General features: G+C 48.3%; 52 protein-coding genes (2 of these 52 cut by a window edge). 15 read left to right on the forward strand and 37 right to left on the reverse strand.

Going from position 1 to position 57671, the window contains the following annotated elements:
- The 8 genes from K3G39_RS00275 to pseB form a co-directional block, all read right to left on the reverse strand.
- On the reverse strand, window positions 1-113 hold the start of the coding sequence (locus tag K3G39_RS00275) for a hypothetical protein (RefSeq protein WP_255593667.1). 1201 nt of this gene lie to the left of the window's left edge; only the first 113 of its 1314 coding nucleotides appear in the window; it begins with the start codon at window positions 111-113; its stop codon lies beyond the left edge, outside the window.
- A gap of 3 nt (window positions 114-116) precedes the next feature.
- Window positions 117-1160 carry a pseudaminic acid synthase gene (gene pseI / locus K3G39_RS00280; RefSeq protein WP_220624168.1) on the reverse strand — a complete coding sequence of 348 codons (1044 nt, stop codon included), beginning with the start codon at window positions 1158-1160 and terminating at the stop codon, window positions 117-119.
- 16 nt (window positions 1161-1176) lie between these two features.
- Entirely contained in the window at window positions 1177-2661 is a 1485-nt protein-coding gene (pseG, locus tag K3G39_RS00285; RefSeq protein WP_220624169.1) for a UDP-2,4-diacetamido-2,4,6-trideoxy-beta-L-altropyranose hydrolase, read from the reverse strand.
- Between the two features lies 1 nt (window position 2662).
- A complete protein-coding gene (locus K3G39_RS00290) occupies window positions 2663-3472 on the reverse strand; it encodes a cytidylyltransferase domain-containing protein (RefSeq protein WP_220624170.1) in 810 nt (269 codons plus the stop codon).
- Window positions 3466-4233, reverse strand: coding sequence for an SDR family NAD(P)-dependent oxidoreductase (locus K3G39_RS00295; RefSeq protein ID WP_255593670.1), 768 nt, complete (start codon window positions 4231-4233; stop codon window positions 3466-3468). Before K3G39_RS00295 ends, K3G39_RS00290 begins: the two co-directional genes overlap by 7 nt.
- 17 nt (window positions 4234-4250) lie before the next feature.
- Window positions 4251-5150: an aldo/keto reductase gene (locus tag K3G39_RS00300; protein ID WP_220624171.1), complete on the reverse strand. Its 900-nt coding sequence runs from the start codon at window positions 5148-5150 to the stop codon at window positions 4251-4253.
- Window positions 5138-6334 (reverse strand): UDP-4-amino-4,6-dideoxy-N-acetyl-beta-L-altrosamine transaminase, encoded by a 1197-nt coding sequence (gene pseC / locus K3G39_RS00305; protein ID WP_220624172.1) that lies wholly within the window; start codon window positions 6332-6334, stop codon window positions 5138-5140. Before pseC ends, K3G39_RS00300 begins: the two co-directional genes overlap by 13 nt.
- A 194-nt stretch (window positions 6335-6528) precedes the next feature.
- Window positions 6529-7548 (reverse strand): UDP-N-acetylglucosamine 4,6-dehydratase (inverting), encoded by a 1020-nt coding sequence (gene pseB, locus K3G39_RS00310; protein ID WP_220624173.1) that lies wholly within the window; start codon window positions 7546-7548, stop codon window positions 6529-6531.
- 304 nt (window positions 7549-7852) lie between these two features.
- Here pseB and K3G39_RS00315 point away from each other — a divergent pair, with 304 nt between their 5' ends.
- The 5 genes from K3G39_RS00315 to K3G39_RS00335 all read left to right on the forward strand — a co-directional run bounded on the left by K3G39_RS00315 (window position 7853) and on the right by K3G39_RS00335 (window position 12012).
- Window positions 7853-8950, forward strand: a complete 1098-nt coding sequence (locus tag K3G39_RS00315; RefSeq protein ID WP_220624174.1) for a DUF563 domain-containing protein — start codon at window positions 7853-7855, stop codon at window positions 8948-8950.
- Between the two features lie 121 nt (window positions 8951-9071).
- Complete coding sequence (locus tag K3G39_RS00320; RefSeq protein ID WP_220624175.1) at window positions 9072-9740, forward strand: hypothetical protein; 669 nt, start codon at window positions 9072-9074, stop codon at window positions 9738-9740.
- 340 nt (window positions 9741-10080) lie between these two features.
- Entirely contained in the window at window positions 10081-10434 is a 354-nt protein-coding gene (locus K3G39_RS00325) for a hypothetical protein (RefSeq protein ID WP_220624176.1), read from the forward strand.
- A gap of 78 nt (window positions 10435-10512) precedes the next feature.
- The gene (locus tag K3G39_RS00330; RefSeq protein WP_220624177.1) at window positions 10513-11754 is read left to right on the forward strand and encodes a S41 family peptidase; all 1242 of its coding nucleotides are present in this window, start codon (window positions 10513-10515) and stop codon (window positions 11752-11754) included.
- Window positions 11755-11802: 48 nt separating this feature from the next.
- Complete coding sequence (locus tag K3G39_RS00335; RefSeq protein WP_220624178.1) at window positions 11803-12012, forward strand: hypothetical protein; 210 nt, start codon at window positions 11803-11805, stop codon at window positions 12010-12012.
- Between the two features lie 17 nt (window positions 12013-12029).
- Here K3G39_RS00335 and K3G39_RS00340 read toward each other — a convergent pair whose 3' ends face one another.
- Window positions 12030-13655 (reverse strand): AMP-binding protein, encoded by a 1626-nt coding sequence (locus K3G39_RS00340; RefSeq protein WP_220624179.1) that lies wholly within the window; start codon window positions 13653-13655, stop codon window positions 12030-12032.
- A 604-nt stretch (window positions 13656-14259) separates the two neighbouring features.
- Window positions 14260-15594 carry a glycosyltransferase family 4 protein gene (locus K3G39_RS00345; RefSeq protein ID WP_220624180.1) on the reverse strand — a complete coding sequence of 445 codons (1335 nt, stop codon included), beginning with the start codon at window positions 15592-15594 and terminating at the stop codon, window positions 14260-14262.
- A gap of 250 nt (window positions 15595-15844) precedes the next feature.
- On the opposite strand from K3G39_RS00345, the gene ffh reads away from it, so the two are divergent.
- Window positions 15845-17185: a signal recognition particle protein gene (gene ffh / locus K3G39_RS00350; RefSeq protein WP_220624181.1), complete on the forward strand. Its 1341-nt coding sequence runs from the start codon at window positions 15845-15847 to the stop codon at window positions 17183-17185.
- Window positions 17186-17322: 137 nt separating this feature from the next.
- On the opposite strand, the gene K3G39_RS00355 is transcribed toward ffh, so the two are convergent.
- Window positions 17323-17799: a nucleoside deaminase gene (locus tag K3G39_RS00355; protein ID WP_220624592.1), complete on the reverse strand. Its 477-nt coding sequence runs from the start codon at window positions 17797-17799 to the stop codon at window positions 17323-17325.
- 456 nt (window positions 17800-18255) lie between these two features.
- On the opposite strand from K3G39_RS00355, the gene K3G39_RS00360 reads away from it, so the two are divergent.
- Together K3G39_RS00360 and K3G39_RS00365 are read left to right on the forward strand one after the other, a co-directional pair.
- The gene (locus tag K3G39_RS00360; RefSeq protein ID WP_370627160.1) at window positions 18256-18876 is read left to right on the forward strand and encodes a hypothetical protein; all 621 of its coding nucleotides are present in this window, start codon (window positions 18256-18258) and stop codon (window positions 18874-18876) included.
- A gap of 24 nt (window positions 18877-18900) precedes the next feature.
- Window positions 18901-19794, forward strand: a complete 894-nt coding sequence (locus K3G39_RS00365) for a PhzF family phenazine biosynthesis protein (protein WP_220624183.1) — start codon at window positions 18901-18903, stop codon at window positions 19792-19794.
- A 6-nt stretch (window positions 19795-19800) separates the two neighbouring features.
- Here the strand turns inward: K3G39_RS00365 and K3G39_RS00370 are convergent, their stop codons facing one another.
- Window positions 19801-20364 (reverse strand): DinB family protein, encoded by a 564-nt coding sequence (locus K3G39_RS00370; RefSeq protein ID WP_255593675.1) that lies wholly within the window; start codon window positions 20362-20364, stop codon window positions 19801-19803.
- Between the two features lie 207 nt (window positions 20365-20571).
- Here K3G39_RS00370 and K3G39_RS00375 point away from each other — a divergent pair, with 207 nt between their 5' ends.
- The 4 genes from K3G39_RS00375 to K3G39_RS00390 all read left to right on the forward strand — a co-directional run bounded on the left by K3G39_RS00375 (window position 20572) and on the right by K3G39_RS00390 (window position 23325).
- Window positions 20572-21291: a methyltransferase domain-containing protein gene (locus K3G39_RS00375; RefSeq protein WP_220624184.1), complete on the forward strand. Its 720-nt coding sequence runs from the start codon at window positions 20572-20574 to the stop codon at window positions 21289-21291.
- Between the two features lie 78 nt (window positions 21292-21369).
- Window positions 21370-22320: a YihY/virulence factor BrkB family protein gene (locus K3G39_RS00380; RefSeq protein ID WP_220624185.1), complete on the forward strand. Its 951-nt coding sequence runs from the start codon at window positions 21370-21372 to the stop codon at window positions 22318-22320.
- A gap of 188 nt (window positions 22321-22508) precedes the next feature.
- Window positions 22509-22829, forward strand: coding sequence for a hypothetical protein (locus K3G39_RS00385; RefSeq protein ID WP_220624186.1), 321 nt, complete (start codon window positions 22509-22511; stop codon window positions 22827-22829).
- Between the two features lie 4 nt (window positions 22830-22833).
- The gene (locus tag K3G39_RS00390) at window positions 22834-23325 is read left to right on the forward strand and encodes a DUF2231 domain-containing protein (protein ID WP_220624187.1); all 492 of its coding nucleotides are present in this window, start codon (window positions 22834-22836) and stop codon (window positions 23323-23325) included.
- A gap of 63 nt (window positions 23326-23388) precedes the next feature.
- Here the strand turns inward: K3G39_RS00390 and K3G39_RS00395 are convergent, their stop codons facing one another.
- Window positions 23389-24372, reverse strand: coding sequence for a pyruvate dehydrogenase complex E1 component subunit beta (locus K3G39_RS00395; RefSeq protein WP_220624188.1), 984 nt, complete (start codon window positions 24370-24372; stop codon window positions 23389-23391).
- A 73-nt stretch (window positions 24373-24445) separates the two neighbouring features.
- Window positions 24446-26233, reverse strand: coding sequence for a tetratricopeptide repeat protein (locus K3G39_RS00400; protein ID WP_220624189.1), 1788 nt, complete (start codon window positions 26231-26233; stop codon window positions 24446-24448).
- Between the two features lie 130 nt (window positions 26234-26363).
- Here K3G39_RS00400 and K3G39_RS00405 point away from each other — a divergent pair, with 130 nt between their 5' ends.
- Window positions 26364-26582 carry a PspC domain-containing protein gene (locus K3G39_RS00405; RefSeq protein WP_116544555.1) on the forward strand — a complete coding sequence of 73 codons (219 nt, stop codon included), beginning with the start codon at window positions 26364-26366 and terminating at the stop codon, window positions 26580-26582.
- On the opposite strand, the gene K3G39_RS00410 is transcribed toward K3G39_RS00405, so the two are convergent.
- The gene (locus tag K3G39_RS00410; RefSeq protein WP_220624190.1) at window positions 26577-27599 is read right to left on the reverse strand and encodes a glycosyltransferase family 2 protein; all 1023 of its coding nucleotides are present in this window, start codon (window positions 27597-27599) and stop codon (window positions 26577-26579) included. The genes K3G39_RS00405 and K3G39_RS00410 overlap by 6 nt on opposite strands.
- Window positions 27589-27924, reverse strand: coding sequence for a YbaB/EbfC family nucleoid-associated protein (locus K3G39_RS00415; protein WP_220624191.1), 336 nt, complete (start codon window positions 27922-27924; stop codon window positions 27589-27591). The genes K3G39_RS00410 and K3G39_RS00415 overlap by 11 nt, the downstream gene beginning before the upstream one ends.
- A 502-nt stretch (window positions 27925-28426) precedes the next feature.
- Between K3G39_RS00415 and K3G39_RS00420 the strand changes: the two genes are divergently transcribed.
- Complete coding sequence (locus K3G39_RS00420; protein ID WP_220624192.1) at window positions 28427-32113, forward strand: PQQ-binding-like beta-propeller repeat protein; 3687 nt, start codon at window positions 28427-28429, stop codon at window positions 32111-32113.
- Window positions 32114-32171: 58 nt separating this feature from the next.
- On the opposite strand, the gene K3G39_RS00425 is transcribed toward K3G39_RS00420, so the two are convergent.
- The 15 genes from K3G39_RS00425 to K3G39_RS00495 form a co-directional block, all read right to left on the reverse strand.
- Complete coding sequence (locus K3G39_RS00425; protein WP_220624193.1) at window positions 32172-32546, reverse strand: nuclear transport factor 2 family protein; 375 nt, start codon at window positions 32544-32546, stop codon at window positions 32172-32174.
- 14 nt (window positions 32547-32560) lie between these two features.
- Window positions 32561-34618: a gliding motility-associated C-terminal domain-containing protein gene (locus K3G39_RS00430; protein ID WP_220624194.1), complete on the reverse strand. Its 2058-nt coding sequence runs from the start codon at window positions 34616-34618 to the stop codon at window positions 32561-32563.
- 279 nt (window positions 34619-34897) lie between these two features.
- Entirely contained in the window at window positions 34898-36403 is a 1506-nt protein-coding gene (gene hutH, locus K3G39_RS00435; protein ID WP_220624195.1) for a histidine ammonia-lyase, read from the reverse strand.
- An 8-nt stretch (window positions 36404-36411) separates the two neighbouring features.
- The gene (hisS, locus tag K3G39_RS00440) at window positions 36412-37818 is read right to left on the reverse strand and encodes a histidine--tRNA ligase (RefSeq protein WP_220624196.1); all 1407 of its coding nucleotides are present in this window, start codon (window positions 37816-37818) and stop codon (window positions 36412-36414) included.
- A gap of 56 nt (window positions 37819-37874) precedes the next feature.
- Window positions 37875-39257 carry an undecaprenyl-phosphate glucose phosphotransferase gene (locus K3G39_RS00445; RefSeq protein WP_220624197.1) on the reverse strand — a complete coding sequence of 461 codons (1383 nt, stop codon included), beginning with the start codon at window positions 39255-39257 and terminating at the stop codon, window positions 37875-37877.
- 78 nt (window positions 39258-39335) lie between these two features.
- A complete protein-coding gene (locus K3G39_RS00450; RefSeq protein WP_370627161.1) occupies window positions 39336-40457 on the reverse strand; it encodes a glycosyltransferase family 4 protein in 1122 nt (373 codons plus the stop codon).
- Window positions 40458-40499: 42 nt separating this feature from the next.
- Window positions 40500-41774 (reverse strand): O-antigen ligase family protein, encoded by a 1275-nt coding sequence (locus K3G39_RS00455; RefSeq protein ID WP_220624198.1) that lies wholly within the window; start codon window positions 41772-41774, stop codon window positions 40500-40502.
- Between the two features lie 4 nt (window positions 41775-41778).
- A complete protein-coding gene (locus K3G39_RS00460) occupies window positions 41779-42894 on the reverse strand; it encodes a glycosyltransferase family 1 protein (RefSeq protein ID WP_220624199.1) in 1116 nt (371 codons plus the stop codon).
- 6 nt (window positions 42895-42900) lie between these two features.
- Window positions 42901-44166 (reverse strand): O-antigen ligase, encoded by a 1266-nt coding sequence (locus tag K3G39_RS00465; protein WP_220624200.1) that lies wholly within the window; start codon window positions 44164-44166, stop codon window positions 42901-42903.
- Complete coding sequence (locus tag K3G39_RS00470) at window positions 44163-45317, reverse strand: glycosyltransferase family 2 protein (protein ID WP_220624201.1); 1155 nt, start codon at window positions 45315-45317, stop codon at window positions 44163-44165. The genes K3G39_RS00465 and K3G39_RS00470 overlap by 4 nt, the downstream gene beginning before the upstream one ends.
- Window positions 45206-46225, reverse strand: coding sequence for a glycosyltransferase (locus K3G39_RS00475; protein ID WP_220624202.1), 1020 nt, complete (start codon window positions 46223-46225; stop codon window positions 45206-45208). Before K3G39_RS00475 ends, K3G39_RS00470 begins: the two co-directional genes overlap by 112 nt.
- A complete protein-coding gene (locus K3G39_RS00480; RefSeq protein ID WP_220624203.1) occupies window positions 46192-47211 on the reverse strand; it encodes a glycosyltransferase in 1020 nt (339 codons plus the stop codon). The genes K3G39_RS00475 and K3G39_RS00480 overlap by 34 nt, the downstream gene beginning before the upstream one ends.
- Before the next feature lie 6 nt (window positions 47212-47217).
- Window positions 47218-48186 carry a hypothetical protein gene (locus tag K3G39_RS00485; protein ID WP_220624204.1) on the reverse strand — a complete coding sequence of 323 codons (969 nt, stop codon included), beginning with the start codon at window positions 48184-48186 and terminating at the stop codon, window positions 47218-47220.
- Window positions 48187-48209: 23 nt separating this feature from the next.
- The gene (locus K3G39_RS00490; RefSeq protein WP_220624205.1) at window positions 48210-49508 is read right to left on the reverse strand and encodes an oligosaccharide flippase family protein; all 1299 of its coding nucleotides are present in this window, start codon (window positions 49506-49508) and stop codon (window positions 48210-48212) included.
- A 123-nt stretch (window positions 49509-49631) separates the two neighbouring features.
- The gene (locus tag K3G39_RS00495; protein WP_220624206.1) at window positions 49632-50417 is read right to left on the reverse strand and encodes a DUF268 domain-containing protein; all 786 of its coding nucleotides are present in this window, start codon (window positions 50415-50417) and stop codon (window positions 49632-49634) included.
- Window positions 50418-50902: 485 nt separating this feature from the next.
- On the opposite strand from K3G39_RS00495, the gene K3G39_RS00500 reads away from it, so the two are divergent.
- A complete protein-coding gene (locus K3G39_RS00500) occupies window positions 50903-51811 on the forward strand; it encodes a chain length determinant protein (RefSeq protein ID WP_220624207.1) in 909 nt (302 codons plus the stop codon).
- Between the two features lie 74 nt (window positions 51812-51885).
- On the opposite strand, the gene K3G39_RS00505 is transcribed toward K3G39_RS00500, so the two are convergent.
- The 6 genes from K3G39_RS00505 to K3G39_RS00530 all read right to left on the reverse strand — a co-directional run.
- Window positions 51886-53436, reverse strand: coding sequence for a carbon-nitrogen hydrolase family protein (locus tag K3G39_RS00505; protein ID WP_220624208.1), 1551 nt, complete (start codon window positions 53434-53436; stop codon window positions 51886-51888).
- Window positions 53437-53593: 157 nt separating this feature from the next.
- On the reverse strand, window positions 53594-54250 hold the full coding sequence (locus tag K3G39_RS00510) for a CoA transferase subunit B (protein ID WP_220624209.1): 657 nt from the start codon (window positions 54248-54250) through the stop codon (window positions 53594-53596).
- 11 nt (window positions 54251-54261) lie between these two features.
- Window positions 54262-54960, reverse strand: a complete 699-nt coding sequence (locus K3G39_RS00515; RefSeq protein ID WP_220624210.1) for a CoA transferase subunit A — start codon at window positions 54958-54960, stop codon at window positions 54262-54264.
- Window positions 54961-55512: 552 nt separating this feature from the next.
- Window positions 55513-56451 carry a bifunctional riboflavin kinase/FAD synthetase gene (locus tag K3G39_RS00520; protein WP_220624211.1) on the reverse strand — a complete coding sequence of 313 codons (939 nt, stop codon included), beginning with the start codon at window positions 56449-56451 and terminating at the stop codon, window positions 55513-55515.
- Window positions 56435-57130, reverse strand: a complete 696-nt coding sequence (gene truB, locus K3G39_RS00525; RefSeq protein WP_220624212.1) for a tRNA pseudouridine(55) synthase TruB — start codon at window positions 57128-57130, stop codon at window positions 56435-56437. Before truB ends, K3G39_RS00520 begins: the two co-directional genes overlap by 17 nt.
- A gap of 1 nt (window position 57131) precedes the next feature.
- Window positions 57132-57671, reverse strand: the 3' portion of a protein-coding gene (locus K3G39_RS00530; protein ID WP_220624213.1) for an undecaprenyl-diphosphate phosphatase. The gene runs 294 nt beyond the window's last position; 540 of the gene's 834 nt are visible here — the last part of the coding sequence; its start codon lies beyond the right edge, outside the window; the stop codon is at window positions 57132-57134.

Below are 57671 nucleotides of genomic sequence, written 5' to 3' on the forward strand. Positions count from 1 at the left end.
TTCAAAGGATTAGCGGGGGAGGCTGCATTTTTGGCGCTTTCCGGGAGGTTATAGAAACCTTCGGAAAAGTGCAGGTATAGAATGTTGCTGTACAGGGTATACCAGTCTTTCATGTGTTATACCATGTCCCAGCTAAGCGGCGTACCTGCTTTGATATCTTGTGCTGCGTTTTTACCCAACAATTCTTCGTAGTGCTTCGGCGGCAGCCCCAGGCCCGGTCTGATCACGCGGATATTCTCTTTGGTTAATGTTTCACCTGCCTGAATGTTTTTAGAAGCATAAACAGAGCGTTTAAAAAGACGGCTCTTCTCCTCGGCTCGCTGCACGCCGTACTGCACCTGCCCCAGCGCCAGCCAGGCCCTTTCCGACTCCACCACCAGCGACTGCAGTTCGGCTGGCTCCAGCGAGAAGGCCGAGTCCACGCCGCCATCGGCGCGGCTGAGCGTGAAGTGCTTTTCGATGATTGTAGCACCTAAGGCTACAGCAGCTACCGAAGCGCCCACACCCATGGTATGGTCTGAGAGGCCGACCTGCAAGTCATATAATGCACTCAGGTGCGGAATAGTGCGCAGGTTGGTATTTTCCGGCGTGGCCGGGTAGGTGGAGGTGCATTTGAGCAGGATCAACTCGAGGCAGCCTTCTTCCCGCAGCACCTGCACAGCTTCGGCCACTTCCTGCACCGTGGCGGCACCGGTACTCATGATCACGGGCTTGCCCGTAGCTGCCACTTTGCGCAGCAGCGGGTGATCGGTGTTCTCAAACGAGGCGATCTTGTAGGCAGGTGCATCCAGACTCTCCAGAAAATCCACTGCAGACTCGTCGAAAGGAGAGGAGAAAGCGATGATGCCGCGTTCCCGCGCCCGTTCAAAAATAGGCTGGTGCCACTCCCAGGGGGTATAAGCTTCCTTGTAGAGGTCATACAGCTCACGGCCTTTCCACAAGGAACCCTCATCTTCGATGGTGAGGGCACCCGGCAGAGTCATGGTATCGGCGGTATAGGTCTGGAGTTTGATGGCGTCTGCCCCAGCGTCAGCGGCGGCGTCTACAATGGCCAGTGCCCGCTCCAGTGACTGGTTGTGGTTACCCGACATCTCCGCGATGATAAAGGGCTTATGGCTTGGGCCAATCGGACGACCGGCAATACTAATATCGTTGATCATGGTTTCTGTTTCTAAACTATACCCTGGCCTTTGGCTGCCAAACAAATCGGAAAGCTGTTGGATGTGCCGGATCGGCATTTCCGTAAGCAAAACCGGCTTTCTCAAATGACCGCACAGAGGCTTTGTGATCCTGTTGCACCAGTCCTTCTACGAGCTGCACATCAGGCCGGTCCTCCAAGAGCTGCTGTATACCTTTGAGCAACACGGTGTGCCCTAGTCCATTGCCCCGGAAATCTGCCGCAATCAGGTAGCTGATCTTGGCTGTGCTGCTGTTGATGTCAAATCGGATATGGGCGGCTGGTGTACCGTCTGCTTCAGCAAGATAAAGGATGGTGTCGGGGTTGTCAAGTTTGGCCTGAAACCAGCGGATATGATTTTCCAGCGGAATGGGCTCAGAATTGAACGAGTGCCGGCGAACCTCCGGGTCATTGGCCCAGTCAAAAAGCAGGTGCAGGTCTGCAGGTTTAGCCAGCCTAAGTTTCAGGTTAGTGGCCAGATTTAAGCCTCGGAAAAAGGCCAGCAAACGCTCCGGACTTTTGCCGTCAAAGTACTGCCGCTGCGTGGTGAGTTGTGCTGTAAACTCCTCTTCGCTTATACCTTGCTGCAGTGCTTTCGAGAGGTTAATGTAGTGTTTGGCTATACCTGTTGTTGTCAGGAATTGGTACATACCTGCCTGGTTGTCGGCAGTTTGCTTCACAAATAGCAGTCCGCCTACGGCGGCATATTCATAAGAAATGCCACTGGCGGAGGTGATGGCAGCTTGGCATTTGGACATCAGGCGGCACAGACTTTCGGCGGAAAGGTCGCGGTGCAGTTTGGCCTGGGGCTGGTCTTTCAGATGCTGCTTCAGTTCGTACATATGGGTATAGGCGCTGCCTACTACCACTTCTATTTGCTTCACGGCAGGTATAGCCTGCAGCGTTTCCAGTGCCTGCAAGGTATGATTATCCGGATCGGCACCGCCCATGCAAACCAGCACACACAGCTCGCCTTCAGGTATAGTCCGGTTAACTTTGGCGGCTCTCAGGAAAGCGGGGCGGAGCAGCGCATAGTGCGGACCCAGCAGCAGTCGGGTATAGGGTACAGTCTTGTAAAGTTCCGGTGCCACACCACCCGCCTGGTTGATCACCGCATCCGCCACGAAGGTATAGGCATGAATATCGTCAATGCAGACAAGTGCCGCACCACGGGATTTTATATTTTGCTGATAAGCAGTGCCAAAGGTATAGCCATCCAGCACCACGATCTCTTCTTCAGAAACATAGGCGTCGAGTTCATGCACAAAACGATCAGCATCTGGCTCAGCAGGAGGAAGCACAATGATACCGTCGGAGATTTCCAGAATACGCTCTTGCAGCGCCTGGTCAGGCGACTGAATAGCAAACACGCACTCAAAATCCTTGCGCAGCATGTGCACCAGCGCCAGTGAGCGCGTGACGTGCCCCAGTCCGATGCGGCTGTTTCCGTCTGCCCTGACAATGATGCGTGTTTTCCTGTTCATGCTATTGTAGTTTTAGCAGTGCTCGGGTAAATCCTCCGGCCTGCAGCAGTTTTCTGGCAGCTGCCAGTTCCTCTTCTTCAGTCACAAAAACCTGTCGTTGCGAATTGCCCGCGTTTATTTCCTGCAGCCAGGGGTGCTCCTGTAGCAGTCTTTCAATCTGCTCGTGCGATACCTGGTGACCTGGTTTCCAGAGCCGCTCCATAATCATAGAAACCAATACGTAGTCCGTCGGATAGTCTACGGTCAGGCGCAGCTGTTCGATGGGAGAGGTATAAGGCAATGCTTGCCTCATGAAACTGGTATCCCTTCTGATATAGGGCGTCACGTGCTCCCGGTCGGCGGCTTCGGTAGCCAGTGCGTCGGCTGTTTCCAAGGTATGTCGCGTGAAAACTTCCACGTTGGTACCGAGCGGCAGGCCTGATGTGATGATATAGTCTGAACCTGTTGCAATTAGCTGCGCTACCGCCTGGTCGATCGTTACCGGCATCACAAAAGGGTTATCCCCGGTCAGGCGTACGATCACATCCAGCTCAAAAGTCTGGGCGGTCTGCAGGAAACGCTCCAGCACATCATCTGCTGGGCCGCGCAGGCAAGGTATAGCCTTCGCCTCGCAGAAAGCTTCAATGGCATCATCAGCGCTTCGGGTGGTAGTGGCGACGATCGTTTGCTGCAAGGCTGTCGCGTTACGGGCATTCGTTACCACATGCTCCAGTAGACTAGTTCTTCCGCTGAAAGGAAGCGGTAGCAGTGCCTTGCCCGGCAAACGTTCTGAACCCAGGCGTACCTGTATAATGGCGCCGACCTTTACCATGCCGTCCAGCCTCCGTCCAGCACCATGTTCTGACCTGTCATATAAGCCGAGGCGTCAGAAGCCAAGTAAACGAAGGCGCCCTTCAGATCATCCGGCTGCCCGATGCGCCCCAGTGGGTTCTTGCGCTGGAGTTGCTCTATAAATCCTTCGTTCTGCTGCACCTGTTCGCTCGGGAAAGGCCCTGGCGTAACGGCATTGACAGTGATATTATACTTGCCCAGGTAGCAGGCGAAGTAGCGTGTGAGTTGTAGTACACCGGCTTTGGCGGCTCCGTAGTGCGGCGGATTCAGGAAAGCCGGGCTGTCGTCGTAGATGCTGAAATCCGGAGAAACCATACCGTACATGGAAGACACGTTGATGATCCGTCCGCCGTTCTGTTTCAGGTATGGGATCACCTCCCGGATGCAGCGGTACACACTGTTGAGGTTGCCGTCGATGCCGTAAGCCCATTCTTCATCCGTGAGCTGCTCGGGCTGCTGTCCTTTGGAGTAAAAGGCGTTATTCACCAGCACATCAATCCGGCCTTCTGCCTGCTGTACCTGCGCAAAAGCGGCTGCAACAGTGGCTATATCTGAAATATCGCAGTAGGCGAAGGCAATCTTCAACCCGGTATACTGATCAAAAGCCTCTCTGAATTTCTCCTCGCTCCGGCCCAGTACATAAACGGCGGCACCGGCTTCTGCTAGTCCCAGGCTGATGGCGGTGCCCAGATGGCCGTAGCCGCCCGTAACGAGGGCCACTTTGCCCATTAAAGAAAACATATCAGTCAGATTGCTGCTCATCGTGCGGGCCACTTGTAGGGTAAAAGTATAGTTTCGTTTTCTTCTTTCAATTCTAAAAGCGCAGTATAAAGTGCTTCGGGCAGCGTTGTGCTGCTATAGCGGATATTCTCCTGCAGGGTCTGTAGACTCTCCACACCGATCACCACCTGTGAAATATAGGGATTTGACAGCGCAAAAGCCAGACAAACCGCCCCGACCGGGACTTGATAGGCGTTAGCCAATTGTTGTAGCCGCTCCAGTTTGGGTGAAGCCTCCTGCAGGTATGGCGGCAGCTCGGTCGGCTGCATGAAAAACAACCCCTGCAGGTATACAGAGCGCACATGCGTCTCGATCCCCCGCTTTCTCAGCTCAGGCAGCAGCTCTTCGAAGCGCCTGTCGAAGATGCTGTAGGGAAACTGAAGGATATCGATTTTCGCCTCCTGCTTTAGCAGCGCTTCGGCCTCGGCCGGATGATAGAGTGATACTCCCACCTTCTCTGCCAAGCCTGATGCCTTGAGTTGCTGTAAGTCGTCGAGTGCCGATGGTTTGTTGCTATAGCTGGCGTAGCTGTGCAGCAGGTAGCCGTATAACTTCACCATACGCAATTGCTCCAGCGATTCGTGACATGCCTGAGCGATGCTTTTATCCGGTTGGTTGGGCGGGTACTTGGAGATGATGCGGAAGTTATCAGGGGAGGTGCTGAGCACGTTGCCCAGACATTGCTCACTGCTGCCATAGGCTGCTGCCGTGTCCAGGGTGTCTATACCTGCATTGTGCGCTTCGGCCAAAATCCCGGCCACCTCCGTCTCCGGCACCTGTCCGCGCTGGTTGCTGATGCCGTAGGGGAGCCCAAATTGCGCCGTGCCCAGGATCAGCCTGTGTGTATGTGCCTGACCCGTCAAACTTATTTGTGGCAAAACTCCTTCACCTTCTCAATCACGTATTGCTGCTCTTCATCCGTCAGGCTCGGGTACATCGGCAGACTCAGACACGCCTCGTAATAGCCTTCAGCCTTTGGGAAGTCACCTTTCTTGTAGCCCAGACTGCGATAGTAGGGCATGGTGTGGGCCGGGATGTAATGCACCTGCGCAAAGATGTTGTGCTCCCGCAGATAACCGTAGAGTCCTTTGCGATCGGCCACCTGGATCACGTATAGGTGGTAAGCGTGGCCTGTCTTACTTGTTTCTGTCAACGCCGCCGGATTAGTGCCCAGCACCGCTATACCTTCAAAACCTGCAAAAGCCTTGTCGTATACCTTGGCAATATGCCTTCTTCTGGTCATGCCTTCGTCAGCGCGGCTTAGCTGGGAGAGACCCAAGGCGCAGAGCATATCGGGAATTCTATAATTGTAGCCTAGTTCCTGCATTTCCATGTACCACCCGCCGTGATTTTCCTCCAGCAACTCCGGGTCGCGTGTGATGCCGTGGGTGCGGTAGAGTAGGAGTTTTTTGTAGAGTTCTTCGTCGTTGGTGGTCACCATGCCGCCCTCGCTTGTGGCGATGTGCTTCACAGGGTGGAAAGAAAAGATGGCCAGCTCGGCAAAATTACCGTTGCCGCAGAACTGCTTTTTGCCTTTGCTATCAATGAAAAAACCGCCGGGGGAGTGGGCCGCGTCCTCAATGATCCAAAGCCCGTGCTCGTCGGCGAGCTTGCGCAGCTCCTCCAGGTTCACAGGATTGCCGGCGAAGTCGACAGGGATGATGCCGCTGTAATAGCCTTTTGGCTTGTTCTCCACCATTTGACGTACCTTGGCAATGTCGATCAGGGCAGTGTTCGGGTCGATGTCAGCAAACTTGATGGTGCCGCCGCAGTAGCGCACGCAGTTGGCCGAGGCCACAAAGGTGATGGGCGTGGTAATGACACGGGAAGACTCGTTCACGCCAAGTGCCATGGCACAGAGGTGTAGCGCAGCCGTACCGTTGCTTACCGCCACAGCATATTTGGCGCCCACATAGCGGGCAAAAGCCTGTTCAAACTCTGCCACCTTCGGCCCCTGCGTCAGGAAATCCGATTGCAGCGTCTCCACCACCGCCTGAATGTCGGCCTCGGTAATGTGTTGTCGACCGTAAGGTATAGGGCGTATATGCTTTTCGTTTTGCATAGAAGAAGTTAAGTGCTGAAGCGTTAAATTGCTTTCGGTGATATATGAGTGGTCCAACGCCGTCTGCTTCATGATTCCCTTGTCATTTCGATCCTTGGAAGAAACTGAGATAGCGTAGTGACTCTGCAATAATCCAGATTCCTCAATTCTTTCGGAATGACAGCCGGAATCTAACAATTCACTCATTCACTACTTTACACACTAAAATTCGGGTCTACGTGCTGACGGATCTGGTCGCGAAGCTGCTCTACGCTGAGCCATTCGCTGTTGGTGCCGGAGTTATACTTGAAACCCAGTTCGACCATCTTGCCATTGTGCGCTTTCATAAAATCCTCGACCGTCCAGAGCGGAGTAGAAGGCACAATCACGTAGTACTTATCCAGCTCCACAGTGTTCAGGGAGTCGGTTTCGGTAATCATTTCTTCGTGCAGTTTCTCACCCGGACGTATACCTACCACTTCCTGCTTGCAGTTCGGGCCAATAGCCTCGGCCAGGTCGGTGATCACATAAGAAGGAATTTTCGGTACGAAGATCTCACCGCCCCAGTGGTGTTCCAGCGCATGGAAAACCAGTTCTACGCCTTCTTCCAGTGAAATATTGAAACGGGTCATCTCCGGGTGGGTGATCGGCAGAACACCTTCTTCACGTTTCTTCAAAAAGAAAGGCACCACCGAACCACGGGAGCCAATCACGTTGCCGTAACGCACCACCGAAAACTTGATGTCGCGCTTGCCTTTCATGTTGTTGGCGGCTACAAACAGCTTATCAGAGCAAAGTTTGGTAGCACCATACAGGTTGATCGGAGCAGCTGCTTTGTCGGTAGAGAGGGCCACGACATGCTTCACGCCGGTGTCAAGGGCGGCGTTAATGATATTTTCGGCACCCAGCACGTTCGTTTTGATGCACTCCATTGGATTATATTCGGCGGCCGGCACCTGTTTCATGGCAGCGGCGTGTACTATAATATCAATGCCTTCGCAAGCCCGTTTGAAACGATCGCCGTCACGCACGTCGCCAATAAAGTAGCGAACAGAATTATATTTGCTGTGGGGAAATACCTGCGACATTTCGAACTGCTTCAGCTCGTCGCGGGAATAAATCACCACCCGTTTCACGTCCGGAAAACGGGCGTATACCATCTCCACGAACTTCTTGCCAAACGAGCCCGTGCCGCCTGTTACGAGTATAGCTTTATTATTTAAGTCTAATGCCATGCTTACTTTTTACTTTATACCAGGCCAAAGGATGTGTAACCCATGCCAAGGTGCAAGTTAAATATTTAATTGTTGATCTGTAATTGTTAAATGGGTGGATGTTTAATTTATAGTTGCAGGTTGGTTGTTGCCTGGGGATATTGTTATTTGCTGTTTATATATTGGGAGATTAATTGTTGATTGCTGGTTGTTAATTGTTGTTTGTGCAGGATTGCCAATAATAGATTGCCGGTGCATGATTCTGAGAGGTTGTGACCTGTTCCTACGATTATTAACTCCTAAAATTCCCATACTTCACTGTTTCATGTTGAAAAAAGCTTTTTTCGGGTTACTTCATACGCTGGGTTATTACTCCCGCTATACCTCGGTGTTGCATCATCCGGGCAAACAGGTACTTATTCCCAGCTATGTGCTCGATTTTGATGAAGAGGAGAAAGCTTTTCTGGAGGACTCAGCCCGCAGCTTCAACTACGCCATCGACTATAGCCTGGGTTACCGGCAGAAAGAACAGTATTTGATACAACTGCAAGATGTGGAGGTGCTGGGCAACTCCGGTGCTGTGGTGCTGGATGGGAAAATTGTGGTGGAATCAGTGGGGGAGGTGAGCCGGTTGGCCAAATCGGATGCATTTAAGGAAGTATCGCTGCTGCTGCCAAATCAAAAGAAAGGTCGCTATACCTCCGTGCTTTTTCTGCCCTGGGCTGAAAATAACAACTACCACTGGTTTTTTGACTGTCTGCCACGGCTATACCTGGTGCTGGAGCATTCGCAGGAACCGATCAGGGTGATCATGCGCCGCGATATGGCCGCTTACCAGCTCGACACTCTGCAATTTATACTGAAAGACTACCCACAAGCTGAAGTGGTCTACATAGGCAAACACGAAATATGGCGGGTAGAAGATTTCGTGCTCTCTTCGTTTGTGGCCAATGCGCAAAGTGGCTATCTGCCCCGCGAGATAGCTGACTGGCTGCGGCACAAGGTATGGCAGGGATATGGAGTACAGCAAAGCAACCGCAAAAGACGCGTGTACATCAGTCGCGCAAAAGCTAAAACCCGCCGTGTGCTGAATGAGCAGGAACTGTTGCCATTGCTCGACAGGTTTGGCTTTGAAGTAGTGCGGGCAGAGGAATTGACCTATCAGCAGCAGGTACAGCTCTTCTATGAAGCCGAGGCAGTCATTGCCCCCCACGGCGCCGGCCTGACCAACCTGCTTTTCTCGGAGCAATGCCAGGTACTAGAATTTCATCCCGCCAACCTGATCAAGACCCACTATTTTTTACTCTGCAAAGCACTTGGGTTCAGGTATAGGGCAGTAGTTGGTACAACAGGGGATAAGCTGGAGAACTATATCGTACCGGTGCAGGAGGTAGAGGCATGGTTGGAAGGTATAAGAGCTTAGGTATATTTAGTTAAATTGGAGTTAAATAACGGATGTTCAGGTATAAAGTGCATTCGCAAATAGGCCGATATGCTAAGGAATAGACTTCCGTTAAGCTGGGAGTTAGTAAAAAATTTAAGCAATGAAAGATAAAGCCCTGCCATTTGTCTTACTCTTTTTACTCTCGGTTAGCAGCAGTGCATTTAGCCAGGGCGCAGAAGAAAAAATACGCTTTCATATTGCTCCCTTTAATTTTTTTGACCCGATAACAGGTGTTTTGCAAATTGGTGTCCATAAGAATTTGCATAAGCGATTGGCATTGTCTTTAGACCATGGGTTTAAAATGCAGACCTTTCGGACTCTCGTAACGGACGGTGAAAGCGAAAGGAAGAATTACAGATACTCTAAAACGAAAGCGGAGTTAAAATACTTTATTGGGAAAAACGCATCGGTTTCTTCATCTTACTTATCCGTGGAAGGTATGTATTTCCCGCAGAAATATGTAAAAGAGAATGATTATCTGAAGAGAAATAATACTTCTTACCGGTATGATTATTCGGATATAAACAGGACCGTCTGGGTTACAAGTTTAAAGTATGGGATAGAGATTAAAATCAACAATTTTGTACTCGACCATTTCTTTGGTGTAGGGCTAAGACGACTTTCTATAAAGCACCAACCTTTTGGGCTAACAGCGGACGAATATTTTGCAGAATCTGATGTCTGGTTTCCGCCTATTGACCGAAAAGAAGGAGTCTTTTACCGACCGCATGTATCAATGGGAGTTAAGGTAGGCTACATCGTAAGGTAATATTTTTATCAACCACACTTCTAAGACAGCTACTCCACCTTATAGCCAAACATGCTGTGCAGCCGGCCTGGGACAATTCGGACATATAATGACAAATTATATCTTACTCAATAAAGCCAAGTTAATTAGGACATTCGTTTGGACAGCAATAATTCTGACGATCGCGTTTTGCATTTTGGTCTATTACAACTGTGAAAGTGGAAGGTGCTATTACAGTTCAGACTTTATTTTTGGACTTATCACGACTTTATTCATCCTGCCCACAATCTTAATAATATTAGAGACAATACAGGGCTGCATTGAATATCGAAGGACTGAAAAATTCTTCAATAGCATTCCTATGAGCGAGCTATTTGAAAATGGATTCAAAGCAAGCTTGACCGAAAAGGAAAGCCAATGGTTCATGTCCAGACTAAGCCTTGTGGGACAATTTGATAATTACAACATGATTTGTGAAGTTGAAAATGGGAGACTTCGGGTAACAGCAAAGACAAACTATGCCCATTTGGATAAGTGGGACGACAAAGACATAGACTCCATTCAGCAATCATTCAGGCATGTAAGGTTTGAGTATGACGGAGATGGAATTGCAACTTCTTTGAAAGTAAGTGAAGTAAAGCAAATGACTTACAACGGTCTGGAGAGTCATTTAAAAGAATTCATAAAGATGTTGAGGAAACTAAGAATCGAGTAAAACAGGCACTATAAAACAAAACCCAAAAGTAAACTACCCCACCCCAAAGCAGAGTCCGTTCCCAACTACCACCAACCCATGAAACAGCTATACCTCGTCCTGATCATCATCCTGAGCATTCTTTCCGGCTGCTCCACTTCATCCCCCAACTTCCAGAATATTTATATCAACGATCTGGAGCATAACCCAGCCGGGTACCTCGCTAATTTCAAAGAGATCCATGCTATTGTCGAGAGTCAGCATCATTATCTAACAAGCAAAGGAATTCACACCGACTCGCTGTTTGACAACTACGCTGCCTTGCTATCAAAAGCGGAGGATAACACGACTTATGGCAAGTTGATACTTCAGTATTTCAGTGAATTGCAGAACGGACATTCGAGCGTGTATTTCAGGCGAAACTTTGTAAACTGCGATGCGGCTTTAGTAGAAAACCGGGTGTTCTTCACGCGTGTCCGGGATGAGCGTTTTAGAAAAGCAGGTATACAAGAGAGAGATGAGATCCTTGAAATTGATGGGATGCCGGTGCTGGATTGGCTGGAGCGGGAGAAGGCTTATGTATACGCTTCAACAGGGCAAGGCAGAACAGCTTTGACTGTCAATAACAACATTTTTAGAAGTTACTTTAAAGATTCGCGTCGCTTTTTAATCTGGACAGCAGACAGTTTGAAAGAAGTTTCTGTGCTCTTTGATGAAAGCACTTACATACCTGTGCCGGATTATACCTTAACAGCAGGTAAGAGTCTGACAGACCAGATTGGGTATATCGCGATCAATGGCATGAAAGGCGATGTGGTAGAGCAGTTTCTGGAGCATTACTTAAGCCTGAAAGACAAACCTTATCTGATCATCGACCTCAGGTATAACAGAGGCGGAAATTCAGCTTTGTGCGAAAAAATGGCGACTTATCTGGTTAAGAAAAAACACAGGGCCAGTGTGTCAACCAGGTCAATCAGCCCGGACCCGGAAAGCTATAAAGGAAAACTGTTCGTGCTGACGAGCGGCTATACCTTCTCGTCAGCCGAAAGCTTTGCCATTGACTTGTGGGAAGGCGCTGATGCTACGCTTATCGGAACGCCAACCCACGGCGATACCGGCAATGGCGCTTCGAACTTTGTAACCAGTCAAGGTATAGCCTTTCGTATACCTACCCGAGAGCCAAGAGTTTCTGCGGGTGGATTCCCGATGGAAGGGAAATCCATACCTCCTGCCTATCTGGTAGAACTCACTGTGGAGGACTTCCAGAAAGGAGAAGATACGGTTTTGAACTATACCTTGCATTTGATCAAGCAAAGTATAGAACTTAAAGCCGAAAAATAGTATATTGAATTTCTCAGGCCCTGTAGACAAACCTAAACGTATCAAAACATGAAATTTCTGAAGATCCTATACCTGGTATTTGCTGCTTCCATGTTAGTCGATTTGATTAGCTCCTTCAATACCACACAAGAAGTGTTCAGGGTATTATTCTGGGAGACGAATATTTGGTGGTACAGGATCTACAAACTCTCTTTCCTGTTGCTATTTGCTTCAGCTTTCTGGGAGCAACAGAAACGAGAGAAGTTAAAAAGTCAATAAGCTGAAGGCTTCACTTTTCAAGCTTCTTCCACCAACCTCAGTTCCCGGGTTGAGATTTCCCGCATCTCCATTTTACGGATCTTACCTGTTACAGTCATCGGGAAATCCTCTACAAACTTCCAGTACTTTGGTATTTTGAAAGTGGCAATCTGCCCTTTGCAGTAAGCCGTAATGTCTTCGGAGGTGGTATAGAAACCCTGTCGGAGTTTCACCCAAGCCATTACTTCTTCGCCGTATTTGTGGTCCGGCACGCCAATTATGTGCACATCCGAGATCGCCTGGTGGGTAAGCAGGAACTCTTCTATCTCGCGCGGGGCAATGTTTTCGCCTCCCCGTATGATCAGGTCTTTGATGCGGCCCACCATCTGCACATAGCCTTCCTCGTCCATCACGGCCAAGTCGCCGGTGTGCATCCAGCCATTTTGCAGTACCCGCGCCGTCGCCTCCGGCATATCCCAGTAGCCCAGCATCACTGAATAACCACGGGTGCAGAGCTCGCCTTTCTGGCCGCGTGGCAAGATCAGACCAGTCTCTGGGTCTACAATCTTTACTTCCAGATGCGGGTGTACCTTGCCAACAGTCGACACACGTTTTTCCAGCGGGTCGTCCAGCTGGCTCTGCGTCGAGACTGGTGAAGTTTCAGTCATGCCGTAGCAAACAGTTACTTCCCGCATGTTCATCCGCGACTGCACTTGCTTCATGGTTTCGATGGGGCAGTTGGAGCCCGCCATCACGCCGGTGCGCAGCGTCGAGAAGTCGTATTGAGAAAAGTTCGGATGCTCCAGCTCGGCAATGAACATGGTCGGCACGCCATAAAGTGAAGTGCATTTTTCAGCCTGCACAGTCTGCATCACCTGTTCCGGATCAAAGGTCTCGGCCGGGATAATCATACAGGAACCGTGCGTGATGCAGGCCATATTCCCTATCACCATCCCGAAGCAGTGGTAAAATGGCACAGGTATGCACACCCGGTCCTGCTCGCTATACTTCAGCGTTTCTCCGATAAAAAAGCCATTGTTGAGGATGTTGTGATGGGAGAGGGTGGCGCCTTTGGGCAAGCCGGTTGTGCCCGAGGTATACTGAATGTTGATGGGGTCGTCGAACTGCAGGGTTGCTTCCCGCTCTGCTAATTCCTGATCCGTCACAGCTTGACCGGCTGCAATAAAGTGTTCCCAGTCACGCTCCATGATCACGGTGCGGGTCGGATATTCACAATCAGGACGAATGTGGTTAAGCATTTCCACATAGTCAGTTTTTCGGAAGTAATGCGATGCAATGAGCAAACTGATCTGGCTTTGCTTCAGGGCATACTTCAAATCGTTGGTTTTGTAGGCTGGATTGATGTTAACGAGCACCGCACCCATCCGGGCGGTAGCAAATTGTACCAGCACCCATTCCACCCGGTTAGGTGCCCAGATACCCACCCGGTCGCCCTTTTGTATACCATACGCCATCAGACTTTTGGTTACCTGCGCTACCTGCTCCCATAGCTCCCTGTAAGTAGCGCGGTAATTTTGGGTGACCATGACGAGGGCTTCGCGGTCGCCAAACTTTTCTACTGTGTTGCGCAGGCTCTGTCCGATGGTTTCACCGCGCAGCGGCATGGAGCTCACGCCATGGCTATAGGAGGGGGTGCTGTTCATGAAATTTTTCTTAAATTCTGAAGAGGATTATACCTGATGTGAGATAGAATCCGTGTTTAGACATTTAAGTTACAGATCGACTTCCATAAAAGCACGTGAAATGTTGCTAATTTGCTATAGCTGGAGTTTGGCACAGAGGCACATCTTATACCAGCTTCTCTGGGAAACGTTAGCAGGTATAGAGGTTAAATAGAAGGTATAAAGGATTATTATTTTAATCTTAGTGATGGTAGGTATAGCAGGTTAAGGGGGGAGAAACAACATAAACCCTCTACTGGGTATAAAACCAAACAAACTGATCCGTAGAAATCATATCGCTTTTAGATTGTCCAGAATTGATGGAACCAGCTTTAATATATTTTAGGAAATGCCGGGGGAAGTGGGCCTGAGTAAGGCTCAACGAAAATTCTATCCTATATGCTGATCAGAAAAGTTTAGATTACCGATGTTTTATGTGGTGTGCCTCTATGTGAATGAAAAGCACCGTGGCCACTGTTGGGCAGCAAAACTGCTGCAGCTAGGTCTTACATAAACCTAACTTCTGAATTTACAGAGATTTTACCTGAGCAGAGATCTGGAGAATTTTGACTAATCCAATGACTCGCTATACCTTAGCCTTCATAACCAATCGTTTCACTACCTTGGCCAGCTTCTCTGTTAGTTCGCGCCTTGAAAACTGAGCGTGATTGAGGTAGGGCAGGTCAAGGTTCGGGTTGATGGACCAGGCTTTGCTCATCAGCATCAAGTGGTCGAGCATGAGCTCGTGGGCCGTGTAATGGAAGAGGCGTCCGGCGCCGCACTCATCAATAATCCGGTCGGTGTCGGAGTGCACGGGACCGAGGCAAATAATTGGTTTGTTCGAAGCCAGGTACTCAAACAACTTGCCCGGCACATTAGAATACACAGCGGGAACATCGGCTATGGCCATGAGCAGCATCGTGCTTTCCATCAGGTACTTGATGGCCTCGGTGTGCGGTACATGCGCCACAAATTCTGTTATACCTTCCAGTCCGGCTTTCTTGATGCGCTGTTTCACTCCCTCCGATACTTTGCCCACAAAGCGCAGTTTATACCTGATTTCGCTGTTCACCGATCGCAGTTGTGAGATCACTTTCAGAAACACATCGATGTTATAATTCTCGGTGATCGTGCCGGTATACGTGATCAGAAACTCGTCCTGAGGTGGAGTCGAAGGGTAGATGAAATCATCCTCGTCATACCCGTTCGGGATCACATGAATTTTATCCGGATTGATCTTGGCTGGTTTGTTGAGGAAAAGGCGCTTGGTATCTTCGCTTGTCACAATAACAGCATCGGCCCGCTCCAGCACCTGCAGTTCATAATTCCGGTCGATGCGTTTGGCAATCGGGGTGTGATAGAGCTGATCGTAATAATGTATGTTCGTCCAGGGGTCGCGGAGGTCTGCGATCCAGGGCAGCTTATACCTTTCTTTTAGTTTCAGGCCGATCAGTTGCGTAGAGTGAGGCGGACTGGTCGTCAGGATCACCTGAAGCTGACCATGCTTCAGCAGTTCGCCAGCCTTTTTGAGGGCATGTTTGTTCCAGCCCACGCGGGCATCAGGTATAAACAGGTTGCCGCGCACAAACTTGAACACTTTGTCCAGGAAGCCGGTTTTGGCCTCTTCGTTGGCAAAACCACTGTAGGGTATTTCTTTTTTGCCGGAGAGTTTTTTGTAATACTCAAAGGGCTCGGAGGTGGCGGTGCGGTATACGGCGGTTCCTTCGGGCACTTCGCTCGCAAAGGTATGGTCGAGCACCGGGTAAGAAGCCTGTTTCTCGTCAACGGTGAGCACACTGGGCCGCACACCTGACTGGGGCAGGTATTTGCAGAACTTCAATCCACGCTGCACGCCCGGCCCGCCGGATGGAGGCCAGTAGTAGGAGATGTATAGTAAATTGATCTGGTCTGTTTTTTCCAAAGCGATCAGCAAAATAACTTCTTCCCCAAAGATAGAAAACAGTTATCAGTTAACAGTAATCAATAAGCGGCTAACGCCTTATTTTTAGCAGCTGCATAGCAACGGCAAATGATACCTTTTACTGAAAATCGGAAAATTGTTTACAATACCCTGCATAAATGTTCACGGATAACTCTTTACTGATCATTGTAAATTGTAGCAACTATTCCTGATATTCCTTAGTTTTGTAGGTAAATCCAGAATTAGAGAGATGTTTGATAATTTAAGTAACAAACTAGACCGCGCCTTTAAAACCCTAAAAGGCCAGGGAAGCATCACCGAGATCAACGTAGCTGCCACCATCAAAGAGGTACGCCGTGCCCTGGTGGACGCCGACGTAAACTATAAAGTAGCCAAAACGGTAACTGACAAGATCAAGGACGAGGCCATGGGCCGTGACGTACTGATCGCCGTTTCGCCGGGTCAGTTGATGGTAAAGATCGTGTACGAGGAGTTGACCGAGCTGATGGGTGGCGAGAAGCAGGATATCAACCTCAAAGGCGAGCCTGCCATCATCCTGATTGCGGGTCTGCAGGGTTCTGGTAAAACCACTTTTACGGGCAAACTGGCCAACTACCTCAAAAAACAAGGCCGTGGTGTAATGGTGGCTGCCTGCGACGTGTACCGTCCGGCTGCGATCAACCAGCTGCAGGTGTTGGCCGAGCAGGTAGGAGTAGAGGCTTATACCGAACTGGAAAACAAGAATCCGGTGCAGATTGCCCTCAATGCCGTTGCGCATGCTAAAAAGACAAACAAGAAAGTAGTCATCATCGATACCGCTGGTCGTTTGGCCGTGGACGAGGCGATGATGAAAGAAATAGCCGAGATCAAGGCGGCCGTGAAACCAACTGAAACCCTGTTTGTGGTAGACTCCATGACTGGTCAGGATGCGGTGAACACAGCCAAAACCTTCAACGAGCGCATCAACTTCGATGGCGTTGTGCTAACCAAGCTCGACGGTGACTCCCGAGGTGGTGCCGCTCTTTCGATTCGTTCCGTAGTAGAGAAGCCGATCAAATTCATCTCCACAGGTGAGAAAATGGAAGCGCTTGACCTGTTCTATCCGGATCGTATGGCCCAGCGTATCCTCGGCATGGGTGACGTGATCTCCCTGGTAGAGCGTGCGCAGCAGGCTTTTGATGAGGACGAGGCGAAGCGTATCAACAAGAAAATCCGCAAAAACCAGTTCAACTTCGATGACTTCCTGACACAGCTCGAGCAGATCAAGAAAATGGGTGACATCAAAGACCTGGTAGGTATGATCCCGGGTGTTGGCAAAGCCTTGAAAGATGTGGAGATTGACGAAGGGGCCTTCAAGCCGATCGAAGCGATCATCAAATCGATGACGCCTCAGGAGCGCGAGAACCCGGATATGATCAGTGGCAGCCGCCGTGCCCGTATTGCAAAAGGCTCCGGCACGGACATCACGCAGGTGAACAACCTGATGAAGCAGTTCAACGACATGCGTAAAATGATGCGCTCCATGAACAAGATGGCGGGTACCAAAGGCGGTATGGCCAACCTTGCCAAAATGATGGGCGGACGTCGCTAAGCGATCTCAAAGTATAAGCAAAAAGGCTGAGCAGGTATACGCTCAGCCTTTTTCATTTCAGATAACTCTATACGTTGTTGACAATTCTGCTTTCCTGATGCTATACCTGACAGAGGGGAGAACCAGCAGGTATAACACTAGTACACTTGCTTATCTTCTTTCCGGGCCCATTTCGCAAAAGCTTCCTGCGCCTCGTCCCGTAGTATTTGTTCCATCGGTATGGAGCGTTCAGGTGCATCTTTTTCGATTTCATTGTAAATAAACTGGTCGTCGAAACCAGCATCAGCAGCATCGTCTTTGGAGTTGGCATAGTATACTTTGCGCGGTCGGGCCCAATAGATAGCTCCCAGGCACATGGGGCATGGTTCGCAGCTGGTATAGAGTTCGCAGTCGGTCAGTTGGAAAGTGCCCAGTGCCTGACAGGCTTTGCGGATGGCGTCTACCTCGGCATGGGCAGTGGGGTCGTTGGTGGCCAGCACGTTGTTATACCCGCGGGCAATGATCTCTCCATCACGCACAACAACCGCTCCGAAGGGGCCACCAAATCCAGCCTCCATTTTTTCTACGGAAAGTTTGATCGCTTCCCGCATATAGTTTTTCTGGTCTTCTGTCATAGAATTAGCTTCACTTTGCTGCATACGGTCTACTGGCAGCACCCGGTTTAGGATGGAAGAAAATAACCAGCAGGTAGGCGGTGGGAAGTAAGTAGAATTGTTATCTGAAAGCTTATCCGAAATTCTATCAGATAAGTATATATACTATATAAAGCAATAGCTTACACTACACTTGTGCCTTTTAACGCATACTCGTAGTGCAAGCTATTCAAGCTGTTGCCGTACTCTAAAAACAGAGCAGGCGATGATTTACAATTATTAAGTATCTGACTATAGAAGTATATTTTTTATTATTTGACTTTTAACAACCTTTCAGAATTAAATACGAACCATTCATCGTATTGTTTTTGATAACACTAAATACGTAGGTATATTTTGTGTATTGAAACGCTGATAAACGGAATAACTTGATATCAAATGATGAACAGTTATATGATTTCAGATTGTCGAATGCGCTTGTCACGATTTGTTCAAGTCGCATGGCCTTGCCTGAGGTGGGGCACTTTTATACTCTTTGTTTCTCTGTTGCTGAGTGCCTGCACAGCCACACGCGAACAGGAAATCGAAGGGGATGTGAACGAGTTCCGCTCTTGGGTAAATGCCCAGACCAACAAACTCGAGGAACGAACGGAAGAGGACTGGCAAAGAACAAAAGAAGATTTTAAGCAGCGCACCGAAGAACTCGATCGCAAACAGGAGCGCTTCTCTGACAAACTGCGGGCTGACTATCAGCAGATCAAAGCAGATTTCGAGGCGCGTGAAAAGGAGCGGGACAACCTGGCTAGCAACGAGGCTGAGTTAACTAAATGGGAACGCAATTTGCTGGGACAATACGCAAACGGCACCGCATTAAGTGCCGCTAATGTTGAGCAGGCCTATCAGAACTTTATGAGCAATGTGCGGGCAAGACATAAAAACTGGGACCAGCAGGGCTGGGAAATGGCATCTGCCGTGCTGGAAGAACTGAACCAGCGAAAAGAGGCCTTTGATGAACTGCCCGACGAGACCGAAGTCCGTATAAAGACCCTACAGATGGAGTTTGCCGCGCTAAAAGAAAGCGAGGAACCTAACCCGTAATTTCCTATTAACAGCATACACCCTATGGCCAACCTTGAAACCTTAACCCCTGAGCTATACCTTGTCAAAGCCTTTACAGAGCAAGCAAACGGTGGAAACACTGCCGGCGTCGTACTTTTTGCTGACAGGCTCTCACACGAGCGACGCCAGAAAATAGCCGCCATGCTGGGCCTTTCTGAGACGGCTTTTGTGTCAAATTCTGAAGTCGGCGATGTGAAAGTCGAATTTTATACTCCTTTGAAGCAGATTCCACATTGCGGTCATGCGACGGTAGCAGCTTTTAGTCTGCTGTGGCAGAAAGGATTGCTCCTGAACGGAAGTGCAGTGAAAGAATCAATAGATGGTCCGCGCCAGATCAGTTTTGAAGAAGGCAAGGTATACCAGGCGCAACTGCCACCGCAGTACACGCCTATTGAGGCGGCAGGCATTAATCCGTACCAGATCATCGCAGCACTGGGACTTCCCGAAGGGTTCACCTTTCCGTCAGAGCCGCTCATTGCCAGCACAGGGGTACCTTTTTTATTAGTCCCTATACCTGACGAGAGCATGCTGCATCATCTGCAGCCTGATCAGGAACTGGTGCGCGCCATTTCAGAAAAAGCAGGCCTGGTGGGTTTCTACGCTTTTACGACAGCTACGGCGCTGGCCGATGCAAGTGCCCGTATGTTTGCCCCAAGCTACGGTATACCTGAGGAGTCAGCCACAGGTATGGCCGCGGGGCCGCTTGCCTGCTACCTGCACGACCACCTGCAACAACACAAATTAGATTTTCTGATACACCAGGGCTATCTCATGCACCATCCGTCCCCAAGTCAGATTGAAGTGCTGCTGCAACCGGACGGAGAAGGGCACATCATGGGCCTGCGTGCCGGAGGCCGCGGACTGGTAATCAGGAAGATGGAGTTAGGTGATTTTTAGGTTTGGCTACTGGAGCCACTGCTGGCGCAGGCGGCTGATCTGCCGGGCATGGTGACTGAAGTGGTCCTGTAAAAAATCAAGCGTCTGGCCGATCGTAAGCATACCTGCGTATGGATGCCGGAAAACGCACTTATCTAACTGTTGCTGGGGGAGTTCGGTCAGAGTGTCTTCCAGTTGATAGCGGGCTGCGTCCCACTGTATCCGCAGTGAGTTTAAGCTGGCATATGCCGGCACTTTGGCAACTGCATCCGGAGCTTTGAACTTCATGCCCGAATGCAGCGCAACACGAAGCAGCAGCGACCGGAAAGTATGTGCCAACGAGGCCGACTCCAGTTTATCTTCCTGCAACTTGCGCTGTATGTAACTATTAGTCAGCTGCTCTACCTGAATCAGGTGGGCCACAATCTGGTTGATGGACCACTTGCCAGTAGGTGTGGCCCTGTTAAGAAGTTCTTCGTCCAGGCCCTCCAATTCTCCGACCAGTCGGTTCCGCGACTCTTCCAGTTTCAGGTATCGGCTTTCAAGTAAGGGGTTCATCAATTGAAGGTGGCTAAATACGGTTGTGCTCATAGGTAAACGTAGGTATAGGTCGATTATTGATTGCCAATCTACATAAATTTCTGATTAATGCAACGGTAGGTGTAGTTTTTTTATACCTAAACAGCTGATAATAAGCTAGGTGGTTCAATATGGAGTAAAATATATAATTGGATAAGTTCAAATTTTGTGCAAGCAATACAGATAATCCTTTTCTTTGCAGTAAAATAAACAGACAGCATGAAGTATACCGATGACCCCGTAGGGGCTGCTATACAGGATTTTATGGCCGGCAACCATAAGGCACGTATTGTGGTGGAAAGCAACCTGACAGAAGACGACGAAATAGTAGTGGCTTACCTGTTCCGGACGCCAGAAGAAATGCCGGAACTGGAGCTGCTGGCGCTGGAGCAGTGTCGGGGACGTGTGCTGGATGTTGGTGCCGGTGCCGGTTGCCATAGCCTTGCCTTGCAGGCACTCGGAGTGGATGTCACAGCCCTTGATATTTCACTGGGAGCGGTGCAGGCCATGAGGCAGCAAGGTATAAGGCAGGTGCTGCAGCATAATATTTTTGACCTGAGCGGCCAGCGTTTCGATACGCTGCTGTTGCTCATGAACGGCATAGGTATAGCCGGAACCCTGGAGGGGCTGGATCACTTTCTGGAGCATGCCAAAACACTGCTCAACCCGGGCGGCCAAATCCTACTCGAATCCTCGGATATTCTGTATATGTTTCAGGAAGAGGACGGCTCCGTCCTGCTCGACCTGAATGCCGGCTATTACGGTGAGGTGGTATACAACATGCGCTACAAAGAACACCAGACAGGAGAATTTAAATGGATTTTTATCGACCCGGCCATACTCGAGGATTACGCTACATCACATGGCTATACCCTTGAGCAGCTTTACGAAGGGGAGTATGGCAACTACCTGGCCCGACTGATTTTGCCTCAGCACTAAGCTCAATTTGCGGAGGTGGCTATACCTTTAGCAGCCGCTTTGCCGTATGCCTGTAGGTATGGCAAAAAGGCAAACCTCATGCAAAAAAGGCTTACTACAACCTGGCAACTCACTAAACAGACCCTCCAGAAGTTCATCGATGACAACCCGCTCGACTATGCGGCCATCATAGGGTTCTACACTATTTTCTCCTTGCCTGCCGTGCTCATCATTACCATCCGGATTGCGGGTGCTGCTTTCGGGCAGGAGGCCGTGCGGGGCGAGGTAGTAAAACAGGTAGGTGGTATTGTAGGGCGCAACAGTGCCGCGCAGGTCCAAAGCATCATCGAAAATGCGAGTCAATCAGAGTCCAGCACTATCGGCACGGTGGTAGGGGTGCTGGTGATGGCATTCAGTGCTACGACCGTATTTGTGGCGCTGCAGGATTCGCTTAATGCCATGTGGAAGGTAAAAGCCAAGGCGGAGAAAGGTTTCATGAAACTGGTAATCGGCCGCCTGCTATCGCTTGCTCTGGTGGTGAGTTTCGGCTTCCTGTTGCTGGTTTCGCTGTCAGTAGATGTGGTGCTCGGGCTCGTATATGATTACCTGCGGCAGGAACTCTCGGGAGTAGCCGTATACCTGGTCACGATTGGCAACATGCTCGTTTCTATTGCTATTGCCTCTGTTATCTTCGCTGCTATTTTTAAAGTGCTGCCCGATGCCCGCATCCGGTGGGCCAACGTATGGGTAGGCGCCGTAGTCACCGCTTTTTTATTTACCCTCGGCAAGTTCGTTCTCAATATTTATTTTCAGCACGACCCGCTGGCCGATACCTACGGCGCCGCCGGTTCGCTGGTGCTCATTCTGGTATGGGTGTATTATACCTCCATCATTTTTCTGCTGGGAGCGGAGTTCACGCAGGTATACTCCGATGTACATGATCATGGCATAGAGCCCACTGATACAGCCGTGAAGGTAGAGAAACAGGAAGTAGAGCAAGACCAAGACACAGGCAAAGTTGAAGTAAAGCGCAAACCAGGCTTGAACTGATTCGCTATACCTGTCCATCAACTATACTAAGGTATACATTGCATTTTTATAACAATTCTATTTTTAGAATTAATGAAATTCAGCAGGGCGGTTATGCAGTTTAGGAAAATAGCGTATAAAATGTGTAGCGCTGCCATACGTAAGCATTCTGATCAGAACAGCAATCAACAAACTAAATCCTATACCTTATGAAAAATTTGAAATCCTGGCTGGCCATGTTGGCCATGCTTACCTTGTTTTTGTATGGTTGCGACAGTGGCAGTACCGATGTGGTAGAGTCCGGCACGTACCAGGGAAATGTAAAAAAAGCGGTTCCTGAGAAAACCGAGATTTATGTGGAAACTGATGACAACAAGACACTGGAGCTCTATTTTACAGAGTCTACAACGCTAACCCGAAATGGTGAAACTGTTGCTTTTGACCAACTGCAGGAAGGAAGCAGAGTAGAAGTGCAGCTAGAGAAAGTGGGCCAGCGCCTGGACCCTGTAGCCGTGCGCATACTGGATTAAACCCATGGAAGAACTGCTGAGCTGGCGCACCGAGGCCTGGCATCCGCTTACGGTGCATTTTCCGGTAGCGCTGCTGCTCTTCGGTACGCTAGCCAAACTGCTTGCCTTGCTGCTACGGCCCGAACAGGCTGCCTTCTGGCACCGCATGGGCGCCTACCTGCTCTACGCGGGTACTGCAGGCGCCTGGCTTAGCATCTACACGGGCGACCTGGCCGATGGCATTGTGTCGCGGAAATTGTGCGACCCAACTGTGCTAAAGGCCCATGAATTGGCCAGTTACAACGTGGCTTATCTGTTTACGGGCGCCATGGTGCTTGACCTGAGTAGCATTCTGAGTTGGGCAAAGCGCTATGGCAGGTTGCTGACTGTTGTAGTGGTATTGCTCATGCTGGCTGGAAGCGGATTTCTGGCCTATACCGGTCACCTCGGCGCCAAGCTGGTATACGAGCAGGCAGGCGGTGTGCAGGTGCCACCTGCTGACTGTGCCGGATTTTAAATCAAAACGGCCCCTGATTCTCGGAGAACCAGGGGCCGTCTTTTTATAGGTATACTGTAGCGCTTACGCTTTCTGATACATCACTTGCTTTACTGCTTTGATTGTGCGCTCCACGTTAGGAAGAGAAGCTTCAATCAGGGTAGGGGCATAAGGAAGCGGCACGTCGCGGCACGTGACACGTTTTACTGGTGCATCCATGTAGTCAAATGCGTTGCTCTGGATGTGGTAAGCCAGCTCAGAAGAGATAGAGGCAAGTGGCCATGCTTCTTCCACTACCACCATGCGGTTGGTTTTCTTTACAGATTCAATCAGGGTTTTGTAGTCGATTGGGCGCACGGTGCGCAGGTCGATCACTTCCGCGTTGATGCCGTCTTTGGTCAGTTCTTCAGCAGCAGCCAGGGCTACTTTCATCATCTTGCCAAACGATACGATGGTTACATCTGTTCCTTCGCGTTTGATGTCAGCCACACCGATCGGGATCAGGTATTCTTCTTCAGGCACCTCGCCTTTGTCGCCGTACATCTGCTCCGACTCCATGAAAATAACCGGATCGTTGTCGCGGATAGCGGACTTCATCAGACCTTTGGCATCGTATGGGTTAGAAGGTACAACAACTTTGAGGCCTGGCGTGTTGGCATACCAGTTTTCGAAGTTCTGCGAGTGCTGAGACGACAGCATGCCTGCGCTACCAGTTGGTCCGCGGAACACCATCGGGCAAGAGTACTGTCCGCCTGACATCGACATCATTTTGGCGGCAGCGTTGATCACCTGGTCAATGGCCACCAGTGAGAAGTTGAAGGTCATGAACTCAATGATTGGGCGCAGGCCGTTCATGGAGGCACCCACCCCGATACCGGCAAAGCCAAGTTCGGCAATAGGAGTATCAATCACGCGCTCCGGACCAAATTCGTCCAGCATGCCCTGGCTCACTTTGTAGGCGCCATTGTATTCGGCTACTTCCTCGCCCATCAGGAACACGCTCTTGTCGCGGCGCATTTCTTCCGACATGGCTTCACGAAGGGCTTCTCTAAACTGTATACTTCGCATAGTAATGTTAAAATCTCGGTTCAGCTGGTAAAATTAAGATAAGTCTTTCAATTTGCAATGTATAAGCAGGAACTTATCGTATCATCGCTTCCCGAAAGGCCTGTTTTCCGTGATAAGCTTCAAATTCCGGGTCGTCGAAAGCACGCTCCATGTAGCTCCGGTCGCGCTGTATAGCACGGCGCAGGTGGATACGTATCATGCCCTCGTTTTGCATGCGCGCTCCTAAAACAGCCAGCAAGTAGTGGGCCAGTGGATCTTCCTCCTTCAGTTCCAGCGCCTTCTCGTAGTACTGACGGGCACCTTCGTAGTTTTCCTTGAGCAGGTAGCTCAGACCCAGGTTCATGTTCGTCTGGTAATCGTCACCTGAGTAAGTGAGGCTGCGGATGGCATCGTCGTACAAGCCCATTTCCATTTCCAAAGCAGCTTTGTCCGCGAAAATGCGATGCAGGAGTTCCTGTTCTCCCCCCAGTTTGATGGCATAGTCATAGATCTGTAGTGCTTTATCACGATTGCCACGCAGGTGGTAGGCACTGGCCAGGGCATAATTAACCTCGGCAGTCGGGTTACGGAAACCAGCAAAATTCAGGTTGTGGATTGCTTTATCGAGTAGCGCTTCTTTTGCTTTGGTGCGGTACTCTTTGCGGGCCATTTCGGTATACACCACGCCCAGGTTGTAGTAAGCGGGCCATTTATCGGTGGTCTTTACAGCGGCCTCATACAATTTGCGGCGCTCGGCCAGCAGGGGAGTGAGGGTAGCGGCGTACTGTAGTTCCTCGGCTGTAAGCACTTGGGCACTGATGCTGTCGTCGGCAATGCGGCGTGCCAGCAGGTATAGCTCGTAGTCCGATTTGCGGGCACGGTTGTAGTCTACCTCCACACGGGCAAAGCGCATGGTTGGGTATACATAGCGGCTAATGTAGTCGAAGGCGGCGCTTTGCTGCAGGGCATCTGCCTTCTGTTTATCAGCACCCGTACCTTGTAAAATCGCGAGAACCTCTTGCTTCTGCGCTTTAGGCAAGGCTGATTTATTCACGCGCTCCACCAGCGATGACCAATCAGTTGACTCCACCTCGGTGCTGATATCCACCATTTTTCCTGCGTAGTCCAGGGCTTTTACTTTTGTGCGGTAGTAATTGGCCAGGGCACTGGCGCGTTTCTGAGCCAAGTCGGTACCTTTCTCGTTGGGCGCCTGACTGCCGATTACTTTGATGGTTTGCTGCTTCACGGTATCCATAGCATACTGGTCCAACAAGGGCAGGTTTTCGCCTAGGTAGCTTTTGGTCGTAAAGGTGTTTTCGTCGAAGTAAAACAAAATCGTGCCCGGTCCATCGGCATATTCTTTATAATTATCCGGTACGTAGGTGTAGTCGTTGTTGCGCACCATCAGCAGGGCGGTGGTGTTCAGTCCGGTAGCTACCTGTTCTTCGGAGGTATAGGCCACCCGGTCGCGCTTGCGCTTCTCGATTACGGTGCCTTGTACGAGCAACTTTCCTTTGTTTTTGTGCGGGGCGTAAGGGAAGGAGAACTCCTGGGTGATGGTCGGGCGACGGTTATCGTACAGGTAATTGCCAATGTCAAAGTTGAGTGCGCCTAAATGTTCGCGTTGCTGACCGTCGGCTTCGTATACCACGTCTATTTTGTAGCGATAGTCCTCATTGTTTTTGAGCATCTTCTCCGGCAGTGTGGCCTTTATCTCAAATACTACCTCTTCGCCATTGGCTACCAAGGGGTTAGGGATCACTTCAATTTGCTGTTTTTCAGCCTGCTTTGCCATGCGTTGCAGGGTGCAGCCTGTGTTGGCCGAGAGCATCACCACAGCAAGTGGTAGGAACAAAGCGGCTTTTTTTTTGTTGTGTTTCATATCAGATTTGGGTAACCAACGTAAGATATAGCTGGTACATGCGTTGTTTAGCTGCCGTACCATGATTTTTGTCGATAATTTTTGACGAAAATCTATTAATTTCCTACTTTTAAATTTAAAATAAACGAAAGTGAAAAGGCTACAATACTTTATCGAATCTCAGGCTTTTGGTGTCTGCACCATGTTAGGAGAGAAGCTTGGAATAGCCTCTAGTAGCATTCGCCTGTCCTTTATTTACATTTCGTTCTTCACACTGGGCTCGCCGGTCATCCTGTACTTTATTATGGCCTTTTGGATGAACGTAAGCAAGCACCTGCGCCGCGAACGTAGCACTGTCTGGGATCTATAAATCCCGCACCGTGCGTCGCTGGCGCACAAAATACTGCCATACAATACTTCCTTTGTAAACGCCTGACATACCTGGAAAAGTACCTTTGAGCTGCTGTTCTTTTCTGCGCTGCCGCCAATACCTGCTGTTGCGCAACAAATCAGTGTGTGCATTCAGAACCGCTTTGGCATCGGCTGCCTGACCCGCAGTCAGCATACGCAGGGCTGCCAGCCAGTCCAGTAAAATGCGGATAGCAAGGGTTGAAAAAAGCTCGCCGGCCGGCAGGTTTTTGTACAGCAAGGCCATGCCATTGCGGAAGTTTAGATAAGTTTTGCGCGGATTTGACTTGTGCAATGTGCCGCCTCCCACGTGGTATACCTGGCTGTGGCCATTATACATCACCTTATAGCCCAGGTTCTTGGCGCGCCAGCAGAAATCGATCTCCTCCATGTGCGCAAAAAATGCCGGCTCCAATCCACCGAGTCCGTGAAAGACATTGGCCCGCACAAACATACAGGCGCCCGTTGCCCAGAACACTTCAGCTACCTCGTTATACTGCCCTTTGTCTTCTTCCAGCGTTTCGAACAATCGACCACGACAAAAAGGATATCCGAGCACATCCAGCATCCCACCACCTGCACCAGCATACTCAAAGAAATCGGGGTGTTGTTGCGATACAATTTTCGGCTGGCAAACCGCGATATTTTCGTCCGATTCCATCAACTGGATGATTGGTTCCGTCCAGCCCGGTGGCACACCTACATCAGAGTTGAGCAGCACGTAGTACTTGGCATCCACCTGGCGCAGGGCAATGTTGTAGCCTTCGCAAAAGCCGTAGTTATCGTCGTTTTGGATGATGCGCACCTGCGGAAAGTGCTCCTGAAGGAAAGGAATGGAGCCATCGGTAGAAGCATTGTCGGCAACAATAACTTCGCAGCCGGGGCTGTTGGCCACTACCGATGGCAGAAACTCCTGCAGATAGCGGATTCCGTTCCAGTTAAGTATGACAATAGCCGTGAGGCTGGGATTAGAGACCAAAGTTTCCTAAATCTAAACCGGGGATGTTAGGTAAAAGGCCCTCTGTGCTCTTCTTCATTTCTTCCTGTGCACGCTCACCCGCCGTCAGCATGGCGTTGTTCACGGCGGCCACCACCAGGTCGTTCACCATGTCGCGGTCGTTGGTGTTCATGATAGAATCGTCAATCTCAATTTTGAGGAGTTTGCGCTGCCCGTTCACAGTCGCCTTCACAAGGCCTGCGCCCGATTCTGCAGTAACGGTAATGTGCTGCAGGTTGTCCTGCGCTTCTTTCATCTTGGCCTGGACTTCTTTCATCTTGCCCATCATGCCCATCATATCAAACATAGTCTATCTTCTTTTTGGTGTGTTTACGAGAATAACGGTTAGTCTGCCTCTCAGCTTGTACAAATATACAAGCATAATGTCAGAAAGGCGACATTACTTACGTTGCTATTTGCACACAGAAAACTTTGACTTAAATCCACCGCTACAGATATAATGTAGAGCCTGATTGGGTAGGTTAGGATATTTTGGGCAGAAAAAGGATAGCATTCACCCGTGAAAATAACCCATCCACCCATTTTTGGGTGAAACCTATTTGAATCCGTTATAGTACTATTTATAAAGATTTTAATACCCAGCCTGGTGGTTTGAATTTCGGCAGCTATAAGATTGTGCTGATGGGCATAATTGCTTCCGTTTCGTTTACCACAGGCTATGCCGCCCCTGTCTCTACCATACTGGTCTGTAGCACTGACTACACGATCCTTACGTTCACCCTTCTTTTATAATAAATATACTACAATTACGCCTTTTGCCTTTGAAAACAATTTAACTCTACTAAACTATGATCAAACATTTATTTGCTATTAGGGAGGTGCTTAGCTGGCGTCTCTATCTTACTGTATTTTCTCTTTTCCTTTTAATATCCCCATCTCTGGCGCAAGACCTGAAAGAAGAATGGGTGAGAAGTTTTGAGACGCCGCCAATTGGCTCGGGCGTGATGGTAAACTCAGCCGTTGACACGGAGGGCAACATCTACATGACCGGCTACAGTGAAGTCGGGGAGTTGGCGAGCAAACGAATTATAGCTGTGAAGTATAGCCCTGTGGGACAGCTGCTATGGGCTTTCAGGACTAAAGAGGACATTCACAGAAACCTTTATCATGAAGAGGCTCAGGATATTGTCATCGATGATGCCGGCAATGTGTATATAACAGGTTTGTTAACCTGGCGGGTATGGGGTACCTCGGAGGATCACCGGATGGCGACCGTGATCAAGTTGAATGCAACTGACGGGAGTCAGGTATGGTCTATAGCGTATGGCCAGGATGAAAGCCTGACTGATGTAGCCGGCATTGCAGTAGACAAGTCCGGAGGAGTATACCTGGCAGCAACAGTTAATGCAGACTATAGGCTTGCCAAGTTCAACGCAGCGACCGGAGCCTTGCAATGGCAGCAGCAGTATGGTGGAAGCGCCGGCCTGACAGACGGTATAGCCGATGTGAAAGTGGATGACAGGGGCGGCGTATACCTGACCGGCAGCACCCTGGAAAAATACAAACCCTATCCGGATTCAGATGTAATTGTTACTGCTAACGCCATTACAACCATCAAATACAATAGCCAGGATGGCTCCCAGGCCTGGGTAGCCGGACACCGCATTGGGGGTGAGCCGAGGCAAGTAGGACACCTCCTGGAATTGGACGCAACCGGTGTTTATGTTGTTGGGAAACACAATGACAATGACATGATCATCCTGAAGTATGACCCGAATACCGGTCAGCAAAGTTGGATGACCAAGTTTCGGGGAAGTACAAGGGGAAGCACAGGGCATGATATAGCCCTGGACGGTGCCGCAGGCGTTTATGTGACAGGCGTCAGCGAATCCGGCACGGCTTATTTTTCAACGCTGAAGCTGGACGCATCGAGTGGAGAGATCATCTGGTCTAACACGGCTAATAGCAGCGGTGCTAATTTCAGTCAGGCAACTTCTGTAGCAGTGGACAAGGACGGAGGTGTCTTCATAACAGGTACTAGCTACTTCGAGGGAGATACGAAAAGCTATGTTGTTATTCGATACGAAGGTGCTTCAGGTGAACGTGTATGGGAAAAGCGACTTATAAGTACTCAGCCGTATCTGAAGTCAATGGTGCTGACCAGTAAAGACGGAGGCTTATACCTGACAGGTAATGTTTACAATGACGTCGGAGACCAAAGCCAAAGCATGATGGTCACCAGGTTGAATGCTGCGAACGGGGACGATGACTGGAGTCAGCGATACGGCTGGAGTGAAGCATTTTCTTACCTCGGTAGAGATGTGGTGGTAGACGAGGCAGGAAATACGTATGTGGCTGGAGTGATCACTGTTGAAAAGGGAGAGAAGTATGTGTATGTCGTGAAATATACTGCTTCCGGGGAAATGCTTTGGAACAAACATTACCGAGACAATCGAACAACTAGCAGCAGAAATTTCATCGCCCTGGATAAGGACGGTGGCGTGTATGTGGTTGCTTCTAAAGGGCTGCTACTGAAGCTACAGGCTGCAGATGGAGAGCTGGTCTGGCGGTCTCAGGTCCGCGTAAATTACGAGGTGCCAGTTCAAATAAATGCCATGGTGCTCGATGATGCCGGAAATGTGTATGTGGCAGGCGCTGAGGAGAAACCAAGGGTGAGCCTTGAGATAATCAGCTCTTTCCTTACCGCAAAATTTGATGCGGCTTCAGGAAGTATAATCTGGGAGAAAAAGTATGGCGGTGATTTTGGGAGTGATCACGTAAAAGATCTTGTCCTCGACGAAAATGGCAACCTGTATGCCACCGGCTTGGTGTTCGGCAGTAACAAGACGGTTCAAATGGCTACAATCAGGTATAACAGTGCTAACGGCGAAGAACGCTGGATCGCCCTACACGATAATGGGTATCCGACAGCAATAGCTGCTGATGGAGCTGGTGGCATCTATGTAACGGGAAACAAATCGTCAATCAACAATTTTACAACAATCAGATACAATGCGGAGGATGGAAAAGAGGTATGGGTGTCAGACTATGGAACTGATGGAAGGCGCGATGTGCCGGAGGCGATAGCTGTTGACAAAGCGGGAGGTGTGTACGTGGCTGGTATCAACCAAAGTGATGCCAACGGCATGCAACTTTCCATTCTTAAGTACAGCGCGGCCGATGGATCAGAAGTTTGGTCGCACCGGCATGAACAATGGATTCAGGGTGAAAGCAGCACAAGACTCATGCTGGACAACGAGGGGAATGTTTACGTGGCCGGCAATATGCAGAGAACCTTTGTACTAGCCCGGCATAACAGCGAAAATGGGGAGGTGTTTTGGACAAAGGAGTCAGATAATGTATTGGGTCTGGGGTCGGATATCATGATGGATTTCACCTTGGACAAGCAGAAAAACCTATATCTGACAGGCTATAACTCCTTTTCGACAAATACTAAAGCCTTTACCATTAAATACAGCCAGGATGCGCCATGTGCACCGGTGGTTCAGAAGGCAATAGCTGGTCCGGATAAGATCCGCGCAGGTTCAGAAATCGTCACCTATACCCTAGAGGGCACAAAGGCCACTTCCTATACCTGGACCATAGACGGGCAGGAGCCTGTTAGATTTGACGGTCAGGGCACGGAACAAATTGCTGCAGACTGGCCGGTGGCGCCTGGCTTTTATGAAGTGAAGGCCCGTTACGGCAACGACTGCCAGACCCAAGACGCCACGCATAAAGTAGCTGTCTACAACCCGGATGACCGCATCGTGGCAGCTGCCGGCTGGCTCCATTCACCCCAGAACACGCAGCTGGACTATATGCAACAGGAGGGACGGGGCTATTTTGGCGTGGCCGTGCAGTACCGCAACCGCACCGAAGAGGTGGAGGGACAGGTCGCCTTTCATCTCAAGGAAAATGACCTCAGTTTCAAGAGTACTTCCTTTGAAGCAGCACGTCTGATCGTGTTCGGGCAGGATGCTAACTTCAAAGGGGAAGGGACGATCAACGGCAAGAGTGGGTATGGTTTCCTGGTGGCCATCGTGAACCATGCCCTGAATGTAAAGAACCCGAACGACCGGTTGCGACTGATGATCTGGGAAGAAGAAAGCGGTCGGATCGTGTACGACAACCAGGATGGTGATGCGGAGGAGGCCACGGCCATCAACCGCATCGGTATGGGCGCGATGATACTTTATGATCCTAAAAACCCGGATTTGCTGGCAAAGGCGGAGTTGGAGGCGCTTGGTATACAATTGCCAGGTGTAGAAGTAGCTGCTAAGCTGGTGGCTTATCCGAACGCTTTTTCCGACAGAACCACCATCTCCTTTGCGCTGGAAAAAGACGGAGCCTATACCCTAGAGGTATACGATATGGGCGGCCGGCTTGTCCGGAAAATAGGAGAGGGCACCGTCAAGGCAAAACAACTGTACGAGTATGAACTGGATGGGAAAGCCATGTCAGATGGCATGTACATCGCCCGCTTGGTAACCGACTCAGGTACGCAGAGTATCAAGCTGTTGCTAAGAAGATAATTTTAGTTTCGTGTTGAGAAAAGGGAGCTGACAAACCGGCTCCTTTTTTTATGTGCCGTCAGCTGTGGTCTTCTATGGAAATGATCTTTTCCTGTTGAAAGCCGAAGATCGTCTTACCTTTCAATTCCAGGGTATCACCTGCTTTCAGTTCTTCGGAAAAGTTAGTTGCCAATACTGCCCTGTAAGCAATCGTGACTTCTGCTGTGTTCTGTTGTTCCTGATAATGAAGCATTACTTGTTCCCGCTCTTTGAATAGCTTTGCAGCTCGCTCAGCCTGTTCCCGAAGGGCAACTATACCTTGCAGGAATAGGTTGACTTCGCCATTGGAAATGTTTCTAAATTCCACCTCCTTGTGCAGGCACAGTAGCATACCCTCCACGTCGAAGTGGTTGTAGGCACTGATGTATTTTTCGATGATTTCTTTCCTGCTCATAGGATGATCACAGTTTAGCGCAAAAGCGTGACGGTGCCGGTACGAAGCTTTGTTTCGCCACTCTGGCTCACAATGTTGACTTCATAGGCATAAGCGCCGGCCGGCTGCGGTTTTCCCTGGTAGGCGCCATCCCAGTTGGTGTTGCGGTCGTCAGAGGAGAACACGACCTGCCCCATATTGTTGTATACCTTGATATTGAAAGATTTTATAAAGCGGCCTTTTACTTCGAGCACATCATTGAGTCCGTCATCGTTTGGCGTGAAAGCATTCGGAATATGTACCTGCAAAGGCTGCTGAATTACCACAGTGTTGGAGTAAGAAGTAGCGCTGCCACTCCCGGAAGTCACCCGAATGCGGTAGCGTAGTTCCTGCATCTCATCGCTCGGATTGTGCTCCAGGTAAGTGTTGCCTGTTACAGGTATACTGCTGACAATGCGGTTATCGGCATTCAGCAGCTCCAGGGTATAGGTGCTCACCCCATCGGGAAAGCCCACATAGCCTGTCCAGCCTAAGGTGATGTTCGGATTATTTTCTTGGGGCAGCGCAATCAGGTATACCGGGCAGCTAGTGTTGCTATAGGCTGCGCTCTGCTCACAAGGATTAGTATAGCTGGCACGGTAACAAACCGGACTCAGCGGCTGCAATGGGTCCGAATACGCAGTCTGCTCGCTGGTTACAAGATCAGTAAACGGCACCCCGTCGATGCTGCGCTGGTAACGAACCTGTTGGGCTGTCTGGCCATCCGGGATGGTCAGGATAAGTTGTATCTGGTTGTTTTCGTCATAGGTGCTGTAGAGGTGCCCGGCAGGTGGGGTGGCGGTGGAAGTGGCCTGCAGGCAGCGTGAAGCAGAGATCGAGTGGCTCTGTCCGTTATTCGAAAAACTGCTTACCTGGTAGCAGTAGTTTTGTCCGCAGTTCAGGTCAGGGTCAGTATAACTGGTTGTGTTGCTGTTCAACTCCGCAATCTGATTGCCGTCGCGGTGCACTGTGTAATGCTGTACAGCACCCCCTATACCTGACCAACTGAGGTTTGCCAGTTCATTGCCTGCCTGCACACCCAAAATCAGGCTACTAACCGGCGCTGAAAAAATCGGCAATTGATTGCCGCAGTTGTCGGCTGGGCGAATCCGGAACTGTATGGGTTGCCGGGTGTCTACGTTACCGATTCTGAAGTCAGTCAATCTGATTTGCGTGAGCGGTGAGGTTGTGTAGATGGCTTCGAAATTGCTGTTTACTGTGGTGCGTCTCTCCAGCACATAGCGGTATCCTGGCTGCAGATTTTCGAACGCAAACAGAATTTCACCATCTGCCGCTTCCCGCAGAACTTCCAGCTGCGCGATGACTGGTGTGGGAGGAGTTGGCAAGAGTGTAACCGTGTTCGAGCTGCTCGTTTCGCAGGAGCTGCCGGTGTACTTGCCCCGCAACGTGATGGTATAGGAAACCGCTGTACCAAGGTAGGTATAGGGCGGCTGATCCCCGGCTTTTACGTCTTTTGCCAGCGTATTGTCACCATAATCAATGTCGTACAAGTCGTAGCCGATGTCGGCGATGGTCACCTGAACTGATCTGCTGGCGCAAGGCTGTATCGTAAAACTGGGAGCGGGAGTTGCTACCACTTCAAACTCTATGGGCTCTATAGTGGTACTGTTCCCGCCTCCCCGGTTAATGATCTGCGTGATGATGTATTTGCCCGGCTCTGTGTAGGTAAACTGAAATCGGCCATCAGCACCCCGATCGACTAGTTCACTCTGTTCAAAATTTTGAGGGTCAAATGCGCCGGGGCCGGGATCATAGAAAGTAGTATACTGCGCGTTCTCGTTTGCGTTGCAGTCCTCAAAAAAAACAGGTATACCTACGCAAATTACCTTCACTTCCTGCCCGTTCTGTATTGCCCGAAAGCAGCCTTCCTGTCCCAAAACAGGTATAGCAGCCAGCAGAAGTGATATGAACAGCAGCAGTCTCAAATAATAGGCGTAGGGTGTGCTACGAATATAGGCAAGCAAGGGATAGGAGAAAAGCTTCTGCCTAAATTTCAGGTATAGGAGCGGGGGATTCGTCGTGCTTTTTTTCAACCTGAAAGGATTTAGGAGAAATAGGGCTTTCTCTGCAAGTAATATAGATTTAACCTCCGATAGGAGTCTAGTTTAGCTAAGTTTCTTTAAAAAGTGACAGAAAAGTATGCCCAGGTATAGGCAGGGCTAATAGGCTCCATCTACAAGTCCAACTCTCAGGGATAGGTAGCTTAACGAGCTATCATATTGGATAACGAGAATCAATACGGATAGGTATAAAAGAGAAATCCGCAACAGCCCTGAAGACTATTGCGGATTTCTGATGGCCTAACTTGTTGTTTAAGCCTGAGCCACAGGCAAACGGCAGGTTCTGATAAAATCCACACTTCGCTCCATGTCCGGATGCATCACGCGGTCGGTACTTACAAAAGGAATCTGCTCCCGGAAATCAGCCACTAGTTGCTCCAGCTGCGGCGCGGTGCGTAGCGGACGTCTGAATTCCATCGCCTGCGCAGCGTTCATCAACTCAATGGCCAGCACGCGCTCTACATTCTGCACCACCTTATACAGCTTCGTAGCGGCGTTTGAGCCCATGCTCACGTGGTCTTCCTGTCCGTTAGACGATGGGATGGTGTCGATAGAAGCCGGGGTGCAGAGCTGTTTGGTTTGGCTCACGATAGAAGCAGCGGTATACTGCGTGATCATAAAACCGGAGTTCAGGCCAGGTTCTGCCACCAGGAAGTCCGGCAAACCACGGCTGCCGGAAATCAGTTGGTATGTCCGACGTTCGGAAATGCTGCCCAACTCCGCCAAAGCAATTGCCATAAAATCCAGCGCCAACGCCAACGGCTGCCCGTGGAAGTTGCCGCCTGAAATGATCTCGTCCTCGTCCGGGAAGATGTTCGGGTTGTCAGTCACGGAATTGATTTCGGTCAGGATCACTCCTGCAACATAGCGGATAGCGTCTTTGGAAGCGCCATGAACCTGCGGAATACAGCGGAAAGAGTAAGGGTCTTGCACGTGTTGCTTAAACTGGCTGATCAGTTCGCTACCCTGCAGCAGGTTGCGGAACGTGGCGGCTGTCTCCAGTTGCCCCTGGTGCGGACGCGCTTGGTGAATCAGGTGGTTAAACGGCTCAATGCGTCCGTCAAAAGCATCCAGCGACAAGGCGCCCACCACATCGGCCGTGCGGGACAAACGGCGACCCTGCAAAAGACAATGCACTCCATAGGCACTCATGAACTGTGTGCCGTTCAACAAAGCGAGGCCCTCTTTGGCCTGCAAAGCGACGGGTTCCCAGCTAAACATCTCCAGCACATGGCGGCTCTCCAGGCGGTAACCCTGATAATATACCTCTCCCAAGCCGATTAGCGGCAGGCAAAGGTGTGCCAACGGAGCCAGGTCGCCACTTGCTCCAAGCGAACCCTGCTGGTACACGATCGGGTAAATGTCGCGGTTATAAAAGTCGATCAGGCGCTTCACTGTCTGCAGTTGCACCCCACTGTTGCCATAAGCCAGCGACTGTATTTTGAGCAGGAGCATCAGTTTCACCACTTCGGCCGGCACTTCGTCGCCCATCCCGCAGGCATGCGACATCACCAGATTGCGCTGCAGCTGTTCGAGGTTATCGTGCGAGATCTGCTTTTTATACAGCGATCCGAAACCGGTATTGATGCCGTAGATGCTCTCATCGGTGCTGGCAATTTTGCGGTGCAGGTAGTTGTAGCAGTGCAGTATGCGCTCCTCCGCCTCCTGCGACAGGGCCAGGCTATACCTGTGGCTGATGATTTCCTCGATGCGCTCCAGGCTCAGGTGCTGGCTGGAGATATAGTGAATGTCGCTCATGTTTTTGTTTAGTTTGCTTCAGTTTTCAGCTGGGCGATGATGTCGTCTATGTAAAGCTCGTCCTGTTCGCCTGTCTGCATGTCGCGTAGTTTCAGTTTGCCGGATGCCATTTCTTCGGAACCGATCAGCAGCACAAACGGGATTTTCTTCTGATCAGCATAGCTCATCTGCTTTTTTAGCTTGGCATTTTCAGGGTATAACTCTGAGGCTATACCTGCGTTGCGCAGCTTCTGGAGCAGGGGCAGGGCGTAGCGCTCCGATTCTTTATCGAATTGCACGATCAGCACCTTCGTACCAACCTCGCTGCTGGCCGGGAAAAGCTGCAGTTCTTCGAGTACATCGTAAATGCGGTCTACGCCAAAGGAGAAGCCTACACCTGATACGTTTGGCATACCGAACATGCCCGTCAGGTTATCGTAACGACCACCGCCGCTGATGCTGCCCATGTTGGCGTTATTGACTTTTACCTCAAAAATGCAGCCGGTATAGTAGGTGAGGCCGCGTGCCAGGGTTACATCCAGCTGCAGGCGCGACTGACCAGATGGGTTCTGCGTTGTGAGGGCATCGCTGCCCAGATTCTCCAGGTACTCCCATACCTCTAGTAGGTCTTTCAATCCGCGCTGTCCCTCTTCAGTATTACCTAGTAGCGTTTGTAGCTGGTCTAGTATTTCCTGGTTAGAACCTTTCAAATCATAAAGCGGCTCCAATTTATCAACGGCAGCCTCGGCTATACCTCGTCCCAGTAACTCTTTGCGTACACCGTCTGCCCCGATCTTATCGAGCTTGTCGATGGCCATGCAAATGTCGCTTTCACGTCCTTTCTCCCCAATGGCCTCGGCTATACCTGCCAGTATACCTCTGTGGTTGATCTTGATCGTGAAATCTGTCAAGCCTAAGCTGCCCAACACCTCGTCGATCATCTGCACAATCTCCGCCTCGCATAGCAGGGAGTTGGTGCCTACCACATCAGCATCACACTGGTAAAACTCGCGATAACGGCCACGCTGCGGGCGATCGGCACGCCATACCGGCTGTATCTGGTAACGCTTGAACGGGAAGCTGATCTCATTGCGGTTCATCACTACAAAACGGGCGAAAGGCACCGTCAGGTCGTAACGTAATGCTTTTTCAGAGATTTTGCGGGTGATATGCTTAGAGCCCTGTTCTATGTCAGCGGCAGTCGTCTTGGACAGGAAATCACCGGAGTTCAGGACCTTGAAGATCAGTTGGTCGCCTTCGTCACCGTACTTGCCCGTAAGCACGGAGAGCTGCTCCATAGCAGGTGTTTCGAGCGGCAGGTAGCCGAATTTCTCGAAGGTGCGCTTGATGACGCCAAATATATAATTGCGCTTGACCACCACGGTGGGGCCAAAGTCGCGGGTTCCTTTCGGTATAGATGGTTTTTCCTTGCTCATGTTTTCAACTTTGCAGGCGAAGTTACTAAAACAGGAGCAAATGAGGAGGCTGATTTTTAAAATGCGTTGTCCTCGCCCCGCATCATGTTGTATACGGTATAGAAGACAATCTTCAGATCAAGAAAAAAAGACCAGTTCTCAAGGTAGAAGATGTCGAGTTTCACGCGGCCACGGATCTGGTAGTTTGAACTGGTATCACCACGGTAGCCGCGCACTTGGGAAAGCCCTGTTATACCTGGTTTGATGAAATGGCGCACCATATACTTTTCAGCCACCATAGCATACTCTTCGTTTACCTTTAGCATGTGCGGGCGAGGCCCCACAATTGACATCTGCCCCATAAATACATTAAAGAACTGAGGTAATTCGTCTAAACTGGTCTTGCGCAGGAAAGCACCAATACGGGTAATTCGTGAATCGCCACGTCGTGCCAATAAAGAGTTTGCTTCATTGTTTATGTACATCGACCGAAGCTTCCAGCAACGAAAGGTCTTATAATTTATACCTGAACGTTCCTGACCAAAAAAAACAGGCCCCTTAGAGTCCAGTTTAATGAGTAAAGCCAGCAGTGGGATAAGCCATGAAAGAATCAGGATAATCACCAGAGACGAGAACAAAATATCGAATGCTCGTTTGATAACCTTGTTGAATGTATCGTCGAGCGGGATGGAACGGAAAACCAGCACAGGAAGCATGTCGTGAAAATCCAGCTTCATGCGGGCATGGTGGAAGCTGCCTGGCTCTGGCAAGAACTTCATCCGGATCAGGCGGTCATCCGCATCATTCATCAGGCGGATAATCTGATTGCGGGGCAGCTCGAAGGGGGAACAGTAGATCTCATCCACATGGTGCTCCTCCAGGTAATTCTCTATATCCGCTATCGACCCGAGCAGGTCTGCCTCCCCTGATGCTTTATCGTCAAAATAACCCATAAAGTGGTAACCATACTCCGGGTGTACTTTAAAAAAGCGACGCAGCTCTTTACCGGCTTCTCCCATACCTACAATCACCACAAAACGTTTATTATAGCCCTTTCTTCGGAAATGGCGCAGTAAGATGAGCACCACAAAACGGTAAAAAGCCACAAAACAGGCCAGTGATCCATAATGGAGAAACAGGAACTGACGTGACACAGTCTGCAAGTCAAACAGTTGCATGATGACCTCAAACAGCAGCACATACAGCAATACAGCCTGTAAAGCGTTTACCAGGAGCCTGTTGATAGGCACCGCACGATAAATTTTATAAGTCCCAAGCAGGAGTGAGCAGGTATACCAGGCAAGCAGTGCGTATAGCAATAACTGCGTATAGCCTGAGAAAACCAAAGGATCGGTTTGGTCTGCTGCTACCTGGTGGGCCAGTGCAAAAGAAAGTGCGATAGAAACCGCGTCGCCAACCGCATGCAGCGGTCTGATGTATTTATTATATAATCCGGGCATAGTATTTCGACACAAAAATATTGAAATAATAGTTTGTGGCGATATTGTTCGATTTCTATTATGTAATTTTAGCTGACTTTACTCTTTTAATGCAAGAGGGGCATTTAAATATTCATTAACAAGTTCCTCTATCTGTGAGCGGAAAGTTTCTATATTGAATCGCTCTGCATGTTGTCGGATAGTATCAGGTTGTAATGTATGGGCAATCAACTCGAAGCGATTGACAGCATCTTTTAACGAAGTAATACTCTGCTGTGGGTAGAGTACCCCGGTTCCACCGTCCAGCACAGTTTCAAAGGTTCCACCTCTTCCAAAAGCTATAACAGGGGTTCCACAGGCCTGAGCTTCAACGGGCAAAATTCCAAAGTCTTCTTCAGCGGCAAATACAAAAGCTCGTGCTCGCTCCAAATGGTCCTTCAGTATTTTAAAAGGCTGATATCCTAAAAGAGTAACATTAGCTCCTGCTTTAGCTTTGATTTTGTTAAAGTCTGGACCGTTGCCAATCACAACCAGCTTTTTGTCAGGCATTTGAGCAAATGCTTCCACAATCATATCCATTTTTTTGTATGGAACCATGCGCGAGGCTGTCAGGTAGAAGTCTTCCTTTATGTGAGTTAATGTAAAGCTTTCCACATCGACAGGAGGATAGATAACAGTGGAGGTGCGGTTATATACTTTTTGAATGCGTCGGCCTATATAAGCAGAATTAGCTATAAAATAATCGACACGGTTTGCGGTTGTATAATCCCACATACGGATATAATGCAGCATCATTTTCGCTACAAATCCTTTCACCCCTTTGTGAAGACCCGACTCCCGCAGGTACTGGTGATACAGGTCCCAGGCGTACCGGATAGGAGAGTGGCAATAGCAAATATGCACCTGATTGGCATGTGTGAGTACACCCTTAGCCATAGCGTGGCTGCTGCTGATAACCAGGTCATATCCTGATACATCAAGCTGCTCAATTGCCAGTGGCATCAACACAAGATAGTTGCGATAGTGTTTCTTTGCAAAAGGCAGCTTTTGAATAAAGGTAGTCTTTGCCTTTTTATAGGCAATATGCTTCCGCAGATGCTCTGGCATAAAATCAATGACCGAGAACAAGTCCGCTTCAGGGTATAAATGCAGCAGTTGCTCCACCACACGCTCCGAGCCAGAGTAGTCTACAAACCAGTCGTGAATGATGGCTACTTTCACTTATTATAGAATTTAATGGTTAAGAATCAACAACAAATAAAGTTATACTTTAAGCCTGTCTTTTTCTGGAAACTTTAAATCAATTTCTTTAGGTTTAAGGTCATGAAATGCGAAAACTGAAGCAAACAGGGCGAAGTACATGATACCAGCTTGTCTGGATAGAAAATTTTCAGTTAAAATTGCTACTGCAAAAAGTATAAGAAAACTAAGGTAGGTATAATTTGTCTGCTTCAAGCTATTAATAGCAGGTATAAGCAGAACCAGAAGCAAAATGCTAAGTCCAACTATCCCATTTCGGAGCATTTCGTCCAGATACTCATTATGGGAATTCATTTTGAGCTCATATATCCAAGGATTCAGGTCTTTGTAACATGCATTAAGTGGCTGTTGCGTATGACCTATACCTAGTCCGGTAAGCCAATTATTATCTTTTTTAAGTAATTCTATACTACAGCCCCAGTTTATGTAACGGATATTAATACTGGAGACCAGATGTATATCGTATTCCTGGTAAGAGAAATCCTCGAATTTAATAATCTTTTGGGCTACTGTGCTGGCTTTCTCATTATTTGAGACAAAAAAGGCAGCTGCTATTATACCTACCATTCCGCCACCAATTACCACACCCTTGCCCAATTTACGGGTAGCCCAAACCATGGCCAGCACGAATGCAAGCACAAGTAAAGCAACTACAGTCATTTTGGCATATAGAATGTAAATATAAAAGATGAAATAAAGTATGCCAGCCGCAAGTAACACCCTGGCAGAAATGGATGTGTATTGTCTGAAAAGGCTCATGAGCGCTACTAGCCCAAATGCGCTGAAGAGTCCACTATAAGGGCGATGGAGCAACGTCAGTCTGACCATGGTGGTTAAGTCTTCGCGATCGAGCAGCACGGCAATGCCTTCTCTGAAAGTAAAAAGGGACATTAGAAACAACCCTAATATAAACGCGATCAATATTTGGCTACGTTGTTTTCCGGACAAGTCAAATGATGTACCTATAACTAGTGGAAAAAGCAGCAACGGAAGCTTACGGCTTAAGATTTCATACCCATCTGCTGAGTAATCTCTAAGCAGTAGTCCTGGCAAATTGATGAGGAACAGCGCCATGAATAGCCAAAGGAACTTGTTATGCTTCAGCTTGGTCAGTTTTTGTTTGTAATGCCCTGATGCTATCCACCATACTGCCAGCAGTATAATGCTCATACTAGCTAAGCGAATCGGCAGGGAATCCGTGTTAGGTATAAGTACAGCTACAACAAGCAATAGGGCATGGTAGAGCTCTTTATTATATAGGCGTTGTAACAGTGGCATGTGGCTATTTATCCTTTAAAATAATATCACAAAGCTCGGCTGATGATTTTTGCCAGGTATGCTGCGCGCTAAGCTGCAAACCTTTTAAGATTAAATCATCTCTTAAGTGCTCATTTTGAAGTGCCCCAACCAAAGCGTCAGCCAGTGCCTGTGGATTGGTACCATCAAAATAATAAGTGGCATCCCGGCAAACTTCGGGCATACTGGCAGCATCAGATACTATAGTAGGACAGCCGCAGGCCATTGCCTCAAGCGGTGGCAAGCCACAACCTTCATAAAGCGAAGGGAATACAAAAAGCCTCGCCAACTGATAAATAATAGGCAGGTGCTCTGTTTCTACATAGCCAGTAAAAATTACTCTGTCCTTTAGATTTAGCTGCTCTATCAGATTGATCAGGCTTTGGTCGCCTGTTATAAAGCCCTCTTTTTTACCAACGACTACCAATTTTATACCTTGGTATTGTGATCCTTCTAACTTCGACAAGGCCAACACCAATGTTTTTAGATTCTTGTGAGGTTTAACATTGCCCACGAACAGAATAAATTCTTCCGGCAGACAATATTTATTACCCACAGACTGCATTAATTCAGCATCTCGCTCTTTTCTAAAAAGGTTGTGGTCCACTCCGAGATCTATCTTATGGAGCATCTTGTCACCCACTTTCAGATACTTTTGAATCTCGCTTCTGGAAAACTCTGAAATAGTAACGACTTTGTTAGAAGCATCAATGGCTCGTTGCAACAAAAATCGGGCATAGAGCTTATGAACTTTGTTGACGGCATTGCTTGCCAGATGATAGACATCGTGAATAAGTACGACTCTTTGCTTTGCCCTTATCGGCAATACCGGAATATTAAAGTGCGGCGAGAAAAAATAGTCACAGGCAGGTATGAGCAGCGGCAGTAAAAGCTGCTCCGCTATGGAGTAAATAGGTTTTGTGAACCTTATTATCTGCATGTTATCAGCCCATGCATACTGCTTTAGTTGTACAGGGTCTCCCAAAAGTGTGATATCGAAATGCTCCTTCATAAGAGGCAGCAAATTCTGCAAATCTGTTCCTATACCGGAAGCTTGTATCATTCTGGCATCAACTGCCAGGGTCTTGGGAAGTGAATTCATCAGAAGCTAGTACTCATCGGCAGGCGCAGCCAGTGCCAACCCGATAAAAAACCAAATATATAAAAAATGGAGCTGCACGCCTAATAGGCATATCAGTATGAAAACCTTTAAGGCGCGTGATGCTATAATTGAGTCAGGGGCGTAATTCTTATAAATAGCATATAGCAGAGCCAAAAAGGCCATGAATCCGATCAGGCCGTTTTCTACCAGTATAGTTACAAAAACTCCAAGGCCAGGAGCATCCCACTCCGGGACAGGGGGTAGAATACCTAAATAAGCAGGATCGTTCCTGACTAAAGCGTAGTTCCCAAGACCTATCCCAAACAATGGATTTTCCATTACCATGTTCGGCGTAATAAAAAGTGCCGCTATCCTGCCCATAACGAAATTATAGTCGCCTTTTCGCTCTTCTACCAAGGCCTCAAAGTTCTCAATAGACACCAGGTAGTTAGATATGAGTAGGGTAAAAACGAAATAAAAGACTGGAATAAGCATTGCCAGTATTACATAGCGGAACCAACTGGCGTGCCTGAACTGTCGGTAGAAAAGATAGAAATGCCAGGCCAGTATACCTGCCATACCTGCTTTAGATTGCGCAGCAATTATTACTAGTAGGAAGACTAGTCTGTACACCCATTTGCGCCCACTCACAAAGAAAGTGAGCATATACAATGAGCTGTAAAACAAGCCAAGCGGACCGCCTTCTACATAATACCCTCTCAGACGTGGAGTAGGGTCATTGGAAGCGTAAGGTGTGGTATCGTAGATAATGGTAGATTCCGGCAATGGTAAAACTCCAGATTGGACGAGCAGGAAAATAAGGAGAAAGACAAGGGATACATATAAATTGATCGTTAGTACTTTCCGTAGTATGTAATTGATACTGAGCCCCTGATTTTGGTAATAACGGACCGCCTTGTAAACGATGAGGGCAAAAGCAAGGCAGGCCATCAGCTCTACAAAACGAGCTATACTGATCAGGTATGGCCCTTTAAGCAATGTTAGTCCATTAATATCAGTATAAAATTGTGTGCCGGTGTTACTCGCAAAGGTAACTAACAGGAATCCTACAAACAGTGCTAAGAAATAGAGCAGGTACTTGTTGACATGCCGGATGGTGTACAGTAAAAAAGGAATAGTCAGTAAAGCGACAAATTCATTCAGCTTTATCCCGGCCAATTTCAGGTCAGTGAAATGGAAACTGATGATACAGTAAAGCAGGAACAGCCACAGGCCTACATGGGGCAATATAAGTCTGTCTGAGCGTATCAACTTGTTCTTCTGTAGTAAGATTTAAAAGCCTTAATAATTAAAGGAATCCTGTTTAATTGCTTGCGTCGAATGCGGTTCGCCACTACAAATATCAGACTTAAATAAACAGGAAGCAGGTACTTCCTATAGTATTTACTTGTTATGATGAGCCTGTTCCGGATACTGTAAAAATCAGACAACTCACTTTTATTGCTGTTATCTTTTAGTCCGCCCCCTATAGAGGCCCCTTCTTTATGATATACTTTGGCCTGCAGACAGGTGTTTATTTCATAATGCTTCAGTTGTCCACGCTTTGCCCAGTCTATTTCCTCGAAATAAAGAAAGTAGTCTTCTGTCATATTGCCCACTTCTTTTACAAAAGCTGATGATACGAATATCGATGCTCCTACTACATAATCGTTTTCCTGTATGGTGAGGCCTTCGAAAGTGTGCGTAGCCGGCTGGCCAAACCCGATGTGCTCTGTGCTAGCTAGCATAGGCTTATACCTTCCTAAAATCGCCTGTACGAGAGTAGGATCATGGAAATACAGTAATTTGGCACCAAGCATACCTAGTTGTCGGCCTTTGTGGAGTTCTCCTACAAAGCATAAATGCAGCTGCGTGAGTGTGTCTGCTGCTACAACAGTATCATTATTCAGAAGCCAGACATAATCAGCCCCGTGAGAGAGGGCCAGTTCAATCCCCACATTATTGCCTCCAGCGAAACCGAGGTTTTTGTCGGATTTAACAAGGAATAATTGTCTATCATCAGGTATAGCACCTTCTATATGGCGGGCAGAAAGAGACATGTAGGGAAGAGGCTTGCTGACTGGAGCAGCTGCTACAGCAGCAATGTCATAAAAGCCACGTTCAAAGGCAACTGCATACTCTCCATCGGCCCAGTTTTCCAGTTTTTCGATAGAACCATTCTCAGATGCATTGTCAACGACTACTACCCTGAAATTACTGTACCGAAGCTTAAATACGCTTTCCAGGCACTCAGCCGTATCCTGCCAGTTTTTGTAGTTTACAAGTATGATGTATACAAGAGGTGCGGTGTTCATGATGCGGGATACTTTTGAGAAACAAATGTCTTGATTTTTCCCAGGATGATATTGATTCCATTGCGACGAAGTGCTGTGAGACCATTCTTTTTCAGGAAAAGATTCCATTGCTCGCCGGCTTTCCCAACCTGACCGCGCAGCAGCGTTGAAAATGTTATAAAAAGAAGAGAGAGGCGGAGTTTGTCAATTTCGAATGTAAGCGCATCAGCACGTATAAAAGGCTGTTCACGGATGGATTCTTTCAATTCAAGCTCATAATAGCGCATGTTCCACTTGTCGCGGCTTGCACTTGTGCTATGCATGCGCACGAGCGCCTCGGTATTATCAGCGGCCTGGTAGTAAAAACTAACACCCTGTACAGCCCATCTCAAGAACAACTCCCAATCTTCATTATGGCGCAAGGTTTCATTGAAAGCACCAAATTTTCTAAAAACCTCCGCACGTATCAAAGGACAGTTGATAGCCATAATATTGCCAACAATAAGTTTACTGAGGATGGCCTCCCCCTTGCCCGATACCCGGGGCATCCAATCTTGTTGGGTACCTGTTACTGTTTTAAAAAAAATGTTCGGTTGATTTGAATAAAAATACTTTACATCGCCATATACCAGATCGGCCTCCGGATACTGCTCTAAATACTGGACTTGTTGCTCAAATTTCTTGGCAGAAAGCAGATCGTCGGCATCTAGCAGTTGTATATATTGACCGCGAGCCATTGCTATTCCTCTATTGCGGGCTGCAGACATACCAGTGTTTTGCTGAGGAATATATTTTATCCGGTTATCAGCCTCAACATACCCGGTCATAACTTCGCGCGTGTTGTCTGAAGAGCCATCGTCAATCACAATACACTCCCAATGCCGAAACGTTTGACCCTGCAGGCTCTCCAATGTCTCACCTATCAGATGACCATAGTTATAAGTAGAGATAATCACCGAAACGACAGGGAACTGCATCGCTTGATCTGGCATTGCTTTTTGGTTTAAATTCGTTGTGCTTTTGGCACGAAACGACATTTCAGTTTTGATTTTACTATATACAGAGCCTGCTTGGGATTTAAAAGCGAAGGGCGGAGTAAATAACTGTATTCTTTGCTCCCCTGGCCGGATTGACGGCAGGTTTCGTACCATTTCAATGCCACTATCTTGTCAAAGCACGCCTTCGGGAAGTACCCGGTCCTATTGTTTGTCTGCTTCAGTTTTAATAACCAAGCGGCGGCACTTTCAATAGCCACAGAGGTATGGGGTACCTCCAGCAAACCGATTTTAACGTGTAACTCAAGCTCTTCTGTTGTGGGTTCAATACCAAATTTCTCCAACTGATAGTGCGCAATTTGCTTAACACAATTGTAAAGTATGGCAGCTTTGGTTTTGCTTATACCGCCTGGGTGCTCGCGATAGTCTACCAGTCGCTCAGCCAGATTTGCCACTTTATGCGTTGAGGCGATCCTTACCCAGAAGTCATAGTCCTCGGAGGGAGGAAAGTCGTTCCTATAGCCTTCGGCAGGTATAGCCGAACGCCGAAGCATTACACTAGACTGCGCAAAATTGTTCTGGAACAGCAGTAGGCTTGGAATACATTCAGGCTCTGTTGGATAACACTGTGTGCGTATAAACTGCCCTTCGGGTGTAATCAAATCAATATAAGAACCTACCATCGCGAAATCCGGGTTCGCATTCAGAAAAGCGACCTGCTTTGCCAAACGTTGGGGATGTGCCACATCATCGCTGTCGAGCATAGCTATGTAAGCTCCCCGGCTGCTCGCCAACCCCCTGTTTCGGGTATAGGTTAATCCCTGGTTTCCATCGTTATGGAGTACCCGTACTCTTTCATCCTCGGATAGCTGGTCCAGGATTGCAAGAGTGCCATCTGTAGAGCCGTCGTTAATAATGAGCAGTTCGAAGTCAGGAAAAGTCTGATGTAGAATACTATCTACAGCTTCACGCAAGTAAGCCTCTCCATTGTATACAGGCATAACGACCGATACCTTTGGTGTTTTCATAGTGAGTTAAATCCTGTTGTTTCGTTTACAAAACTCAAATTCCACTTCCTGGTGAGCACTTATATTCCGGAAATGACGGAGCTTTCTGTAATCTATCTGATAGCCTTCCTGCCATTTGCGCAGCAGATCATCAGCAGTCAGCGTGCCTGCGTGGTTATCGTTTTCATTTTGCACTTTATTGTTCGGGATATTCATAATCACACTGCTTTGCAGGGCAACCCCATACCTGGTCTGGAAAATAGGATTGTAAAGCTGCATTCCTTCTTCAAGTGAATTAGGGGCTTTGAATTGAATGCTACCAATTATAAATCGAATCTCAGCAGTATCGAATATGTGTCCATCGACCGAAAGAGGGTACTTCCAATCAAGCTGACCATCCTGCCATTTCCACACCAACATAGTAGATGTGGGTGCGATAGTTGTTTGAAATTGTGGAAGTTCTTGATGCTGTCTGGTCGTATAGGAATACGAAAGATGGTTGCCCATACGCAAAGTGGGCACAAAGCTATTGGTGTTATGCGCTAACAACTCAATCAGATCAACCGGCTCTTTAAAGAGGATGTCATCGACCAGGAACATTATCCTTGAAGAATCAATAGCCGCCAAAGTTTGAATCAGATCTGCTCGAAAGTCCTTTTCCTTCTCAAAGCATACCTCCGGTCGTGACGTACATAGGCTGATAAGTTCTTCGTACGCGGCATCGTGCTCTTTGGAAGAGGCTGTATAAAGTACTTTTATCAGGACTTGTCCTTGCGCTAAGTCAAAAAAACTGGCAAGCAGGGCATGCAGTTGTATGGCCCGGTCTTTCGAGAATATGACAATTGTAAGTGAAAGAGTATCCGTAGCGCGACAGGCCTGTTGATTACTGTACTGAATAATCTGCTCGAGGGCATGGATGTGTGCATCCTTTACTTGTTCGATCTCCGGAAATAACCTCCTAGCCAGATTGGCGGCTTTTAGCCTGATAAAATGCATATTAAAATTGCCTAACACGTTTATTAACTGGGCTGCCCGGATTCTCTTACTTTCTTCAGTACCAGGCTATTCTGTATGGCAGCAAGTGCAAACCAGGCAAAGTTACTCAGAAGATAGGCAACCCCTGCACCCATTAGCCCAAAATGCTTTAGAAAAATGATGTTGAACACCACATTAAAAACAGCGGCCAAAGCAACATTAATCACGAGAAGGCGCGATTTTTTGTAAAACAAAATAGGCGCACCTAAAAGCTGCGACAGAAAGAAAAAGGCAAAACCTCCTACCAGATAAGGGATTAGACTTAGCGAGTCATGATAGCGCACATTGATGAATGCCTGCGCTAGGAACTGGCTAGCAAAGGCCAAAACTGCAAAAGCAATTAAAATTAAGAAAATCATTAATGCTTTATGCTGCTTAGAATCTCCTTTAGACAGTTTCTCAAATATGTAAGGCGTATACACGCTTAAGACTGGTGCAATAAGCAGTGGCTCGAAAACAGATGAAAACTTATAAGCTACGGAGAAAATCCCTACGCTGGATTCCCCCAAGTAGTACAGGATGAGCCACCTGTCTACACCCGAAAGGCCCCAAAAAAACAAGGAAGAAAGTATAAAGGGAAAGCCTAGTTTTAAATGTTGAGAAGTTTCTGCCCATTTTACATTCAATTTGACGGGCTTGATAAACCTAAAATATAAAAGAGCCGGATAGGTAAGTGACAGTAAGAGTACACCAAGGTTAGTGATCAAAATTCCATTCACACCTAGACGCAGGTAATACACCAGGTAAAGGTTAAGAACTAGAGTGACAATGCCTATCAGGATTTTGTTTACAGTTAAATTCAGGGCCTTTTTAGCTAACTGAAGTAGAGCGAAAAAAGTGTTTTGATAGAAACTGAAGAAGCTTTGTAAAAGAACCAAAACAATCATGAAAATCCCGACACTCTGCTCAAATAATACATTCCCAAAATAGACAAGACCTATACCTGCTGCAATATAGAGCGGTATAGCCAGCAGGGTGTAGATGTTAGTGATCTGGCTGATAGTATCGCGCTTGCCCGCCCTATCCAGGTGAAAGTATTCAACATAAATGACCTGCGAGAGGCCAAATGAAAAAAGTATGGCTAGAATTGTCGAGGTTGTAGTCAGCAGTTCAAGTATACCGTAGTCGCTGGGGGCCAATACAGAAGTATAGAGTGGGATCAGGAAAAAGGCAATCCCCTTCAAAAACAAAGCACCCGAAGAGTAGATGAACAGGTTTTTTAGAAAATCGGACCTGAATACGCGTTGGATAACCTGCTTATATAATTCTGCTATTGCCTGCACTATACCTGTTAAAATTTCTTCCTGAGCCTCACATAGCTAGTAAGGAGGCGACAAAGATAGTCTGAATATGGAGAATTTCCTTAATAAGCTTAATGAGTCAAAAGCATTGGCAGAAATTAAATCTTACCGTTTAGTGAGCTCAAAAATGCCGCACCCATAAGTACAGCCACAATTTTCTGCAATCAATTGGTCTGTCAATTCAATGTCTTCGTGAAGATCACCTATGTCGTCTACAAAAGAGTAACGATCGAGCTTATAGTCTTTTAAAAGCAGCTGCAGCAAGTACTTTAAACTGAACACTCTGTGCGCATTAAACTCAATTCTTTGCGGGCCAATAGGAGTTGAAAAATAAAATTTACCACCTTTCTTCAAGACATGGTATATAGTTGAAAGGCCTTTCAGGTGTCCGTCTGCGTCAATCGGGTCGTTATAACGTCCAAGTCCGAAATGCTCTATGGCGTGGAGCGATGAGATAGAATCTGTGTAATCTGTTAACGCTGAGTTCGGCTGCATAAAGTCTGCCTGGACAAACTTTATATTCCCGATCTTATTCTCCAATGGGCGAATATCGAAGACCTCGATCTCTCTGAAAGAAGCAACATGAGCTACAAAACCATCGGTACGAGAACCAATATCAACATGGCGCAAAGGATTATCTCTAAAGACAGCTTTGGCTACATGAAGATCCTGATGAAAATAGTGCCCTGACATGATACCACTATCAGAGCGTTTATCCTGAAGCATAGGCCGCATCACCTGAACAGGAAACTCGTTTTGATTCTCTAACTGAGACTTCAGTTTACGCAGGTCCCGGTAGAACCAACTTAAACCTTTTATATTGTGATATGCAGTATTTGGGTCAAACCCAACAAAAGAGAGCTTCTGTAGTACTTTGTCAATCGTTTTCATTTGCTCTATACCTCAAAGAGTTGTGACTATAATCTCATCAACTCTTACTTTCAAACATAAGATCATCCTTAAATTGAATTTAGCAAGTTAATTAGCTCAAGTTAATATCTTGTACTTTATTGGGACGCTTTAATGAATTTCTGCTTTATAAATAGAGGCGCAGGTCCCAGTTTATTTATTGCTTGTAGTCTATTAATAATCTTAAATAAAGTCAGTTAGTGGCTTTATATTTGGCAATTAGCGGAAGTGCATTATTGCGTAGTGTCCTGATTATTCGCAGGTAATTTAAATTTTACTCAGGATCAATCAGAAAATAAAGGTAGTACTTTACAATTGGAAGGCAATATTTGATTTACCTGGCATCACTAGAAAAGTGTAGAATCTGTTGGATGTGGTTTCCCTAAATGATTAGCTATCATAAAATAGATACTCAAATGATCATAACAAACAGATAGTTGTATATTTGCTGCCTGAACTGAAACCATATGCACGAATTGAAAGATAAGGACAATAAGAGGCCGCGAGGTTCTTCAGATGAGGTAGACCTATACTTCCTTTATTTAAAACTGAGCGAATTATTTCAGGCTAGTGGTAGGGGGATTTCTAATTTTTTCAGAACACTGCTTTTTTACAAATGGTTGCTCGTTGCTTTTGTTGTATTAGGTATAGGCCTGGCTTATATAACCTATTCCACCAAAAAGCCATACTATACCTCGTCCATGACCCTTATGCTTGCTAATATCCGAAACGAATTCATAGAGGACCAGCTCAACAAACTCACTATTATGATAGCGGAGGATAACTTTGAGGCTGTAGCTGAGCGGCTTGATATTTCTTCAGCTCAAGCAAAAGAAATAAAGGATATGGCCTTCAGTAACCTGGATGCGGACAGAGTTGACGAAGATAGCGTGCTTACTGGTTCTCCTTTCCGCATTGAGTTATCGCTGTATGACAGAACTTTATTTGATACGATGGAACCAGCACTCACTAGCTTCCTTGAAAGCAACCGATACTTTGCCAGACAGAAACGTATTAAGCAGAGGCAAATAGAGCGAATTATTCGGAAACTTGATGGTGAAATCAGTTCGATTGACAGTTTAAAAACGGATGTAAATAGCCCTAGGGGGCCTGTAAATGGGTTTGTATATGGTCAACCTATAGATCCAACCAATCTTTATCGAGAGAGTATTTCTTTGTTTAAAGAACAGGTAAAATTAGAATCTGACCTTGAAAAGCTAGATAACGTTGAGGTTGTGACAGGTTTTGCACCTAAGCTTAGACCGACTGGTCCTAGTTTATTCAAACACTTAGTCATTGGAGCTTTCCTTGCCTTTGTCTTAGGTGTTCTGATGGCCTTAATTCTACAGTCTAATCGCATGAATAAGCTTAAGTAAGCTTTGGAACTCAAGAATGCAAAATCCCCGCTACTTCTAAGAGTAGCGGGGATTTTGCATTCTTGAGTTTATTCCTACTCCTCCTGCCTCAAAACCCAACTCAGATTATACAAATCCTTGCGTCGGTCTTTCAGGTTCCTTACACTACCGGCGGTATTCAGGTCCTTGAGCAGGTTCAGGTCTAGGTCGGCGATCAGGGTCATCTCGGTGTTCGGAGTGGCTTCGGCTACCACCGCATCGTGCGGGAAGGCAAAGTCAGAAGGGGAGAAGACGGCTGACTGGGAATACTGGATGTCCATGTTCTCTACCTTTGGCAGGTTGCCCACACTACCCGTAATGGCCACATAGCACTCGTTCTCGATGGCGCGGGCCTGTGCGCAGAGACGTACCCGGAGGTAGGCGTTCTTGGTATCCGTCCAGAAAGGCACAAAGAGGATTTTCATGTCCATGTCGGAGAGCATGCGGGCCAGTTCCGGGAATTCTACATCGTAACAGATCAGGATACCAATTTTGCCAATGTCTGTGTCGAATATCTTGAGTTTGTGACCACCCCGCATACCCCAGTAATGCGACTCATCCGGGGTAACATGTAGCTTGTATTGCTTGTCGTAAGTACCGTCGCGGCGGCAGAGGTAGCTCACGTTATAGAGCTTGTTGTCGTAGTACTCCGGCATGCTGCCGGCAATGATGTTGATGTTGTAGGAGAGGGCCAGGTGAATCATACGCTCCCGGATTTCCTCGGTATACTCGGCCATGCTTCGGATTGCCTCAGAAGGGGACTCCTCGTTGGTAAGGGCCATCAGCGGAGCGTTGAAGAACTCAGGGAATACCACCATGTCCGACTTGTAGGAGCTGACAGTATCGACAAAAAACTCTACCTGCTGCATGAAATCATCCAGATCTTTTACGGCACGCATCTGCCACTGCACAATACCGATCCGGACAACAGTCTTTTTGCCCCCTAGCAGCTCTTCTTTCTCTTCATAGTACACGTTTATCCACTCCAGCAGCGTGGCGTAGGCGCGTGACTCTGTATCATCTGGCAGGTAGCCTTTGAGAATTTTTCGCACGTGGAAATCGTTGCTGAGCTGGAAGGAAAGCACCGGGTCGGCCAGTTCCTTGTTGCGCACCATTTCGATGTACTTGGCTGGCGTGAGCTTATCAGCATAGTCCTTGTAACCAGGTATACGGCCGCCGGCAATGATGCCGCGCAGGTTGAGGTTCTCGCAAATTTCCTTACGGGCATCGTAGAGGCGTCTGCCCAGGCGCAGGTTGCGGTAGTCCGGATGCACAAAAACGTCGATGCCATACAGGGTTTCGCCCTCTGGGTCATGTGACTTGAAGGTGCCCTTGTCGATGATCTGGTCGTAGGTATGCTTGTCGCCATACACGCTGTAATCTACAATCAGGCTGAGGGCCACGGCTACTACCTTCCCTTTGTCTTCTATACAGATCTGTCCTTCCGGAAATTTTTTGAGGAGATTGGAGAACTCTTTGCGGGTCCAGGCGCCGTCAATATTGGAGTAGACCAGGTCCATGATCTCTTTTACTTCTTTGTAATCTTTGAGCTCCAACTGGCGCAATAACAGCCGGTGCTCAGAGTTTGCTTCTATTTTTTCACTCATGTTTCAGGTTTGGGTTGCTTGCTACGGGTATACGTGAAGCAAGTATTATTTTGATATGATATTTTAATTGAAAGCAAGAAATGCTGCCTTCTGGCAAATTTAAAAAGAAAAAGCGCAGCTTTAACACCGCGCTTTTAATGTGACAAGTATAGCTCTTTTAGAGCTGCACTTCCGGTATATCTCCTTCCACAATCAGGCGTCCTTCGGTTGCCCGCTGAATCTCTTCTACCGTCACGCCTGGCGCTCGTTCCAGTAGTTTAAAGCCATCTTCTGTTACTTCGATCACAGCCAGATCAGTTACGATTTTCTTGATGCATTTCAAGCCCGTGATCGGCAGGGTACATTCTTTTAGCAGTTTGGACGAGCCATCGCGGGCGGTGTGCTGCATGGCCACAATAATGTTTTTGGCAGAGGCTACCAGGTCCATGGCGCCGCCCATACCTTTCACCATCTTGCCCGGAATCTTCCAGTTGGCAATATCGCCTTGCTCCGACACCTCCATGGCGCCCAGGATAGTCAGGTCCACGTGCTCACCCCGGATCATACCAAAGCTCTCAGCAGAACTGAAAATAGAAGATCCGGGCAGGGTCGTGATGGTCTGCTTGCCGGCGTTGATCAGGTCAGCGTCTACTTTGTCTTCGGTTGGGAAGGGGCCCATACCTAGTAATCCGTTTTCAGACTGCAGCACCACTTCCACCCCTTCAGGAATGTAATTGGCCACCAGCGTAGGTATACCGATGCCAAGATTGACGTACATTCCGTTTTTCACTTCTCTGGCGATTCGCTTCGCTATTTGATTTTTATCAAGTCCCATTTCTTTGTCGGTTAAGCAGTTCTAACTGTGCGCTGTTCAATACGCTTCTCGTACTTCTCGCCCTGGAAAATGCGCTGCACGTAGATGCCGGGCGTGTGAATCATGTTCGGGTCCAGCTCGCCGGCAGGTACCAGCTCTTCTACCTCCGCCACAGTGATTTTACCGGCTGCGGCCATCATCGGGTTGAAATTGCGGGCCGTGCCTTTGTAGATCAGGTTACCGGCAGTATCTCCTTTCCAGGCTTTCACAAAAGAAAAGTCTGCCTTCAACCACGATTCCATCAAATACATTTTGCCGTTAAATTCCCGGCTTTCTTTTCCTTCGCCCACCTCGGTGCCGTAGCCGGCAGGGGTGAAGAAAGCAGGTATACCGGCTCCTCCGGCACGAATGCGTTCGGCCAGCGTTCCCTGCGGAGTCAGCTCAACCTCCAGTTCACCGCTCAGCAACTGGCGCTCAAACTCTGCGTTTTCGCCTACATAACTGGCAATCATCTTTTTGACCTGGCGCTTTTGGAGCAGCAGACCGATACCATAGTCGTCCACGCCGGCATTATTGGAAATACAGGTCAGATCTTTTACACCAAGGCGCAACAGTTCCTGTATGGCGTTTTCAGGGATGCCACACAAGCCAAAGCCCCCCAGCATGAAGGTCATGCCATCCTGTACACCCTGCAGGGCCTCGTGTGCGTTTTTTACAGTTTTATTTATCATCGTTAGAAGGTATGCTTATGCGTCGGTCCGGCAGGTATAGCCGGCACTGACAGCAATTGAACTAAGTTTTATCCGATAGAAAGTTAGATAGAAAAAAGGCCATATACAATTGATTCCGCTGTGTTTTTAGGTGAAACAGGTCTCTGCGGAGGTGAGGTGTTGTTTTTTTGGCATCATCAGCTTCTGACCGTTTGTCTTCTCTAGGTATAGCATCAATTCTGGTCATGTCCCAAAAATAACCAGGTAGGAACAGCTTGGAGGTATGAGGGAATCAAGATGTTGGTGTTGAAAGGTGGCTGACAAACCAAAAACAGAGAAAGACCCGCAGAAGACTATAGAGTCAGGCTGGGCACCAGAAAACTTACATCTTCATGTAGTTACGAGAGAAGTCCTTGAATCCGCTTAAAAATATGGGTAACCCTAAGGCGCTATACCTCGCAAGAGAAATATAATATGACGATCAGAATTAAAGCTCTATGCCTTAGGCTGTTGGGACGGGGCTCGTGAAGTATAGTTTGTAGGGAGCGGGTAGCTCATCGGAATATGGATGAACTATACCTGAATCGACTTTAACACACGCAGGGCATCTTCCTTGTCTTTGGCGAGCTGTGTTTTAAGGGCTTCCAGTCCGTCGAATTTCTGTTCCTGGCGCAGCATTTCAACAAATTCTACCGTTAAGGTATGCCCGTATAGGTTGCCTTCATAATTGATCAGGTGCACTTCCAGGGTAAGGTGGGCACCATCTACCGTCGGGCGAACACCGATGTTCATCATACCGGGCAGGCGCTGTCCATCGTGCTTTACCCATACGGCATACACACCATGGGCAGGTATAAGCTTGTGGGGAGCAGGCATTTCCAGGTTGGCAGTCGGAAACCCGATCGTGCGGCCCAGTTTGTTACCTTCCACTACGGTAGAGGTCAGGCTGTAGGTATGGCCCAGGTAACGGTTGGCGGCAGGTATATCACCCGATTCGATGGCTCTGCGTATTTTAGTGGAGCTCACCCCGATATCGTCCACATCCTGACGCGGGATTTCCTCAACCTCGAAGCCATACTGCGCAGAGCGAGCCTTCAGATGTTCAAAGCTACCTTCGCGGTTTTTGCCGAAACGATGGTCGTAGCCAATAACGAGTACCTTGGTATGGATCGCCTTTACCAGCACATCTTCAATAAAGGAGCGGGAACTCAGGCGTGAAAAGGCTTTGGTGAAAGGAATGATCAGCAGATAATCGATGCCAAAGCTGCGCAACTGCTCGATGCGCTCATCAACGGTGGCGAGCAGCCTGAGGTCATTGTCTTCCGGGAAAAGCACCAGGCGTGGGTGTGGCCAGTAGGTAATTACCACACTCTGCCCGTCTGACTGGCGGGCTCGTTCCTTCACCCGCTGCAGGATCTTCTGATGGCCTACATGCACACCGTCAAAAGTGCCACTGGTCACCACCGGGAAACTAAGCTTCGGGAAATCAGCTATATCACGAATTACTTCCATTCGCTTCGAGTTGGGCTCTTCTGATCTGCTGAATGTCTTCTATCGTGAGGGCATCGGTTAACTTATACTCCCCGATTCGAGTGCGTACGAGCGCTGAGAGGTGAGCGCCTACGCCCAGTTTCTGACCCAAGTCATGCGCCAGACTACGAATATAGGTGCCTTTGCTGCAGATCACCTTAAAGGAGATGACAGCACCTTCTATATTTGTGATCTCAAACGCCTTGATGGTAATAGTACGAGGCTTCATTTCGGCTTCCTTGCCTTTACGGGCCAGGTCATAAGCACGTTTGCCGTCTATCATCACGGCCGAGTAAATAGGAGGGATCTGCTCAATTGTGCCTACAAAGCTATCGGCTGCCGCCTGTACATCTCCCGGCGTGATGTGACTGATGTCCTTGCTTTCACTGACAGGGGTTTCCAGATCGTAGGAAGGCGTTGTCTGACCGAGCGTGATGGTACCGGTATATTCTTTTTCCTGTGCCTGAATCTCTTCAATGCGTTTGGTGAATTTACCGGTGCAAAGAATCAGTAGTCCGGAGGCGAGTGGATCGAGTGTGCCGGCATGGCCGATTTTCTTTACCCGGAGGGTATTACGTACTTTCTTCACTACGTCAAACGACGTCCAGGTAAGCGGTTTATCAAGTAACAGGATTTCGCCTGCTTCAAAGTTATAATTCATGTTATACTCTTAAGTCAACACCCATGGCCAGCAGCGCTAGCAGCGCTATACCTAACGCGATGCGGTAGTAGCCAAACATTTTAAAGCCATACTTGGTCAGGAAGTTGATAAAGAACCTGATCGCGATCATCGCCACTATAAACGCCACAACATTGCCAATAAGCAATAATCTCAGGTCATCGCCTGTGATTACGTCGAAGCTGTTCCTGATTTTTACGAGGTCAAACATAAGAACGTCTGAAAGCTCCAGTTTCAGAAGGTCTTTGATCAGCTTATACGATGAGGCTGCCAGCATTGTGGGTACGGCCAGGAAGAAGGAAAATTCGGCCGCCGCTTTGCGGTTTATACCTTGTGTGAGCCCTCCGATAATAGAAGCCGCAGAGCGTGATACCCCCGGGATCATGGCGATACACTGGAAAAAACCAATGACCAGCGCATTTTTGTAGGTGATTTTGTTTTCCTGGGCATGTGCAAACCACTTATCCACGAAAAGCAGCACCACACCGCCTGCTACCAGCATCAGCGCCGTGATGAGCACGCT

The sequence above is a fragment of the Pontibacter sp. HSC-14F20 genome, assembly GCF_019599265.1.
Lineage (GTDB): Bacteria > Bacteroidota > Bacteroidia > Cytophagales > Hymenobacteraceae > Pontibacter.

Excerpts from the sequence above, each read along its gene's own strand:
- pseI (WP_220624168.1), bottom strand. The coding sequence starts at position 1,160 with ATGATCAACGATATTAGTATTGCCGGTCGTCCGATTGGCCCAAGCCAT.
- pseG (WP_220624169.1), bottom strand. The coding sequence starts at position 2,661 with ATGAACAGGAAAACACGCATCATTGTCAGGGCAGACGGAAACAGCCGC.
- K3G39_RS00290 (WP_220624170.1), bottom strand. The coding sequence starts at position 3,472 with ATGGTAAAGGTCGGCGCCATTATACAGGTACGCCTGGGTTCAGAACGT.
- K3G39_RS00295 (WP_255593670.1), bottom strand. The coding sequence starts at position 4,233 with ATGTTTTCTTTAATGGGCAAAGTGGCCCTCGTTACGGGCGGCTACGGC.
- pseC (WP_220624172.1), bottom strand. The coding sequence starts at position 6,334 with ATGCAAAACGAAAAGCATATACGCCCTATACCTTACGGTCGACAACAC.
- pseB (WP_220624173.1), bottom strand. The coding sequence starts at position 7,548 with ATGGCATTAGACTTAAATAATAAAGCTATACTCGTAACAGGCGGCACG.
- K3G39_RS00315 (WP_220624174.1), top strand. The coding sequence starts at position 7,853 with ATGTTGAAAAAAGCTTTTTTCGGGTTACTTCATACGCTGGGTTATTAC.
- K3G39_RS00320 (WP_220624175.1), top strand. The coding sequence starts at position 9,072 with ATGAAAGATAAAGCCCTGCCATTTGTCTTACTCTTTTTACTCTCGGTT.
- K3G39_RS00325 (WP_220624176.1), top strand. The coding sequence starts at position 10,081 with ATGAGCGAGCTATTTGAAAATGGATTCAAAGCAAGCTTGACCGAAAAG.
- K3G39_RS00330 (WP_220624177.1), top strand. The coding sequence starts at position 10,513 with ATGAAACAGCTATACCTCGTCCTGATCATCATCCTGAGCATTCTTTCC.
- K3G39_RS00335 (WP_220624178.1), top strand. The coding sequence starts at position 11,803 with ATGAAATTTCTGAAGATCCTATACCTGGTATTTGCTGCTTCCATGTTA.
- K3G39_RS00340 (WP_220624179.1), bottom strand. The coding sequence starts at position 13,655 with ATGAACAGCACCCCCTCCTATAGCCATGGCGTGAGCTCCATGCCGCTG.
- ffh (WP_220624181.1), top strand. The coding sequence starts at position 15,845 with ATGTTTGATAATTTAAGTAACAAACTAGACCGCGCCTTTAAAACCCTA.
- K3G39_RS00355 (WP_220624592.1), bottom strand. The coding sequence starts at position 17,799 with ATGACAGAAGACCAGAAAAACTATATGCGGGAAGCGATCAAACTTTCC.
- K3G39_RS00365 (WP_220624183.1), top strand. The coding sequence starts at position 18,901 with ATGGCCAACCTTGAAACCTTAACCCCTGAGCTATACCTTGTCAAAGCC.
- K3G39_RS00370 (WP_255593675.1), bottom strand. The coding sequence starts at position 20,364 with ATGAGCACAACCGTATTTAGCCACCTTCAATTGATGAACCCCTTACTT.
- K3G39_RS00375 (WP_220624184.1), top strand. The coding sequence starts at position 20,572 with ATGAAGTATACCGATGACCCCGTAGGGGCTGCTATACAGGATTTTATG.
- K3G39_RS00380 (WP_220624185.1), top strand. The coding sequence starts at position 21,370 with ATGCAAAAAAGGCTTACTACAACCTGGCAACTCACTAAACAGACCCTC.
- K3G39_RS00385 (WP_220624186.1), top strand. The coding sequence starts at position 22,509 with ATGAAAAATTTGAAATCCTGGCTGGCCATGTTGGCCATGCTTACCTTG.
- K3G39_RS00390 (WP_220624187.1), top strand. The coding sequence starts at position 22,834 with ATGGAAGAACTGCTGAGCTGGCGCACCGAGGCCTGGCATCCGCTTACG.
- K3G39_RS00395 (WP_220624188.1), bottom strand. The coding sequence starts at position 24,372 with ATGCGAAGTATACAGTTTAGAGAAGCCCTTCGTGAAGCCATGTCGGAA.
- K3G39_RS00400 (WP_220624189.1), bottom strand. The coding sequence starts at position 26,233 with ATGAAACACAACAAAAAAAAAGCCGCTTTGTTCCTACCACTTGCTGTG.
- K3G39_RS00415 (WP_220624191.1), bottom strand. The coding sequence starts at position 27,924 with ATGTTTGATATGATGGGCATGATGGGCAAGATGAAAGAAGTCCAGGCC.
- K3G39_RS00420 (WP_220624192.1), top strand. The coding sequence starts at position 28,427 with ATGATCAAACATTTATTTGCTATTAGGGAGGTGCTTAGCTGGCGTCTC.
- K3G39_RS00425 (WP_220624193.1), bottom strand. The coding sequence starts at position 32,546 with ATGAGCAGGAAAGAAATCATCGAAAAATACATCAGTGCCTACAACCAC.
- hutH (WP_220624195.1), bottom strand. The coding sequence starts at position 36,403 with ATGAGCGACATTCACTATATCTCCAGCCAGCACCTGAGCCTGGAGCGC.
- hisS (WP_220624196.1), bottom strand. The coding sequence starts at position 37,818 with ATGAGCAAGGAAAAACCATCTATACCGAAAGGAACCCGCGACTTTGGC.
- K3G39_RS00445 (WP_220624197.1), bottom strand. The coding sequence starts at position 39,257 with ATGCCCGGATTATATAATAAATACATCAGACCGCTGCATGCGGTTGGC.
- K3G39_RS00455 (WP_220624198.1), bottom strand. The coding sequence starts at position 41,774 with ATGCCACTGTTACAACGCCTATATAATAAAGAGCTCTACCATGCCCTA.
- K3G39_RS00460 (WP_220624199.1), bottom strand. The coding sequence starts at position 42,894 with ATGAATTCACTTCCCAAGACCCTGGCAGTTGATGCCAGAATGATACAA.
- K3G39_RS00470 (WP_220624201.1), bottom strand. The coding sequence starts at position 45,317 with ATGGAATCTTTTCCTGAAAAAGAATGGTCTCACAGCACTTCGTCGCAA.
- K3G39_RS00475 (WP_220624202.1), bottom strand. The coding sequence starts at position 46,225 with ATGTCGTTTCGTGCCAAAAGCACAACGAATTTAAACCAAAAAGCAATG.
- K3G39_RS00480 (WP_220624203.1), bottom strand. The coding sequence starts at position 47,211 with ATGAAAACACCAAAGGTATCGGTCGTTATGCCTGTATACAATGGAGAG.
- K3G39_RS00485 (WP_220624204.1), bottom strand. The coding sequence starts at position 48,186 with ATGCATTTTATCAGGCTAAAAGCCGCCAATCTGGCTAGGAGGTTATTT.
- K3G39_RS00495 (WP_220624206.1), bottom strand. The coding sequence starts at position 50,417 with ATGAAAACGATTGACAAAGTACTACAGAAGCTCTCTTTTGTTGGGTTT.
- K3G39_RS00500 (WP_220624207.1), top strand. The coding sequence starts at position 50,903 with ATGCACGAATTGAAAGATAAGGACAATAAGAGGCCGCGAGGTTCTTCA.
- K3G39_RS00505 (WP_220624208.1), bottom strand. The coding sequence starts at position 53,436 with ATGAGTGAAAAAATAGAAGCAAACTCTGAGCACCGGCTGTTATTGCGC.
- K3G39_RS00510 (WP_220624209.1), bottom strand. The coding sequence starts at position 54,250 with ATGGGACTTGATAAAAATCAAATAGCGAAGCGAATCGCCAGAGAAGTG.
- K3G39_RS00515 (WP_220624210.1), bottom strand. The coding sequence starts at position 54,960 with ATGATAAATAAAACTGTAAAAAACGCACACGAGGCCCTGCAGGGTGTA.
- K3G39_RS00520 (WP_220624211.1), bottom strand. The coding sequence starts at position 56,451 with ATGGAAGTAATTCGTGATATAGCTGATTTCCCGAAGCTTAGTTTCCCG.
- truB (WP_220624212.1), bottom strand. The coding sequence starts at position 57,130 with ATGAATTATAACTTTGAAGCAGGCGAAATCCTGTTACTTGATAAACCG.